This is a genomic window from Microbacterium altimontanum, assembly GCF_058349865.2.
This window is the reverse complement of the sequence record NZ_JBYRJB020000002.1, coordinates 171,760-227,460: the sequence shown is the minus strand read 5'-3', so window position 1 is coordinate 227,460 and position 55,701 is coordinate 171,760. Positions and strand designations below refer to the sequence as shown.

Genomic DNA, 55,701 nt, shown 5'->3' with positions numbered 1-55,701 from the left:
GGCGACTACCACGACCGCATCCGCGCCGCAGCCGCGGCGGGCTTCACCGCCGTGGAGATGTGGGGGCCCACCGGGGTCGACGCGCCGGCGAAGCCGAAGGACATCCCGGCGTTGAAGGCCGCACTCGAGGAGACCGGCACGCAGCTCACCGCGCAACTGAGCGAGCCGCGCACGCAGTTCATGATCCCGCCGTGGGACCATTCCGAGTTCTTCCGCAAGCTCGACGAAGGCGTCGCGATCGCTCGCGAGCTCGACTGCCCGCGCATCGTCGTCGGCAGCGGCACCGGGTTCGGAGGCTGGAAGCGCCAGGTGCAGCTCGACAAGCTCATCGAGATCTACCGGACGGCGATTGCCCAGATCGACGGATCGGGCATCACCCTCGCGCTCGAGCCCGTCAACGTGCGCGTCGACCACCCGGGCTCGCTCCTCGACCGCACCGCCGAGGCCGTTTACGTCGCCCGCGGGGTCGACTCGCCGTTCTTCGGCATCCTCTACGACATCTACCACTCGGCGGTCGAGGGAGAGGACATGGAGCGCGAGCTGACGAACGCGGCCGACGTGCTCGCCTACGTCCAGCTCGCCGACGCCCCGGGGCGGGGCGAACCGGGCTCGGGCGACCTCGACTGGCCGCAGCGGCTCGGGATCCTGCGCGCCGCGGGGTACGACGGGCCCATCGGGCTCGAGTACTACCCGACCCAGGAGTCGGCGGCGTCGACCGCCCTCATCCGCGAACTGGCGGCACAGGCATGAGCGACGACGAGCGCAGCGACGAGAGCCGGTATCCCGCCGAGGTGGACGTCGCGATCGTCGGCAGCGGGCCGACGGGCGCCGCGTACGCGCGCATCCTCACCGAGCGCGCGCCCGACGCCACGATCGCGATGTTCGAGGTCGGTCCCACCGTCTCCGACCCGCCCGGCGCGCACGTGAAGAACATCGTGGACGCGGCGGCCCGTGCCCGCGCACAGGAGCGGTCGGAGGGTCCGGGAGCCGGCGCTGCCACCGTGAACTCGCCCGGCGCCGTGAAATCCGGCGACCGGATGGCCCGTCCCGGCACCTACCTCCTGCCCGACGGCTATGCCTCCGCCGACGAAGACGGCCTCCCGGTCGCCGCGTTCTCCAGCAACGTCGGCGGCATGGGAGCGCACTGGACCGGGGCCTGCCCGCGGCCGGGCGACAGCGAGCGCATCGACTTCCTCGACGATCTCGACGAGCTGCTCGACGAGGGCGACCGCCTGCTCGGGGTGACCACCGACGCGTTCGACGGTGCACCGTACACGGAACTCGTCCGCGAGCGCCTCGCCGCGGCGGTCGACGATTCACGCGCCCCCGACCGGCGCGTGCAGCGGATGCCGCTCGCCGTGCACCGTCGCGCCGACGGCGGCCTCGTCTGGTCGGGCTCGGATGTCGTGCTCGGCGACGCCACCCGCGCCAATCCCCGCTTCTCGCTGCACGACGAGTCGCTCGTCAGCCGCGTGCTCCTGCGCGACGGGCGGGCCGTGGGCGTCGAGGTGCGCGACCTGCGCACCGGCACCGTCCACGAGGTCCGCGCACGGTTCGTCGTCGTGGCCGCCGACGCCCTGCGCACGCCGCAGGTGCTCTGGGCATCCGGCATCCGTCCCGCAGCGCTCGGACGCATGCTCAACGACCAGTCGCAGATCGTGTTCGCGGCGCGCATCCGCGATGCCGAAACGGACACGCGCAGCACTCCCGCCGGACAGTCCGACGAGCACGACGTCATCAGCGGCTCGCTGAGCGAGCAGAGCGGCGTCAGCTGGGTGCCGTTCACCGACGCCGAGCCCTTCCACGGCCAGATCATGCAGCTGGATGCCTCGCCTGTGCCCCTCGCCGAGGACGACCCCGCGGCGCCCGGCACCATCGTCGGCCTGGGATTGTTCACCGCCAAGGACCTCCAGTGGGACGACCGCGTCGAGTTCTCGGACGAGAAGACCGATGCGTACGGCATGCCCGCGATGAGTATCCGCTACCGGCTCACTCCGCGCGACCACGAGGTGCTCGAGCGGGCGCGTGCCCAGATCGTGCGCCTGGGGAAGGCGGTGGGCGAGCCTCTCGACGAGCGCCCGTTCACGATGCCGTTCGGTGCCTCCCTGCACTATCAGGGCACAGTGCGGATGGGCGCGACCGACGACGGGCGCAGCGTCTGCGGGCCCGACAGCGAGCTCTGGCAGGCGCCGGGCGTGTTCGTCGCGGGCAACGGCGTGATCCCCACCGCCACCGCCTGCAACCCGACGCTCACCTCCGTCGCGCTCGCCGTGCGCGGCGCGCGCCGCATCGCGAGCGAGCTGACGATTCCGCGCTGACGCTTGCTTATGTCGAAAAGAGACATTAATGTGTAGGAACAACGAGAAAGTAGGGAGGTGGATGCCGTGATCCCCGATCGGCTCATCGAGCAGGGCACCCTCACCAGCGACGGCACCCGCGCGTCGGTCGAAGTGCGCATCCCGTGGTACCGGGCACTGCCGGCATCGTGCATCGCCGGCGCCAGACTGACGGTCGACGGCGTCGGCGCGCCGGCGGAGACGCTGCGCTGGGAGATGAACGGCAGGACGTTCACCTTCGCCGAGATGGTCGACGACACGGAGCAGTGGTGGTTTCCGCTCGACTCCGCCGTCCTCTCGGGCGAGGTCCCGGTCTCGTTGGGTCCCGAGCACGAGGTGACCGTCGAGCTCACCCTCTACATCCCGTACATCGTGATCGGCGACCAGGAGGTGCTCCACATCGAGGAGCGCGACACCAAGACGATGACGGCGGTGGCAGCATGACCGGCCTCGGCACGCCCATCCAGGGAGTCACCCTCTACAGCTTCACCCGCGCGTTCCACGGTCGCCAGTACGACCTCGAGGGGCTGATCCGCAAGGTCGCCGCCGACGGAAACGGCCCGGGGCTCGAGATCATCGGGTTCTCCAGCTTCCGCGGATTCCCGGCGATCGACGACGCGTTCGCGGGGCGCTTCCGCGATCTCGTCGACGAGGTCGGTCTGGTGCAGACCTCGCTCGCGATCAACGCCGACATCGGCATCCATCGCGATCGGCTGCTGAACCAGGACGAGCTCATCGAGTACATGCGCCGGCAGATCGAAGCGGCGGCGAAGCTCGGGTTCCCGATCGCACGTGTGCAGATCTCGATCGAGCCCGACTCGATGGAGCGCCTCGCCCCGGTCGCCGAGCGCTACGGCGTCACGCTGGCCCTCGAGGTCCACGCCGACCAGTACGCATCCCACCCGCGCATCCTCGCGCTGCGCGACCGCTACGAGAAGGTCGGATCGCCCTTCCTCGGCTTCACCGCCGACTGGGGTGCGACCACGTCGGGCTTCGCCCCGTCTCTGGTCGAGGCGTATCGCCGCCGCGGAGCATCCGACGAGCTGCTCGAGAAGGTCGTCGCGCTGTGGGACGAGTTCTATGAGGCAGGGCCGCCCGCCGACCAGGCCGAGCACGCTGAGCGTTTCGGCCGGTTCATCGCCCTGGGCGCCGAGAACGGCCGGCCCGATCTCGGCATCGACTTCGGGATCAACGGCACGGGACTGTTCGGTCCTGCTCGCGTCGACGACTGGCTCGAGATCATGCAGTGGATCCGGCACGTGCACGGCAAGTTCTTCGGCATCGACGAGAACGGCGAGGAGCCGTCGGTCCCGGTGCGCGACCTCATCCGCCTGCTCGTCGAGAACGGCTACAACGGTGCCGTCTCGAGCGAGTACGAGGGGTGGCACTGGAACCACTGGCAGAGCCCGTTCGACATCATCGCCGCCGAGCAGGCGGTGCAGCGGTCCGCAGCGGAAGACGCCGGAAGCCGGATGGAGACGGATGCCGCAGCCGCCCGCACGCAGCTGTCGCAGTGGCTGAGCCGCGGCCGCGCCGATGGGCGGACAGCGGCGGCCCGCACGGAAGGAGCACGCGCATGAGCGAGTCGATCGCGGGAACAGGGATCAAGCTCGGCACGACGCTTTACTCCATGACGAGCGAGTTCGCCGCGGGTCTCTACACACCGGAGACGCTCATCGCCGCCGTCGCCGAGAACGGCATCGGCCCCGGTGTCGAGTTCAACATCGCGCAGCTGCTGCGCACCTATCCCGACGTCGACCGGGCGTTCGTGAAGCTCTGGTTCAGCACCCTGGAGAAGTACGGGCTCGAGCCCAGCGCCGTCGGCACGAACCTCGACATGGGACGCCGCAAGGAGCGCGACATGACGCCCGACGAGGAGCACGACTTCCTCGCCCGGCAGCTGAAGACCGCGCACACGCTCGGGTTCACACGCGTCGTCATCCGCTCGGCCGGAAAGGAGCTGCTGCGCCGCCTGCTGCCCCTCGCCGAGGAGTACGACCAGAAGCTCGGCTACGAGATCCACGCGCCGCAGGGGCCGAACGACCCCGTGGTGCTCGGCATCCGTGAGATGTACGACGAGCTCGGCAGCGACCGGCTCGGCTTCACCGCCGACTTCTCCTCGACGATGCACAGCCTGTCGCCGACGCTGCTCACGCAGCTGGCGAAGATGGGCCTCGACGAGCGCCACTTCCCCGTGATGGACGAGATCTGGCACCGTTCGGAGCCGATGCACGTGCGCAATCAGGCCTTCGAGGACTACCTGCGCGGCGAGGGCGTCGACCCGGTGCGATTCGGTCCGTTCACCCGCCTCGCGTTCAACATGCACGGCCTCGTGCCGCCGGAGGAGTGGCTCGACATCATGCCGCAGATCTTCCACGTGCACGCGAAGTTCTACGACATCGACGCGAACGGCGACGAGCCGGCGATGGACATCCCGCGCATCGTGCGGCAGTTTGTGAAGGGCGGCTACCAGGGGTACCTGTCCAGCGAATGGGAGGGGCACGCGTTCAGCGACCTCGGCGAGGCAGACCCCATCGCGCTCGTGAAGAAGCAGCACGCCCTCATGCGGCGTGCGATCGAAGACGCCGTCGTCCCGGCCTGACAGCGAGGAAAACATGGCCACGCACAACTCCCTGTTCTCCGAGAACGACGTCCGGCGCACCGACGACGGCATCGCCGTCTCGGTGCAGATCCCCTGGTACCGCAGCCTCTGGCTCTCGGCCGTCGACGATGTCGAGGCATCCGTCGACGGCGTGCCGGTCCCTCGCGAGGCGCTGCGCTTCGCGCTGAACGGACGCACCTACCGCGTCGAGGAGCTTCCCGAGCAGTGGGAGACGCTCTGGTTCGTCGCCGACCGGCCCGACGTGCTCATCCCGCTCGACCACGTTCCCGAGCCCGGCGCCGCGCTCACCGTCGAGGTGGTCCTCACGATGCGGCTGCTCTACATGCAGATCATGCCCGGCGTCGACGGCGGGCCCGGCCGCTACGTCACGAACCGCGTGCCGGTCGAGCGAGAGGTGGTGCTCGCATGACCGAACCCCGGTCGTTGAGCGAGCGAAGCGCCTCCCGGTCGTTGAGCGAGCGAAGCGCCTCCCGGTCGTTGAGCGAGCGAAGCGAGTCGAAACGCCCCCTGCGGGTGGCCATGATCGGATACGGCTTCATGGGCGCCGCGCACTCGGTCGGGTGGCGGCAGGCTCCGGCGGTGTTCGATCTCGCCGAAGACGTCGAGATGAGCGTACTGGTGGGCAGGAACGCCGACGCCGTCGCCCAGGCCGCCGCGCACTGGGGGTGGGCCGAGTCGGCCACAGACTGGCGCGAGGTCATCGCTCGCGACGACATCGACATCGTCGACATCGTCACACCCGGCGATTCGCACGCCGAGATCGCCATCGCCGCGCTCGACGCCGGAAAGCATGTCCTCTGCGAGAAGCCGCTCGCGAACTCGGTGGAGGAGGCCGAGGCGATGCTCGCCGCCGCCGAGCGCGCCGCAGACCGTGGTGCGAAGGCGATGGTGGGCTTCACGTACCGCCGCGTCCCGGCCGTCACGTTCCTGCGCGACCTCATCGCCCAGGGCACCATCGGAACCGTGCAGCAGGTGCGCGCCGCCTATCGCCAGGACTGGCTCGTCGATCCCGAGGCGCCGCTGGCGTGGCGGCTGCAGAAGGAGCGCGCCGGCTCGGGAGCGCTGGGCGACATCGGCGCCCACATCATCGATATGACCCAGTTCGTCACCGGGCAGACCGTCGAGGCGGTGTCGGGCACCGTCGAGACGATCGTGAAGCAGCGACCCCTGCTCGGCTCCGGCGCGGGACTGACGGGTGTGGCGGCCGACGGGTACGGCGAGGTCACAGTCGACGATGCGGCGATCTTCGCCGGCCGCCTTTCCGGCGGCGCGCTGGTCTCGTTCGAGGCGACGCGGTTCGCGACGGGCCGCAAGAACGCGCTGACGATCGAGGTCTCCGGCGACAAGGGCGCGCTTGCCTTCGACCTCGAGGACCTCAACAGCCTGCAGTTCTACGACCGCACGGCCCCCGACGATCGGCAGGGCTTCACGAAGATCCTGGTCACCGAGGCGCAGCACCCGTACGTCGGCGCCTGGTGGCCCGCGGGCCATATGCTCGGCTACGAGCACGGGTTCGTGCATCAGGTCGTCGACCTCGTGGCGGCGATCCACGGCGACGTCGACCCGCATCCCACGTTCGCCGAGGGGCTCGGCGTGCAGCGGGTACTCGCCGCCGTCGAGCGCAGTGCCGCGAACGACTCCGCGTGGGAACGCACCGGCGTTCCCGTCCGCGTCTGATTTCGAAGGAGAGAGCGACATGACCCGTCCCATCACCCTGTTCACCGGCCAGTGGGCCGACCTGCCGTTCGAAGAGGTGTGCCGGCTCGCCGGGGAGTGGGGGTACGACGGTCTCGAGATCGCCTGCTGGGGCGATCACCTCGACCCCAGCCGCTGGGATGACGACGCCTACATCCGGGACCGGCTCGACATCCTCGAGCGCAACGGCCTGACGGTGTGGACGATCTCGAACCACCTGAAGGGCCAGGCGGTCTGCGACGACCCGATCGATCAGCGGCACCGCGACATCCTCCCCGACAGCGTCTGGGGCGACGGCGACCCGGAGGGCGTCCGCCGCCGCGCCGCCGAGGAGCTGAAGAACACGGCCCGCCTGGCTGCGCGCCTCGGCGTGAAGACCGTCACGGGGTTCACCGGGTCGTCGATCTGGAAGTACGTCGCGATGTTCCCGCCGGCGTCCGACGAGATGATCGCCGCGGGCTACCAGGACTTCGCCGACCGCTGGAATCCCATCCTGGACGTCTTCGAGGAGGAAGGGGTGCGCTTCGCGCTCGAGCCGCACCCGTCCGAGATCGCCTACGACTACTGGACGGCGAAGGCGACGCTCGACGCGATCGGGCACCGGAAGAGCTTCGGGTTCAACTTCGACCCCTCGCACTTCATGTGGCAGCAGCTCGACCCGGTGGCGTTCATCCTCGACTTCGCCGACGACATCTTCCACGTGCACGTCAAGGAGTCGGTGACCAACCTCGACGGCCGCAACGGCGTGCTCGGCTCGCACCTGCCGTGGGCGAACCCGCGACGGGGATGGACCTTCGTCTCGACAGGTCACGGCGAGGTGCCGTGGGAGCCGATCTTCCGCGCGCTCAACGCCATCCAGTACGACGGGCCGACGAGCGTCGAGTGGGAGGACGCGGGGATGGACCGCCTGCAGGGTGCGCCCGAGGCGCTCGCCTTCGTCCGTGAGCTGAACGCCATCACTCCGCCGGCCGCCGCCTTCGACGCCGCGTTCTCCACGAAGGGCTGACCCCCGGTTCGTTGCGCGAGCGCAGCGCGCGAAACGACCTGCTTCTGCCACGAGCGCCGGGATCCGCACCACTGGTCGTTGAGCGAGCGCAGCGAGCCGAAACGTCGAGCGGCGGCGAGAGTCGCTGTGGATCGTCCCTCAACATCGGGACGCCTGCGTCCCACCCTCGGCCAGCGCCGACGACGCCAGCGCGAGGTGCGCCCGCGTGGCGGCGGCCGGGTCGGCGTCGAGCCACTCGTGCCCGCCCCACTCGCTGCACAGCGTGCCGGTGAAGCCCACGGCGGCCAGCTCGGTGGCGAGTTCGCGGATGGGCGTCGTGATCCGTCCGTCGGTGTCGTCGAGGTCCCAGAACTTCAAGTGGACGCCGCCGACGAGCGGCAGCACCTCGCGCAGGTCGGCCGCCCGAGACCGGCCGAAGCGCACGAGCAGGTTCATGTATGCCGTGTGCACGGCGCCGGGCACCCCGCCGCTGCGCAGGAGTGCGACGACCGCCTCATGCGTCGCGGGGTCGCGCCATCCGTCGGTCAGCGCGTCGATGAGGATGCCCGGCACTCCGCCCTCCCGCAGCACCGCGAGGTACGACGGCGGCAGGGCGGGCATCAGCATGCTGATGTCCACGAGGAGCCGCACACGGGGGTCGTCGAGGTCGGCGATCGCTGCGTAGCTGTCGGCGAGGCCGGCACTGCCGGGCGTCTGCTGCCCCTGCACCTCTTCGTAGAGCACCAGATCGAGCTCGTGCAGCAGCGGCAGGATGCGGGCCGTCAGCGCCGGACCCGCCTGCCCGATCGGAAGCCGCACGCCGATGGCGCCCAGGCGATGCGCGACGTGCAGCTGCGGAAGCAGGAACGCGAGGCGCTGAGCCTCGCTGCGCCGCGAGCCCGAGGGCGCCCAGTCGTCGATCGACGCGCCCACGATGCCGATGCGGCCGCCCGCCTGCTCCACGGCGTCGCGCAGCCGCTCGGGCTCGTCCCCGTCAGGCTCCGGAAAGCCGCGCAGCGTCTGACCTGCTTCGATCTCGATCACGTCTGCGACGCCGTCCGCCACGATGTCGGCCGCGACGCGATGAGTGGTGCGGCGTGCGCGCAGCACCTCGCGCGTCCAGTTGAAGGCCGACGCGGCGAGCGTCCATCCGGCGGGAAGCGCGGCGCTCACGCGACGTCCTCCGAGACTCCGGTGAGCTCGTCGGCCGGCACGAGCATGCGCTCGACCCGGAACGGCAGTCGCAACGGGTCGTCGGGCCCGGCCGCGAGGTACGGGATCGTCAGCGTGAAGCTCACGACGACGTGATGCGGTCCGGCGCCCACGGGCTGTCCGCTCCGGAGCACGACGCGGTCCTGCACGAACCACCAGCGATCGCCGGCGTGAGGCAGCCGGAGGTCGTCGACGGATGCGCCGTCGATCGTTACAGCGACGTCGGTGAGGCTCGCAAGCGGAAGCGAACGGATCCACGGCAGCCCGAGCCGCAGGTCGAACCCACCGGGCGTGGCGGTCAGCGCATCATCGCGCAGTGCGGTGAGCATGGCGCTCCCTCCCAGTTTTGATACCAATGTACAGACTTTGGTAGAAAACGGGAAGAAGGGTCAGGATGCGGCGCGCACGCCCTCGATCGTCGGGCGGCCGTCGGCGAACCACCGCGGGAACGTCGTGTCGAAGAGCTGCTCGATCGCGAGCTCTGCTCCACCGCGCAGCGGCTCCTGCTCGTCGCCGAACGACCGCACGATGCTGAGGTCGCGGGTGGCCAGCGGCAGTGACAGCTCGTAGACGCGCTGACGGATCTCGGCGAGGAAGATCTCGCCCGCCGAGGAGATGGAGCCTCCCACCACGATCACCCCCGGGTTGAACATGTTGACGAGCGCTGCGATCGCCTCGCCCACCAGTCGGGCCGAGCGCTGCACGAGTGCGATCGCCAGGGCGTCGCCGTCCATGGCCGCGACGGCGATCGCCTCGGGGGTGATCGCCTCGCCGCGCCCATGCGCCGCAGCGAGCACTCCGCCGCGCCCCTCTTCCACGGCGCGCTCCGCCTCGCGCACGATCGCCCAGCCGCCCGCTTCCGCTTCGAGGCACCCGACCTTGCCGCACCGACACACGACGTCGGAATCGCGCACTCGCACGTGCCCGATGTCGCCGGCGGCGCCGTTCGCCCCGCGGTGGATGCGCCCGCGGGAGAGCAGGCCGGCCCCGATGCCACTGCCCACCTTGCAGTAGATGAGATCGACCGGCTCGTCGCGACGCCGGGCGCGCTCGGCGAGGGCGAGCAGGTTCACGTCGTTGTCGACCCAGACCGGAGCGTCGAAGCGCTGCTCGAACCGCCGCCGGACGTCGAAGCCGTTCCATCCCGGCATGATCGGGGGTGCGACGGGCGAGCCGCTGTCGAAATCGACCGGGCCCGGCACGCCGACGGACACCGCCCACACCTCGGCGGCGCCGTCGCGTGACAGCAGCTCGTCGATCATGCTCATCGCCGCATCGAGCGTCTCCGCGGGGCCGCGGGCGATGTCCCATGGGCGGTGCGTCTGCGCCGTCACCTCGCCGTCGAGCGAGGCGAGGCCGACGCGGATGTGCAGGGCGCCCAGCGCGCAGACCACGATCTGACCGCGATCGGCGCGGAACCGCAGCGTCCGAGGAGCGCGACCGCCCGACGACGGCCCGAACTCCCCGTCCTCGAGGAACCCCATGTCGATGGCTGCCCCGACACGCTGCGTCACGACCCCGCGGCCGAGGCCGGTGAGGCGACCGATCTCGGGCCGCGTCGCAGCCTCGCCCGTGCGTACCATGTTCACGATCCGCAGCAGGCTCGTCACTTCATCCGTCTGCGCTCCGAAGCGCAGTGCCGACTCTCTGGCCACGCTCGATTCTGACACAACTCTGACGCTTTAGTCCGCATTTTCGCGCACACTATGGACGCCAGCGAACCCACTTAGGCATAATCAAGACAAAAGGAGGAGCGACGATGCCGCATTCAGTGGGCCTCATCGGTGCCGGCCCGGGCGTTGCCGCGCTGCACCTGCCGACGCTCGATCTGCTCCCCGAGCGGTTCCGTGTCGCACACGTCGCCGACGGCGGCAGCGGACGGGCGCGAGCGATCGCCGAGCAGCGGGGTGCCCGGTGGTCATCGGGCGTCGACGAGGTGCTCGCCGACCCCGACGTCGACGTCGTGGCGGTCTGCAGTCTTCCCGATCAGCATGCCGCCCACGTGCTCGCGGCGGTGGCGGCGGGCAAGCGGGCGGTGCTCTGCGAGAAGCCGCTGGCGACGAGCATCGCCGACGCCGAGGAGGTTATCGCCGCCTGCCGTGCGGCGGGGACCGTGCTCGTGGTGGGCACGAACCACCTGTTCGACCCGGCGTGGGGTCGCGTCACGCATCACCTCGTCGTCTTGGGCGCCACGGTGCGGACGATCACCGTGACGGTCGCGCTCCCGCCGAACACGCGCTATCACGAGGTCGTCTCCGAGGCGGCGCCGGCTTCAGCGGCGGGGAGGTCCCACGGCGGCGGTCCGGATCTCACGGATCCGGATGTCGCAGCCGCCGTGGTCCGTCAGCTCGTGATGGGTCTCGCCGTGCACGACCTCCCCGCGATTCGTGACCTCGCGCCGCAGCTCGGCGACGTGGTGTTCTCCCGGCCCGTGCCGCCCGTCGGCTACTCGGTGGGCTACCTCGCCGGCGACGTGCAGGTGGTCCTGAATGCGGTGATGCTGCCGGGCGGTCCCGATGCGCTGTGGCGGATGTCGATCGGCACATCGCACGACGTGGTCGACGTCGACTTCCCGCCCTCGTTCGTGCACGCCGGCGCCGCGGCCGTGACGGTGCGATCGCCCGACGGGCGGACCACCCGGTACCCCGTCGTGCCCGAGGACGGATACCTCGCCGAATGGCGAGCCCTGGCTGCTCTGATCGAGGAGGGCGCGCCCGTGGAGTACGACGAACTGCTGGATGACGCCCGGTACACGATGCGGCTCGCCGACGCGGCGGCCGACGCGACGCGCAGCGCCGTGGCGTGCACCGCCGTCGCGGAGAGCGCCCCGTGACCGCCGCAGCGGGAGCTGTCCCCGTGTGGGCGGCGACCTCCACCCATCGCGCGCGGGTGCTGTCGCTGCCGCGGTCAGCGGCGCCGCAGGAGAGCCCCGCCGGGGCGATCGCCGTGATCGGCGGCGACGACCGATGGTGGGATGCTGTCGCCGGCGTGGTCCGCGAGGGCGCGAGGGGGGTCGTCGTGGACGACCCGGTTCCTGCGCCCGCCGCCGCTCTGGCCGGCCTGCGGAACGCCGTCAGCGTCCCGGTGGTCCTGCACCGCCCGCTGCTGCGCACCGACGTCATGGCAGACGCGCGGCTCGATGAGGCGCCGCAGGCGATCTGGATCGACGGCGCCGCACCGCCGCGTCGGCTGGCGGCAGTGCTGCGGGACGCGGTGGGCTGGGTGCGGGAACTCTCCGGCGCGCCGGTGCGGATGGTGGCGGCCGGCGCGGCGACCGGGGTGTTCTGCCTTCTCGCGGCCGGCCACGTCAGCGCGACGATCAACCTCGCGGCCGTTCCCGGCAGCTCCGACCGGCTGCGGGTCGTAGCCGCCGGCGTCTCCCGGCTCGAGGTCTCGCTCGCGGCCGGCGCTCCGGCGCGCCTCGCTTTCGCGTCCGAGGCAGGTGAGCGCATCCCGCCGCAGCGCTTCGAAGACGGTCTCCGCATGGCCGTGCGCAGGGTGCTCGTCGCGTTGCGCGGCGACGGCGACGTCGCCGATCCCGACGACGCGCTGTCCGACGCCGTCGTGGCCGAGGAAGCGCAGCGACGTGCCCACGCGCGTATCAGCGTGGGTGATGGACGGGATAGGCATCCTCATCTTCCTGGATGGTCGCGCACCGCCCAGAGTTGATGTGGGCAGTCCTGTTCGCCCCGTGGAAAGGATCGACGATGATCACGCTTCTCTCGCACCTCTCGTACGTCGCCATCACGTCGCCCGACGTCGAGGAGTCGGTCCGCTTCTACGAGGAGCAGGTGGGTCTGACGGTTGCCGACCGCGTCGACGGTGCCGTCTACCTGCGCTGCTGGGGCGACCACTACGCCTACTCGCTCGTGATCCTTCCCGGTGACGAGCCGTCGCTCGCCACGATGGCCTGGCGCACGTCGAGCGCGGAGGCGCTCGACGAGGCGGTCAGGCGCATTGAGGCGAGCGGGGCCCAGGGGGAGTGGGTCGACGTGCACCGCATCGGCCGCGCCTACCGGTTCACCGGTCCGTGGGGCCACTCGATGACGCTGCACTGGGACGTCACGCGGCACCGGGCTCCCGGCCACGCCGCATCCATCTACCCCGACCGGCCCGCGCGGCGCAGCACCGTCGCCGGCGCTCCGCGCCAGCTCGATCACGTCACGGTCGCCGCGAGCGATGTCGACGCGTTCGCCGACTGGTACAGCGAGGTTCTCGGCTTCCGGATCATGGCCCGCACCCTGCTCGACGAAGCGCCGATCTCGGTCTTCTCGGTGCTCACCACGAACGAGAAGTCGCACGACCTCGGCGTGGTGCTCGACGGCTCCAGCCGCGCCGGGCGCATCAACCACTACGCGTTCTGGGTGGACACCCGCGAGGAGCTGCTCATCGCCGCCGACACGCTGATGGAAAGCGGCGTCCCGATCGAGTACGGGCCCTCGATCCACGGCATCGGCGAGCAGAACTTCCTGTATTACCGCGAGCCGTCGAGTCTGCGGGTCGAACTCAACACCGGCGGGTACCGCAATTACGTGCCCGACTGGGAGCCCAACACGTGGAAGCCCTCGCTCGGCTCGAACAACTTCTACCGCAACGGCGCGATGCCGATGTCGATGACCGAGTCGTTCCCGGCCGCCGACGGTCCCAGCGCGACCGAGGAGGGAGTGCCCGACGAGATTCGCGACGCGCTCCTGAACCCCTACGGAAAGCAGGGGCGGGGCTGATGGCTCCGACCCGGTGACCGAGCCGCCGCCGCACGAACAGAGAGGTTCCGCCATGACCGCCGTATCGAGAGTCGCCGTCGCGGGCGCCGGAATCACCGGACTCGCCGTCGCCATCCGGCTGGCGAAGGCCGGCATCGCCGTCGACGTGTTCGAGGCCAAGCCCGAGCTCAGCGCCCTCGGCTCCGGGATCACGCTGCAGGGGAACGCGCTGCGCGTCTTCGATGCCCTCGGCGTCTGGGACGACGTGCGCGCGGCCGGCTACGCGTTCGAAGGGCTCACGCTGCGCGCACCCGGTCCCGGCGCCCCGGTGGTCGCGCAGCTTCCCGACGTCAAGACCGGTGGGCCGGACTATCCGGCCGGCATGGGCATGTACCGGCCCGACCTCGCCGCGATCATGCTCGCCCACGCCCGGGCCGCCGGAGCGCAGGTCCGGTTCGGCGCGACGGTGACCGGGCTGGAGCAGCGTGAGCAGGGCGTCGAGGTGTTCGTGGCGGATGCGTCGGCCGGCGCCTACGACCTGCTCGTGGGCGCCGACGGCCTGCACTCCGCCGTCCGCAGCCTGATCGGCATCGACGCCGTCCCTCAGCCGACGGGCATGGGGATCTGGCGCTCGTTCGTCTCGCGGCCCGCAGAGGTGGAGCGCAGCGAGCTGTACTACGGGGGTCCCGTGTACATCGCCGGGTACACCCCCACCGGCGACGACACGATGTATGCGTTCCTCGTCGAGAAGGCGCAGGACCGATTCGGGGTGAGCGACGACGAAGCCGTGCGGATCATGCTCGAGGAGTCGCAGGCGTACCACGGTCCCTGGGAGTCGATCCGCGCCGACCTCGCCGCCGGCGCGCGGGTGAATTACACCTGGTTCACGCAGCACCTGGTGGATGCCCCGTGGAACCGCGATCGCACCGTCGTCATCGGCGACGCCGCCCACTCATGCCCGCCGACGATCGCACAGGGCGCGGCGCAGGGGCTCGAGGATGCCTGGGTGCTGACCGAGCTCCTCATCGACCGGGATGCCGTCGATGAGGCGCTGTGGAACGACTTCCACTCTCGTCGTCTGCCCCGGGCGCGCGCCGTCGTCGAGGCATCGGTGCAGCTGGGGCAGTGGCAGATCGACGGCGATCGTGACGCCGACGCCGGCGGGCTGATCTTCGGCATCGCACACCAGATGGCGCAGCCCGCGTGACCGCTCCCGTGACCGACGTGCACGCGCACGTCCTGCTGCCCGAGCTGCAGGCCGAGGTCCGCCGTCGCGAACCGGAGGGATTCGCGACGGCCGAGGCACTCGAGCTGCGGCGCAACGGCGCGGCGAGCCTCGCCGTCTCGGGACCCATGGTCGGCGCACGCATCCCGAAGCTCACGGAAGTGGCGGAGCGGCTTGCGGCGATGGATGCGCAGGGCGTCGACGGGCAGTGGGTGAGCGCGTCGCCGAGCCACTTCTATCCCTGGGCGGGGGAGGGACTCTCGGTGTGGGTCGCGTGCGAGGCGAACCGCCTGGTGGCCGAGCACGTCGCGCATGCCCCGGAGCGGCTGGCGGGACTGGGCCTCGTCCCGCTGCAGCATCCGTCCCGCATCGTGGAGTGCCTCGACGACGCCGTCCTCGGGCGAGGCCTCGCCGGAGTGGAGATCTCGTCGTCCGCGGGATCGGTGGAGCTGTCCGACGAGCGGCTCGAGCCGTTCTGGGATCGCGCCGTCGAGCTCGGCGCGATCGTGTTCCTCCATCCGTTCGGCTGCAGCCTCGACGAGCGGCTCGATCGCTACTACCTCGCGAACACCGTCGGCCAGCCGGTGGAGAACGCCGTCGCGCTGTCGCACCTGATCTTCTCGGGTGTCCTCGATCGCCATCCCGACCTGAAGATCGTCGCGGCGCACGGCGGCGGCTACCTTCCCACCGCCATCGGCCGCAGCGATCACGCCTGGCGCGTCCGTCTGGATGCCCGCGTCTGCCGCCACGAACCCTCGTCGTATCTGAGGCGCATCTTCTTCGACACCGTCGTGCACGATCACGCGGCGCTGCGGCATCTCGTCGAGGTCGCCGGTGCCTCCCAGGTCGTGCTGGGCAGCGACTTCCCCTTCGACATGGGCTCGGAGGATCCGGTCGGCTTCGTCCGCGTGGCGGGTCTGCCGGATGAGGTGACCCAGCTCATCCTCGGTCGCAACGCCGACGAGCTGCTGCGCGCGACCGCCCATCCGTGACGATCTGCTCTCTCCCGCGCCAAAGCCCACTTTTGTTGCTTTCCGACATTGGGAAGCATATAATCGACATGACGTTGGGACCCCTGGGGTTCGATCTCGGACGCGACGGCGCTCCGGGGCACACCGTGTCGCGTCGACGGCCCGATCGTTCGGGTGACTTCGTATGCCGCTCTCGCCACTGCGTTTCCGCCTCCTTGTCGTCTCACTGCTGACAGTCTCGTTCCTCGGCGCCCTCGACAACACGGTGGTCACGACCGCGCTGGCCACCGTCGCGGGCGAGCTCGGCGCCCTCGAGCACATGAGCTGGATCGTCGTCGGCTACACGCTCGCGAGCACGGTGCTGCTGCCGGTGCTCGGCAAGCTCGGCGACATGGTGGGGCCGCGTGGCGTCTTCCTCTCCTCCGTCGTCGTGTTCATCGTCTCGTCGGTCGCGTGCGGCTTCGCGTCGAGCATGCTGTGGCTCATCGTCGCGCGGGTGGTGCAGGGGATGAGCTCGGCGGGTCTGCAGCTCATGTCGCAGACGATCATCGCCGCCACCACCACCCCGCGCCAGCGGCCCAAGTACATGGCGATCATCGGGGCGGCGTTCCCGGTCGCGATCCTCGTGGGCCCGGTCATCGGTGGGCTCATCACCGACTACTGGAGCTGGCCCTGGGTCTTCTGGGTGAACGCGCCCGTCGGCATCGTCGCGTTCGTCCTCGCGGTCGTCGCCGTGCCGCATCTCGCCGGGGGTGGTCGGGCGCGGTTCGACGTCGCGGGCGCGGCCACCCTCACCGCCGGTCTCGTGTCGCTCGTTCTCGCCGTGACGTGGATCGTCGACCCGCAGCAGCTGGCCGCCGCGCTCGTCGCCGTCGGCGCGGCGGCGGTCTGCCTCGTCGCGTTCGTCGTCATCGAGCTGCGCGCGAAGAACCCGATCGTCCCTTTGCATCACCTCGCGAATCGCACGATCGCCACGGGGATCGTCATCTCGGCGATCATCGGCGTCGGCCTGTTCTCCATCACGGCCTACCTCCCGACCTACTTCCAGATGGCGTACCGCACCAGCGCCACCGTGTCGGGGTTCGTGCCGATCGCGACGGTGTTCGGCATGCTCGTGAGCAACCTCGCATCCGGATGGCTCGCGAGCCGCACCGGCCACTATCGACTGTTCCCGATCGCCGGCACGATCCTCGGAGCCGCAGGCCTCGCCGTGATGGCGGTGCTCCCGGTGGGACTCCCACTGTGGGTGCCGATGCTCGTCATGGCGCTCGTCGGCCTCGGCACCGGCGCCTTCATGAGCCTCATCGTCGCCGTCGTGCAGAGCGCCGCTCCGCGCAGCGAGACCGGGGCCGTCACCGCGACGGTGAACCTCGTCCGCCAGGTCGGGGCGACCGTCGCCACCGCGCTGATCGGCGGAGTGATCGGGTTCGCCGTCGCGGCCGGACTTCCGGCGGGAACGGATGCGGCGACCCTGACGCCCACCGACGTGCACGCCGCCTCTCAGGCGGTGCAGGGGCAGATCGCCCAGCTGTACCGCGACGTGTTCGCCCCGATCTTCCTCGCGCTCGCGGCGACATACGCGGTCGGAGTCATCGCGTCGCTGCTGCTTCCGGGCGGCAGGCTGCCCGACGAACTCGACGACGTCCCCGCGACCGCCGCGCCGCGGCATCCCGTTAGGAGCATTTCATGACCAGCGCCCCCACCATCGCCGTCGTCGGCAGCGGACCGATCGGCTCGGCCTACGCCCGCGTGCTGCTCGAGCGGCTGCCCGACGCCCGGGTCGTCATGTTCGAGGCGGGTCCGCAGTTGAGCGAGACACCGGGGGAGAGCGTCCGCAACATCTCCGACCCGGTCGCGAAGGAGACGGCGCGCGAGCGGTCGCAGGGTCCGCAGGCGGGCGAGCACCGCGCTTCACTCGGCATTCCCGAGGGCGTCGTCGTGGAGGGGATGTTCACCGCCCGCGGCGGCACGCATCTCCTCGACTTCGGCGCGGCCGGCGCGGCACACGCCCCGCAGTTCCCGGCGGCGGCCGCATCGACCAACGTGGGGGGCATGGGCGCGCACTGGACGTGCGCCACACCGGCGCCGTCGTTCAGCGAACGCATCCCGTTCATCGCCGATGCGGAATGGGACGACCTCATCGCCGACGCGGAGCGGCTGCTGCACGTGCAGCACTCCGCATTCGCTGACTCGCCCATCTCGTCGGCCATCAGTGCGCTGCTGGCTGACGAGTTCGCCGGCGAGCTGCCCGAGGGCTACGGGCCGAGCACGCTTCCGGTCGCCGGCGACCCGCAGCCGGACGGGTCCATGAGGTGGGCAGGGGCCGACGTCGTCCTCGGCCCGCTCATCGAATCCGGCACGCCCGAGGCTGCACGATTCACCCTGCGCGACCTCACACTGGTGCGTCGCATCGAGCACGACGACACGAGGGTGACGGGAGTCACGGTCGAGGACCTGCGCACGCACGAGCAGGAGTTCGTGCCCGCCGACCTCGTCGTGGTCGCGGCGGACGCGTTCCGGTCGCCGCAGCTGCTGTGGGCGTCCGACATCCGACCCGCGGCGCTCGGCCGCTACCTCACCGAGCACCACGTCGTGATCAGCACCGTGGCGCTGGACGGCGAGCGGATGTCGCGCCTGGTCACCGACGAAGAGTTGGGGCGCGAACTGGAGCGCCGCGCGCAGAACCCCGTAGACCCGGTGGCGGCCGTCAACCGCATCCCCTTCTCCGAACCCGACCACCCGTTCTCTCTGCAGGTCATGTACGCCGAGAACCCACCCTTCCCGCTCGACCCCGCGCACCCCGCGTCGGGCAACCGCTGGGGCTACGTGAACATGGGCTATGGCGTGCGGAAACGCCCTCGGGTGCAGGACGGCGTGCGCTTCGACGACGACGAGCTCGACTACCGCGCCCTGCCCAACATGACGATCGAGTACGAGCTCACCGACGCCGAGCAGGCCGAGATCGAGAAGGCCACGGCGCTGCTGCGTCGGGCGGGCGAGGCACTGGGGACGTTCGTGGCAGAGCCGCGTCTCCTTCCCAACGGGTCGAGCCTCCACTACATGGGGACGATGCGGATGGGCGAGACCGACGACGGCAGCTCGGTCGCCGATCCGTACTCGCGGGTCTGGGGCTACGAGAACCTCGTGGTCGGCGGCAACGCGTTGATCCCCACCGCGAACACGATGAATCCCACGCTGATGAGCGTCGCCCTGGCGGTGCGGGGCGCACGCCGGGCGGCAGACGACCTCGAGCAGCAGTCATGACCGACCGTGACGAGCTGCGGGCCCGCAATCGCGCGGTGGTCGAGGCGTTCTTCGCCTCGAACCTCGACAACCCCGAGGAGCGCATCGCGCTCTGGCACCCCGACGGGGTCAAGGAGCTGCCGTTCGCGCCCCAGGGCCTGCCGAAGACGCGGTGGGAAGGGCGCGACGAGATCGTGGCGAACACCAGGAACAACAACGGGATGTTCGCGAACTGCGTGCACCGCGACCTCGTCATCCATCCCTGCGAGGACCCGAGCCTGTTCTTCGTGACGAGCCGCATGGTGCCCGAGGCCACGTTCCTCGGGGAGCCGTATCCGCAGTCGTTCGTGCATCTGCTGCGCGTGCAGGATGGCGCCGTCATCCTGCAGCAGGAGTACTTCAACTCCGAGGTCCTCGCGAACGCGGAGCGGTCCGCGCGCGCAAAGGGGCGCACGCCGCTCACCTGAGACAGAACCGCATCGAAGCGAAAGGAAGACAATGCTCGAAGAACCGCTGATCCAGGCGGCCGGGTTCCGCAACGTCGGACCCGAGGACGCCGCCACGGGCTTCCAGCTGCGCGTGCGCAGCCCGTACTACCGCGGGATGTGGGGCAATCTACTCGACAAGCCCACGGTCATCGTCGACGACGAGGAGTTCGACGGAGACGACATCCGCTGGACGCTGCCCACGGGCGAGTACTCGTTCGCCGAACTGCAGTCGTCGACCGAGGCGCGGTGGCCGATGGACAAGGCCGCCGTGCTCACCGTCCCCAGAGCGGGCGGGCTCGCCCGCGGCATCCACGACGTGACATTCGTGCTGCGGGTGCGGATGTCGTACATCCCCGAGGAGCTGCAGCCCTCGATCTGGACCGCGACACGGAAGGCGGTGATCGTCCGATGAGCACCGGCAGCCTGCCCTTCGGGCTCGGAGTGTCCCTGTACAGCTACACGGAGGACCTCGGCGTCACGATGACGGTCGAGGACTGCATCGAGGACGTCGCAGACCTCGGCGCGACGGGGCTGGAGATCCTCGGCGAAGGCCACATCGAGGACTACCCGAACCCGTCCACCGCGTGGATCGACGCCTGGTACGCACGCAACGAGCGACTCGGGCTGACCCCCACGCTGTACGGCTCGTGGCTCGACACGCGGCGGTTCCCCGGCCGTTCGATGACGGTGGCCGAGGGCGCCGACCAGCTCGAGCTCGACCTGCGACTGGCCTCCCGGCTCGGCTTCTCGTTCCTGCGGCCGAAGATCGGCGTGATCAGCGAGGACCTGCGCGTCGACCCGATCTGGGCCGACGCGGTCGAGCGCAACCTCGACCTGGCGGCCGAACTCGGCATCGTCATCTGCCCCGAGATCCACTGGCCGACGGTCATCAAGTCGCCGGTCGTCGAGGAGTACCTCGAGTTCAAGGAGCGCACGGGCACGGAGCAGTTCGGTCTGCTCATCGACACCGGCGTGTTCGATGTGCAGCGGTATGCGCGCCGCGGCGGCAGCGCCGCGTTCCAGATGGGCACCGGCGGCGCCCGGCCACCGGAGGTGCCGTTCGTGCCGGTCTCCGACCTCGCCGACGTGATGGAGCACGTCGTCTACTTCCAGGCCAAGTTCTACGAGGTCGACGACGAACTCGTCGACCACTACATCCCGTGGCGCGAGATCCTCGACGTGGCGCTCGGCGCCGGGTACACGGGATGGTTCTCCAGCGAGTACGAGGGACACCGCGAGCTCTACCGCGCGTCCGACCAGCTGCGGCGCCAGCACGCGCTGATCCGCTCCCTCGCCGCCGGCCGCGGCTGACGCATCCGGCCCTCTCGCAGCCTCTTCACCTGGCTCGATTGCACACGGATCACCGCTGCGGTGTGCAACCGGGCCAGGTGAATCGCGGTCGGGCGGCTACTCCTCCTCGTCGTCGTAGTAGTCGTCCTCATCGTCGTCGTCCGTCTCGCCGTCCTCGGCCGCGATGCGGTCGGCGTCGGCGCTCGAGATGAGGTCGTCGTCGGCGTCGTCATCGAGCACCTCCTCGCCGTCCTCGTCGACGAACGGCTCATCGAGGTCGTCGTCGGGGTCGTCGCCCGCGCCGAAGGGCAGTGGGGGTGGGAATGCGCCTGTGGACATGAGGGTCTCCTTCCGATGCGGCGACGTTAACCGTCGGGAACAGGGTCGCGGAAGGCCTTGACAGCGACCGGTTCGCGGTCACGGCCGTCGGCTCATCGCACACCCTTCATGAGGGCGAGCACCGGCTTCACCGCGATGGCGAGGCAGATGCCGACGACGATCGCGAGCCCGCCCAGGATCGAGAAGTACGGCACCTCGTTCTGCGGGTCGTAGAACTTGGCCAGCCAGCCCGAGATCGCTGTGCCGAGGGCGACCGAGAGGAAGAACAGCGCGACCATCTGCGTGGTGAACAGCGACGGCGCGAGTTTCGTCGCCACCGACAGGCCGACCGGTGACAGCAGCAGCTCCGCCACGGTGAACACGAACAGGATGCCGACGATGGCCAGCAACGGCGTCGAGTTCGGACCTCCGCCGGCGAACGGCAGGAACAGCAGGAACGCGACGCCCATGATCACCGCAGCGAGCGCGAACTTCACGGGGGTCGACGGCTGCCGCCGGCCGAGCTTGGTCCAGACCGTGGCGAACACGCCCGACAGGACGATGATGAACACCGGGTTGATGGACTGGACCCACGACACCGGCATCTCCCACCCGAACAGGTCGCGGTCGAGACGCTTGTCGGAGTAGACGGTGAGCACGGTGAACTGCTGCTGGTACAGCGACCAGAACGCGACGCTCGTGATGAACAGCGGCAGAAAGCCCCACACGCGCGACCGCTCGGTCGCGTCGATGCGCCGACTCGACAGGATCACCGCGAAGTACGCGATGGCTGCGGCGACCGTGGCGAGGATGACGATGCCCGCGAGGTTGTCGGCGCGGATGACGCCGACCAGCACGAGCACGACGATGACGACCACTGCCGCCGCGCCGATGCCGATTATCAGGGGGTAGCGGTTTCGCGGCAGCGGGTTGGGGACGTGGTGCGCTTCAGCCGGCAGCTGCTTGCGGCCGAACGAGTACTGGATCAGTCCCAGCGCCATCCCGACCGCGGCGAGGCCGAACCCGTAGTGGAAGCCGATCGTCGATTGCAGCAACCCAGTGAGGATGGGGCCGAAGAAGGCGCCCAGGTTGATTCCGAGGTAGAAGAGCGAGAAGCCGCCGTCGCGGCGCGGGTCGTCGGGCTCGTACAGCGTGCCGACCACCGACGTCGCGTTCGCCTTCAGTCCGCCCGACCCGACGGCGACGAGGATCAGGCCGACGCCCACCCCGACGAAGCCCGGCAGCAGCGCGAGCGCGATGTGCCCGCACATGATCACGATGGCGCTGTAGAACAGCACCCGCTCCGACCCGATCAGGCGGTCGGCGATCCAGGCGCCGAGGACCGTGGAGAGGTAGACGGCGCCGCCGTACGCGCCGACGATGCCGCTGGCGGTGGCCTCCGGCATCCCGAGTCCGCCGCGCGTGACGGAGTAGTACAGGTAGATGAGCAGGATGCCCTGCATGCCGTAGAAGCTGAAGCGCTCCCACATCTCGACGCCGAACAGGTGCGCCAGCGCCCACGGCTGCCCGAAGAAACGGGTGTCGCCGCGTCCGTGCCTGGTGGTGGCGGGGGAGTCCTCTGCGGTACTCATCTGTCCACGGTAACGGGCGCGGCCGCCGCACGGGAGGACACTTGACTCATGGCCGACCTCTCCGCATACCTGCCGACCGGCATCAGCATCCGTCCTCTCGAGTCGGTCGAGGACGTGTTCGCCGCCTCGGCCGTGCTCGCCGAGGTGTGGGGCGGCGATCGCGCGGGAATGCCGCCGAACCTCCTGCGTGCGCTGGCACATGCGGGGAACTACACCGTCGGCCTGTACGACGGCGAGCGGATGATCGGGGCCTCCGTCGCGTTCTTCGCCATGCCCGCGGCCCGGTCGATGCATTCGCACATCACCGGCATCCTGCCTCCGTATCGAGGGCGGGAGCTCGGGCGTGCGCTCAAGCAGCATCAGCGCGAATGGGCGTTCGCGCGCGAGGTGGGGCAGATCACCTGGACGTTCGACCCACTCGTCGCACGCAACGCCCACTTCAATCTGCGCGTGCTCGGCACCCGCGTCGACGAGTATCTCGTGAACCACTACGGGCGGATGGACGACGGGGTCAACCGCGACGACGAGACCGACCGGCTCCTGGTGACGTGGGTGCTCGCCGCGCCGCCGGTTCCCACGCCCGACCCGGAGCAGGTCGTCGCGACGGTCGCGGTACCGGAGGACATCGAGGCGCTGCGCGTGTCAGAACCGGCCGAGGCGCGGTCCTGGCGCATGCGGGTGCGCGATCAGATCCTCGCTCACCTCGACGCGGGCCTTGCCATCCGCGGCTTCGATGACGAGCGGGGCTACCTGCTCACGCATCCGTGACCGCGAGATCGCGTCAGCGCTTCTCGCAGGCGACGCCGTCCTTGTCGCGGTCGAGCCGCTTGTTCGCCTTGTAGACGGCGTCGTTGCGGGTGAAGTTCTTCACCGGCTTGGCCTTGCCCTTGACGCGGTCGCGGCCGGTCTTCGATGCCACGCCATGCCGGTAGACCTTGTTCAGCGCCGTGCAGTTCTTGAACACCCGTGGCTTCGCCTTCGCCACCTGGATCGTCGTCGCCTGTGCGACGTCGACTCCCGGCGCGTGAGCGGTCGGCAGCACTGCCGGCCCGGCGATGAGTGCGCCCGCCAGTGCGGCAGCCGCGATGATGCGTCGAATCCCCATGTTCTCCCCCACCGATGTCATCGGTCGCCTGAGTATAGCGGTGGGGGCAGCGCGCGCCGCGCACGGGCCCGGTAGGGTGAGCGGATGCTCCCCGCCGACTGGACCCCGCACCGTCGCGACGACGGCGAGCTCGTCGGCTGGATCCGGCCCGGCGATGCGATGGCGCAGACGTGGGTGCCCGTCGATCTGCTCGGGCGCGAGGTCTCGGCGCCGGTCGACTGGCTCGTCGCCGAGGCGGCGCTGGAGGAGCACGGAATCGCCTGGCTCGCCGACATCTGGATGCTCGAGCGGGAGGACGGGATGCCGCTGCGCGTGCGGATGGTCGAGGTCACGCCGGATCACGTCGTGGTGCAGACCGACGACTTCGGCGCGATCGACATGCCGGTGACCCGCTTCGAGCTGGAGTGGCCGGCTCCCGCCGTGCTTCGGCCGCCGCGCGCGGGCGACCCCGACGGTCGCGAATTCCCCGCGACTCTCCGTCGCGAGCAGCACTGAACGCACGTACCCTGAGGCCATGCCCATCGCCCGGCCCGCCGCGCCCGTCGCGCTCGACGGCTTCGAGCTGCGCGTGCTGCACATTCCGCTGGTGGCGCCGTTCACGACCTCCTTCGGCACGGAGAGGGTGCGCGAGGTCATCGTCGTCCGCGCGCTGACCCCCGACGGCGGCGGATGGGGAGAGATCGTCACGCAGGCGGCGCCGCTCTACTCCAGCGAGTACACCCGCGGCGCGTGGGACGTCGCGCAGCGCTGGCTCATCCCGGCGCTCCTCGACGCGCGCACGCTCCCGCCCGAGCAGGTGAGCGAGGTGCTCGCGCCGTTCGTCGGGCACCGCATGGCGAAGGCGGGGCTGGAGCTGGCGGTGCTGGATGCGGCGCTGCGCGCCGAGGGCCGGCCGCTGGGGGAGTATCTCGGTGCCGTGCATGAGCGCGTCCCGTCGGGTGTCTCGGTGGGCATCCAGCGCGATGCGGCCGCCCTGGTCGACGCCGTCGGCGGGTACCTCGACGAGGGGTACGTGCGGATCAAGATCAAGATCAAGCCGGGGCGCGACATCGCCGAGACGGCCGCGGTGCGCGACGCGTTCGGCACGATCCCGCTGCAGGTCGACGCCAACTCGGCCTATACGCTCGCCGACATCGACGCGCTCGCCGAGCTCGACAGGTTCGACCTGCTGCTCATCGAGCAGCCGCTGGCCGAGGACGACATCGTCGACCACGCGGCGCTCGCACAGCGGCTGCGCACCCCGATCTGCCTCGACGAGTCGATCACCTCGGCCAAGGCCTGCACCGACGCCCTCGCGCTGGCGGCGACATCCGTCGTCAACATCAAGGCCGGCCGGGTCGGCGGATACCTCGAGGCGGCGCGCATCCACGACCTGTGCCGGGATGCCGGCGTGCCGGTGTGGTGCGGCGGGATGCTCGAGACCGGCATCGGCCGCGCCGCGAACGCGGCGCTCGCGGCCCTCCCCGGCTTCACCCTCCCCGGTGACGTGTCGGCCTCGAGCCGCTTCTATGCGCGCGACATCGTGACCGAGCCGGCGCAGCTCGAGGACGGCCACATTGCCGTGCCCACCGGGCCGGGCCTGGGCATCACGATCGACCCGGTCGCGCTCGACGACTTCACGGTCGACCGCGCCACCGTGCGCCGCTGACCGACGCGCGTCGGGTCCCTGCGAGAGCGGCGGCTGTGTCCGATGTGTCAGGTCCCTGAGCGAGGGGCGGTTGTGTCCGATGCGTCAGGTCCCTGAGCGAGGGGCGGAGCCCCGAGTCGAAGGGCCGATGCGCTCGAGACCCGACGCGCCCTTCGACTCCCCTGCGCTGCGCGCGGGCTCGCTCAGGGACCTGTCGGCTCGCGCTGCGCGCGGGCTCGCTGAGGGACATGTCACGCGTGGCCGGGACCGTAGGCTGTCGGGCATGAGCAGCGTCGCTCCCCACGATCCCGCCGCTGGCCGCGGCATCGCGCGCCAGGTGCAGTCCGACATCTTCCGCGCCGGAATCAGCGGCGCCCGACCGGCCGTGCCGACCACTCCCGCGGCGCTCGAGCAGGCTGCCCGCAAGGCGCTGAGCCCCGAGGCGTTCGCCTACATCGCCGGGGGAGCGGGAGCCGAGCACACCGTTGCCGCCAACCGCGCCGCGTTCGAGAAGTGGCAGATCTGGCCGCGACCGCTGCGCGACGTCGCGGCCCGGGATCTGTCGACCACGTTCCTCGGCGCACGGCGGGCCACGCCCCTGATCCTCGCCCCGCTCGGCGTCATGGAGCTCGTGCACCGCGACGCCGACCTCGCCGTCGCGCGCGCGGCGGCATCGCTCGGCATCCCGTACACGATCAGCAACCAGGCCTCGACGACCATGGAGCAGGTGGCGGATGCCGCGCCCGGCGCGCCGCGATTGTTCCAGCTGTACTGGTCGGGATCCGACGAACTGAACGCGTCGCTGGTGCGCCGGGCGGAGGCATCCGGCTGCGAGGCGATCGTCGTGACGGTCGACACGCATCTGCTCGGGTGGCGCACGCGCGACCTCGATCTCGGCTATCTGCCGTTCACGCGCGGGCTCGGCATCGCCCAGTACACGAGCGACCCGGTGTTCCAGCAGCTGGTGCGCGAGCGTGCGCACGGCGCCGCTCCGGGCGCCGTGCGGCTCACGCCGAAGGCCGTCGCGGCGGGCATCTCGATCGCGCGCAAGGGCGCGGTGCTCACCGGCGCGGGATTGCGCGACAACCTGCGCTCGCCGCTGCCGCGTGCCGCCGTGGAGACGTTCCTCGACGTCTTCTCCACGCCCGCGCTCACGTGGGACGACCTCGCGCGGGCCCGCGAGTGGACGCGTCTGCCGCTCATCGTGAAGGGGATCGTGCATCCCGACGACGCGATCCGCGCCCTCGACGCCGGAGCCGACGGCGTCTGGATCTCGAACCACGGCGGGCGCCAGATCGACGGATCGGTGCCGACGCTCGTGACCGTGCCGCTGATCGCCGACCGGATCGCGGAGCGGGTGCCGATCGTCTTCGACTCCGGCGTGCGGTCGGGCGCCGACGCGTTCGTCGCGCTCGCTCTCGGTGCGACGGTCGTCGCGCTCGGCCGGCCATACGCGTACGGCCTCGCGATCGCCGGCGAGGACGGCGTCGCGGCCGTCATCCGGCACATGCTCGCCGAACTCGACATCACGCTCGGCCTCAGCGGCCACACGGCGATCGCCGACGTCGACCGCGACGCGCTGCGCGAGGCCTGACGGCGGCCGGCGGGCGCAGCGGCGCCCGGTCTCGACGCGAATCGTCGGTCTCGACGGGACCCCGCGGCATCACGCCGGCGCGATGCCCTCGTAGAGGAGGATCGACTCGGGCGGCAGCGGGCGATCGTGCACACGCCGATGCCGCACGTCGACGTCGGCGAACCCCGCAGCGCGCAGCGCGGGCAGCGGGTCACGGTCCTGATGGCATCCGCTGCACCAGCGCACGGTGAACGGCGTCGCGATCCGCTGCAGACCGCGCATCGTCGCACTGTGCGGCGCGAGGACGTGCTCGACCAGGAGCACACGCCCACCGGGCACGAGCACGCGCCGTGCCTCACGGAGCGTGGCCCCGATGTCGCCGACGGTGCACAGCACGTAGGTCGCGACGACGGCGTCGACGGATGCCGCGGGCAGCGGCACGCGCTCGGCCACCGCATCCATCGGCGCGGCGGAATGTCCCCATTCCCGCGCCCGCCGGCGGAGTTCTTCCCGCCTCTGTGCATCGGGCTCCAACCCGTGCCAGGTGACGTCGGGGTCGAACGCCCCGAAGTTCTCGCCGCGCCCGGCCCCGATCTCGAGCACCCGACCGCGTGCGCGGCCCAGGAGCTCGCGCTCGAGGTCGTCGAGGGCGTCGTCGTCGATCATCGGAGGCTTCGGCATCCCCTTAGTCTGCTTCGCGCACCCCGCCGCTGGCCACGACATCTGTCACGAAGGGAGTGGATGTGGCGGCCGACCCCGCGGACCCCCTAGGCTCATGCCCGTGAGCACCATTCCTCCGCAGCAGCCTCCGGTCCCTCCGCAGCAGCCGCCGGTTCCCCCGCAGGGCGGCTACGGGCAGGCGCAGCCCATGAACCCGTCCGATGAGAAGCTCTGGGCGACGCTCATCCACATCGGCGGGATCTTCTTCGAGTTCCTCCCGGCGCTGATCGGCTACCTCGTCCTGAAGGATCGCGGCCCGTTCATCAACGCCCACACGAAGACGGCGCTGAACTTCCAGCTCACGCTGATCATCGCGTGGATCGTCGGGTGGATCACCGCCTTCATCCTCATCGGCTTCCTGATCATCTTCGCCGTCGCGATCGTGAACATCGTGTTCTCGATCATCGCCGCGGTGAAGGCCAACAAGGGCGAGTTCTACACGTATCCGATGACGATCCCCTTCATCAAGTGACGGCCCGGGGCCACGTGCCCCCGCCGATAGAATCGAGGATGCCGCGACTCGCGGCATCCTCCTTTCTTTCTCTCCGTGCGACCATTGGAGCCACCGTGGCCGAGCAGTCCCGTCTCGACAAAGTCATCGCCCTCGCCCGTCACCGCGGTTTCGTGTTCCAGGCCGGTGAGATCTACGGCGGGTCGCGGTCGGCGTGGGACTACGGCCCCCTCGGCACGGAGCTGAAGGAGAACATCCGCCGCCAGTGGTGGCAGACGTTCGTGCGCGGCCGCGGCGACATGGTCGGCCTCGACTCCTCCGTCGTGCTGCCCAAGCGCGTATGGGAGGCATCCGGTCACGTCGCCACCTTCAGCGACCCTCTCGTCGAGTGCCTCCAGTGCCACAAGCGGTTCCGCGCGGACACCCTCATCGAGGACTTCGAGGCGCGCAAGGGCCGCCGGGCCGAGAACGGCCTCGCCGACGTGCCCTGCCCGAACTGCGGCACGAAAGGGCAGTACACCGAGCCGAAGGCGTTCTCGGGCCTGATGAAGACGTACCTCGGCGTCGTCGACGACGAGGCGGGCGTGCACTACCTCCGCCCGGAGACCGCGCAGGGGATCTTCGTGAACTTCGCGAACGTCGTGCAGGCCTCGCGCAAGAAGCCGCCGTTCGGCGTCGGCCAGGTCGGCAAGGCGTTCCGCAACGAGATCACGCCGGGCAACTTCATCTTCCGCACACGCGAGTTCGAGCAGATGGAGATCGAGTACTTCGTGCCGCCCGCGGACGCCGGCGAGTGGTTCGAGCACTGGGTCGAGGAGTGCTGGAACTGGTTCGTCGACCTCGGCATCGACCCCGCGAACATGCGCCGGTTCGACGTGCCCGAGGAGGATCGCGCGCACTACTCCGACGGCACGATCGACCTCGAGTACCGGTTCGGGTTCGTCGGCAAGGAGTGGGGCGAGCTCATGGGCATCGCGAACCGCACCGATTTCGATCTCACGAACCACGCGGATGCGTCGGGCCAGTCGCTGTCGTACTTCGATCAGGCGTCCGGCCAGAAGTACGTGCCCTATGTGATCGAGCCGTCGTTCGGTCTGACCCGCGCCATGATGGCGTTCCTCGTCGACGCGTACCACGAGGAGGAGGCGCCGAACGCCAAGGGCGGCACCGACACCCGCACGGTGCTCAAGCTCGACCCGCGCCTGGCGCCCGTCAAGGTGGCCGTGCTGCCGCTCTCGCGCAACGAGAAGCTCTCGCCGCTGGCCCGCGGCCTGGCCGACACGCTCCGGGGCCACGGCTGGAACACCGACTTCGACGACGCCGGGGCGATCGGTCGCCGCTACCGTCGGCAGGACGAGATCGGCACGCCGCTGTGCGTCACGGTCGACTTCGATTCGCTCGAGGACGACGCCGTCACGGTCCGCGACCGCGACACGATGGCGCAGGAGCGGGTGCCGCTCGCCGACGTCGAGCAGTACCTCGCGGAGCGGCTCAAGGGCGCGTAATCGCGGCGCGCGACAGCCGGTCGAGGCGGTCGTCGCGCCGGGCTAGGCTCTGGTCATGGACCCCCGCGCCGACACCGTTGACGGCGTGCTGCGACGCAGCGCCGCCCGCACCCCCGACCGCATCGCGCTCACGTTCGAGGAGCGCACATGGACGTACCGCGAACTCGACGACGCCGTGACGCGCGCGGCCGCCTGGCTGCGCGGACGGGCACCCGGAGCCGGCGATCGCGTCGCCGCCGTCGGCACGAACTCCGACGCGTACCTCATCGCGTTCCTCGCGTGCGCACGGGCAGGTCTCGTGCACGTCCCGATCAACTACGCGCTGCGCGGCGGTGAGCTGCGGTACCTCCTGGAGAAGTCGGGCGCGCGCGTCGTGCTCGTCGACCCGGCGCTCGAGGAGACCGCGGCGCCGGTGTGCGCGGAGCTCGACATCACCGATGTCGCGCCCCTGCGCGACGCCGGCGGTTCGCTGCTCGGTGCCGCGTCGCGCGGGTCGCTCCCCGACATGGACGCCCTCGTCGACGGCGCCGACACCGTCCAGCTGCTGTTCACCTCGGGAACGACATCCAAGCCGAAGGCCGCACGGATGAGCCACCGTGCGCTCGTGAGCGAGTACGTCTCCTGCGTCATCGCGCTGGACTTCACGCCCGACGACAAGCCTCTCGTGTGCATGCCGCTGTACCACTCGGCCGCGATGCACGTGTTCCTGCTGCCGTACCTGTCGATCGGTGCGTCGATCGTCCTGCTGCCAGCGCCCGACCCGGCCGAGATCCTGCGTCGCGTCGAAGCCGACCGCATCGGCTCGCTGTTCCTCGCCCCGACAGTGTGGGTGCCGTTGTCGAACCACCCCGATCTCGACCGGCGCGACCTCTCGTCGCTCACGAAGGCGCAGTACGGCGCCTCGATCATGCCCGTCACGGTGCTGAACCGGCTGCGCGAGCGGTACCCCGACCTGGGGTTCTACAACTGCTTCGGGCAGTCGGAGGTGGCGCCGCTCGCATGCGTTCTCCGCCCTGAGGAGCACGAGCGCCGCGCGGCATCCTGCGGCCGTCCGGTGTTCTACGTCGAGGCGCGCGTCGTCGACGCCGAGGGGAACGATGTGCCCGACGGGGAGCCCGGCGAGATCCTCTACCGCTCCCCGCAGCTGTGCGACGGGTACTGGGAGGACGAGGCCGCGACGGCCGAGGCGTTCCGCGGCGGGTGGTTCCACTCGGGCGACCTCGTCACCCGCGACAGCGAGGGGTTCATCACCGTCGTCGACCGCATCAAAGACGTCATCAACACCGGCGGGGTGCTCGTCGCCTCGCGCGAGGTCGAGGACGCGCTCTACACGCATCCCGCCGTCGCGGAGGTCGCCGTGATCGGCACGCCCGACGACCGCTGGATCGAGGCGGTGACGGCCTTCGTCGTGCTGCGCGACGGGCAGGATGCGTCGGCCGACGAGCTCGTCGAGCACGTCAGGGGCCTGCTCGCGCCGTTCAAGGTCCCCAAGCGCGTCGAGTTCATCGCCGAGCTGCCGCGCAACCAGAGCGGCAAGCTGCTCAAGCGCGAGCTGCGCACCCGCGTCTAGCTACGCCCCTCCCCGCTGGCCCTATGGCCCCACCATCGCCGAGTTGCCCCTCGGTTCGCCGAGTTGTCCCTCGGTTGGCCGAGTTGCCCCTCGGTTCGCCGAGTCGTCCCTCGGTTGGCCGGGTTGCCCCTCGGTTCGCCTAGTTGTCCCTCGGTTCGCCGAGTTGTCCCTCGGTTGGCCGAGTTGTCCCTCGGTTCGCCGAGTTGTCCCTCGGTACGGTGCGGATCAGCGCACGATGACGGTGACGGTCGCCAGGCGGGCGAGGACTTCGTGGCTGATCGAACCGAGCAGCAGCCGCGCGAGTGCGCCGCGCCCGTGGCTGCCCACGACGGCGAGCCGGGCCGAGCCCGCCAACTCGGTGATGATCGTCGAGGGATAGCCGCACTCGACGCGCTCGGTGATCTCGAGGTCCGGATGCGCGGCGCGCACCTCGGCGAGGGCGCACTGGAGGATCTCGGCGGTGACATCCTGCATACCGTCGAGATACGGCTCCGGATATCCGCTCACCGCCCCGGGGATCGGCATGGGCGTCCAGACGCTCACAGCCGTGAGCGGCTCGCCGAGGCGCGCTGCTTCCTCGGCCGCGAAGGTCACCGCACCTGCCGAGACGTCCGATCCGTCGGTTCCGACGACGACACCGGTGCGCCCGCTGACATCGAAGTCGGGGACGACGGCGACGGGGCTGTGCGCCGCGGCGCTGATCCGGATGCCGTGCGCTCCGCGCACCGACCCCGACTCGGGCCCTTGATAGTCGCTGCCGATCACGAGCAGCGCCGCGTCGTCAGAGGCGTCGATCAGCACGGCGACCGGATTGCCGTGCTCCACGCGCGCCGTGACCGGCACTCGGGCCGCGTTCGCGAGGGCGGCGTAGGTGTCCAGCATCCGCGCGGCCGCCTCTTCCGCGCTCTGCACGATGCTGTCCTCGCCGACGGTGCCGACCGCTCCGCCGACGACGGTGATGAGTTCGAGCCCGAGTCCGAGTGCCGCCGCGCGGTCGACCGCCCACTGCACGGCCCGCTCCGCAACGGGGGCCGCCGAGACCCCGACCAAGATGTTCCCGCTCATTGTGACCTCCCCGTGGGTGCCTGTGGCTCCCAGGCTAGGGCACGGCCGGCGTTCGGCCGGAAAACGGCAGGGATCGGCCGAGATCGGCGAGACCGCCCGATGAGGCTAGGCGGTCTTGGCCACCTTGGCCGATTTCGCGGCGGCCTTCATCTCGCGCTTGAACTCGCGGACCTTGGCGAGGGTCTCGGGGCTCGTGATGTCGGCGACGCTGCGCAGCGAGCCCTCGTCGCCGTACGGGGCGGAGGCTTCCCGCCAGCCCTCGCCTGTGAACCCGTACTGCTTGCCGAGCAGCGCGAGGAAGATCTTCGCCTTCTGCTCGCCGAAACCGGGCAGACCTTTCAGGCGCTTGAGCACTTCGGGTCCGGTCGGCCCGCCGCGGGTCCACAGCGCCGCCGCGTCACCGTCCCAGTCCTTTTCGATCGCCTGGCACAGCGACTGCACTCTGGCCGCCATCGAACCCGGATAGCGGTGCACCGCCGGCGTCTGACGGAACGCGTCGACGAGCGCGTCGGGATCGTATCCGGCGATCGTCGACGCATCCACGGCTCCGATGCGCTGCTGCAGCTTGAGCGGCCCACCGAAGGCCGTCTCCATCGCGACCTGCTGATCGAGCAGCATGCCGATGAGCAGGGCGAGCGGGTTCTCGGTGAGCAGTTCGTCGGCCGCCCGGTCGTCGGTGAGGTGGATGGCCATGCCCTCAGTGTAGGCAACGCGACTCTGCCGCACCGCTTCGGATTTCGTATGCGTCCCCGGCCGCCGGTGTGGGCGGAGCGCTCGCAAAGACTACGGCGGTCGGGCCGGTTCCTACGGCCGCTCGGCCGTTTTCCTGCGGCCGCCGAAGGTTAGACTGAAATGATGCTCAGGGGATTCTGGGCTTTCGACGGCCCAGTTCCCTACTGAAGGACTTTCTCGATGAGTTCACTCGTCTCTCGGGCGTGTCTGCCTGCCTCGGCTCGCAGGCTCGTGACCATGCTGGTCACCGCGCTCATCGTCGCCGCCGGCCTCACGGTGGCGGTCGCCGCACCGTCGCACGCCGCCTCGGCGACAGCCACCGTGGACGGCATGACCTTCGAGAGCCTGGACTACTACGAAGGCGAGGCCTGGGTCACCGCCTACGACGCAAGTTCCTCTTCACAGGGCACCGCGGTCACGATCCCCGAAACGGTGACCCTGGATGACGGACGCGAGTACACCGTCACCACCATCGGAGAGGGCGCCTTCACCGACCAGAAGCTCACGTCGGTCACTCTTCCTCACCAGCTGCGCAGAATTGAGAACTGGGCATTCGCCCAGAACAGATTGACATCGATCACCTTCCCGGCGTCGCTCACCTCCGTCGGAGTGTATGCGTTCTTCGACAACCAACTGGGGGCGGTGACCTTTCCGGTTCCCGACACCTACCTCGAATTGCAGCAGTGGGCCTTCATCTCCGCCGGCGTCACCTCGGTCACCTTTGAAGGGCCCGTCGACCTCTACGCATCCGTATTCCAGGACAACCCGCTGACGGACGTCTACTTCAGCGATCGCGCGCCGGCGAGGTTCTGCGGAGCCGGCGAGGATCAGCTTTGCCTCGGCTCTTTGGGGGACGGCGGGCCCACCGGCCCGACCGTGCATTTCTTGAATCAGTACTACACGCTGCCCGGCTATGGCGGCTTCAACTTCCCGACCTGGCGGGGCTACACCACGATGACCGAAGACACCGTGACCTTCGATCACAACGACGGCACGGCCGGCGACGAGGTCCAGGTGGATCGTGACACGAAGGTCGCGAAGCCGGCCACGGATCCGGGCCGCACCGGCTACACCTTCACGGGCTGGTACAGCGATAAGGCTGCAAGCACCCCGTACGATTTCGATGCGAAAATCAACGGCAACACCACCCTCTATGCCAGGTGGACGATCAACAGTTACACGGTCACCTTCGACAGCAACGGTGGTACGGCTGTCGCTTCGAAGGCAGCCGACTACGACACCAAGATCACCGCGCCGCCCGCGCCGAACCGGGATCATCACACCTTCGCCGGTTGGTACACCGACACGGGCGCGACTCATCTCTTCGACTTCTCCGCGACCCCGATCACCGGTGACATGACGCTGTACGCAGGCTGGTCGATCGAAACGCACACCATCACCTTCGACGGCAATGGCGGCAGCACGATCAGCCCGGCAGTGGTCGACCACGGCACGAAGGGTTCAGCACCGAGCACCGACCCGAGCCGCGCGGGCTATGCCTTCACCGGTTGGTACCTCGATCCCGATGCCACGACGCCGTTCAATTTCGGATCGACGAACGTCATCGACGACCTCACCCTGTACGCGGGGTGGGGGATCAACACCTACACGGTGACCTTCGACAAGAACGGCGGGGATACGACCACACCCGCGCAGACGGTCAATTACAAAGACTACGCAGCGGCGCCGGCGGCAAGCCCCAGCCGCACCGGACACACCTTCACCGGCTGGTACACCGACAAAGCCGCGACGGACCCCTTCGCGTTCAACTCGTCACGGGTTCTCGGCAATCTCACCCTCTACGCGGGGTGGAGGATCAACAGCTACACGGTCACCTTCGACTCGAACGGTGGCGGCGCGGCTCCGGCCCCGCAGTCAGTGGAGTTCGGCGACACCGCGACCATGCCGCCCGGGTCCCCGCACCGCACCGGATACACGTTCGTGGGCTGGTTCACCGACACCAACGCGATCCACGACTTCGATTTCGACACGACCCCGATCACCGGCGGCATCACCGTCTACGCCGGGTGGAGCATCGACCAGTATCGGGTCATCTTCGACAGCGATCACGGCACGGCGGTGAGCCCGCAGACTGCGTACTACCGCGACACGGTGACGGCACCCGCGGATCCGACCCGTGCGCACTACCGCTTCGACGGCTGGTTCGCCCCCGGTGCGACGACCGCGTTCGACTTCGCGGCGCCGATCACGGACAACATCACGTTGACCGCGCAGTGGGTGCCGACTATCACCCTCATGTTCGACAACGCGGGTGGCAGGGGCAACGGCACGGTGACGATCGACGCAGGATCCCCGCTGCCCGTACCGCCGACTCCGACCCGCGCCGGGTTCACCTTCGCCGGATGGTACACCGATCCCGGGCTGACCACCCCGTTCGATCCCACCGCTCCGATCACGACCAACCTGACGCTCTACGCGAAGTGGGCGGCCGTGCCGGTGAACCCGACCCCGCCGCCGTACAAGCCGGTCGACAAGCCTGGTCATACGGACACGAAGCACGGCAGCACCCACAAGGACGGCTTGCTCGGCGAGACCGGCGCCACCACCGACCCGGCGCTCCCGATCACTGGAGCGCTCCTGCTTCTGGGCGGCGCGAGCCTGCTGATCGCCCGCCGCCGACACGCGAAGTAGTCGAACGTGCGCGGCCGACGGGGGTTACCGTCCGCCGGACGTGTGTACTCGGTGCCCAACGGGCGAGTCACCAGGTTCGTCGCCCGCGAGGCGAGTCACCCAAATGTTGACGCGCTCCGTCGGGTCGAGCCAGAGGCCGTCGCCCACCGGCGGCTTGTCGCGCGCTCCCTTCAAATCTGGCGCGATAGCGGGGACCGGGGGAGGCTCCGCCTCACGGTGTGGACGCTATGCCGACGGCGAACACCGCCGAGAAGCATCCCCTCGCTGGTTACGCTCGATACAAGCGCCAGACGTGGGCGCCCGGAGGAGTCAGCATGTTCGAGAGATTCACCGACCGAGCTCGCCGCGTGGTCGTCCTCGCCCAGGAAGAGGCGAAGATGCTCAACCACAACTACATCGGCACGGAGCACATCCTGCTCGGCCTCATCCACGAGGGCGAGGGAGTGGCTGCCAAGGCGCTCGAGTCGCTCGGCATCTCTCTCGATGCCGTGCGCGAGCAGGTGCAGGACATCATCGGCCAGGGTCAGCAGCAGCCGACCGGCCACATCCCCTTCACTCCGCGTGCCAAGAAGGTGCTCGAGCTGAGCCTGCGCGAAGCCCTGCAGCTCGGCCACAACTACATCGGCACGGAGCACATCCTGCTCGGCCTCATCCGCGAGGGCGAGGGCGTCGCAGCCCAGGTGCTCGTCAAGCTCGGCGCCGATCTCAACAAGGTGCGCCAACAGGTCATCCAGCTGCTCTCCGGCTACCAGGGCAAGGAGCCGGCCGCCGTCTCCGGCGCCGCGCACGAGAGCCCGGCCGGTGCGCAGGGCGGCTCGCAGGTGCTCGACCAGTTCGGCCGCAACCTCACGCAGGCGGCGCGCGACAACAAGCTCGACCCGGTCATCGGCCGCGAGAAGGAGGCGGAGCGGGTCATGCAGATCCTCTCCCGCCGCTCCAAGAACAACCCGGTCCTCATCGGCGAGCCCGGCGTCGGCAAGACCGCCGTCGTCGAGGGACTCGCGCAGGCGATCGTGAAGGGCGATGTGCCCGAGACGCTGAAGGACAAGCAGCTCTACTCGCTCGACCTCGGCTCGCTCATCGCCGGATCCCGCTACCGCGGCGACTTCGAAGAGCGTCTCAAGAAGGTCACCAAGGAGATCCGCACCCGCGGCGACATCATCGTCTTCATCGACGAGATCCACACTCTCGTGGGCGCCGGCGCCGCGGAGGGCGCGATCGACGCCGCTTCGATCCTCAAGCCCCTGCTCGCCCGCGGTGAGCTGCAGACGATCGGCGCCACCACGCTCGACGAGTACCGCAAGCACTTCGAGAAGGATGCTGCGCTGGAGCGCCGCTTCCAGCCGGTACAGGTGCAGGAGCCCACGCTGCCGCACGCGATCAACATCCTGAAGGGCCTGCGCGACCGGTACGAGGCGCACCACAAGGTGCAGATCACCGACGGCGCGATCGTCGCCGCGGCGAACCTCTCCGACCGGTACGTCTCCGACCGGTTCCTTCCCGACAAGGCGATCGACCTGATCGACGAGGCCGGCGCGCGCCTGCGCCTGTCGATCCTCTCCAGCCCGCCCGAGCTGCGCGAGCTCGACGACAAGATCGCCGACGTGCGCACGCACAAGGAGCAGGCCAGCGAGGAGCAGGACTTCGAGAAGGCCGCGTCGCTGCGCGATGAGGAGAAGTCGCTGCTCGCGGAGCGGCTGCGCCTCGAGAAGCAGTGGCGGAGCGGGGATGTCGCGACCCCCGCCGTGGTCGACGAGGGCCTGATCGCCGAGGTGCTCGCGCAGGCCACCGGCATCCCGGTGTTCAAGCTCACCGAGGAGGAGTCGAGCCGTCTCGTCTTCATGGAGAAGGCGCTGCACCAGCGCGTCATCGGCCAGGAGGAGGCGATCGCGGCGCTCGCGCGCACGATCCGCCGCCAGCGCGCGGGCCTCAAGGACCCTAAGCGCCCCTCGGGCTCGTTCATCTTCGCCGGCCCCACCGGCGTCGGAAAGACCGAGATGGCGAAGGCACTCGCCGAGTTCCTGTTCGACGACGAGGGCGCGCTGATCTCGCTCGACATGAGCGAGTTCGGTGAGAAGCACACGGTCTCACGGCTGTTCGGCGCCCCTCCCGGATTCGTCGGCTTCGAAGAGGGCGGGCAGCTCACCGAGAAGGTGCGCCGTAAGCCGTTCTCGGTCGTGCTCTTCGACGAGATCGAGAAGGCCCACCCCGACATCTTCAACTCGCTGCTGCAGATCCTCGAGGAGGGTCGCCTCACCGACGGCCAGGGCCGTGTGGTCGATTTCAAGAACACCGTGATCATCATGACGACGAACCTCGGCTCGTCGGCGATCGCCGGTGGCCCGGTCGGCTTCCAGGTCGAGGGCGACACGACCACGTCGTACGAGCGGATGAAGGGCAAGGTCGACGAAGAGCTCAAGCGCCACTTCAAGCCCGAGTTCCTCAACCGTGTCGACGACATCATCGTGTTCCCGCAGCTGAACAAGGACGAACTGCGTCAGATCGTCGGCCTGTTCACGAAGCGCCTCGGCGAGCGGCTGCTCGACCGCGACATGACGATCGAGCTGAGCGACGCCGCGAAGGACAAGCTCATCGAGATCGGCTTCGACCCCACGCTCGGCGCGCGGCCGCTGCGCCGCGCCATGCAGCGCGAGATCGAGGACCAGCTCTCGGAGCGCATCCTGCACGGCGAGCTGAACGCCGGCGACCATGTGAAGGTCGACGCGCAGGACGGCAAGTTCGTGTTCGAGCACGCGCCTCGCGGCGAGAAGATCGCCGTCGGCGTGGGTGCCCCCGAGCAGATCTCGGCGACGCCGGACATCATCGCCGGCACCTGACCGCCGGTCGCACACGCGGAGGGTTCCACCAGGAGGTGGGACCCTCTGCGTCGTATCGTGGACGGGTGACCGAGATCGTCGTCCGTCCCGCCCGCACCGCCGACGTGCCCGCCATCCACAGGCTTCTCGAGCCGCTGGTCGAGCGACGCATCCTGCTCGGCAAGGAGATGGTCTCCCTCTTCGAAGCGGTGCAGGAGTTCGTCGTCGCAGAGGCCGACGGGGAGGTGCTGGGATGCGGCGCACTCCACGTGATGTGGCACGACATCGGTGAGGTGCGCACGCTGCTCGTCCGTGAGGACCGCCTGCACGAGGGGATCGGCGGACGCATCGTCGAGGTGCTCGAGAAGCGTGCCGTGGAGCTGGGCCTCAGCCGCCTGTTCTGCCTCACGTTCGAGGTGTCGTTCTTCACCCGGCACGGATTCGCGCCGATCGGCGAGCATGTGGTCGCCCCCGATGTGTACGCCCAGCTGCTGCGCAGCCCCGACGCCGGTGTGGCGGAGTTCCTCGACCTCGCGCACGTGAAGCCGAACACGCTCGGCAATACGCGCATGATCAAGCACCTGTGAGCGCACCGGGAGCAGGCGTGCCGTACCGCGGCATCGCCGAGCGGCGACGTAGCCTCGTGTCGTGAGCACTCCCCGCCGCCGACACTCGCCCGCCGTCTACCGGCGTCGCCGACTCACGCTGCTGCTCGTGCTGGTCGTCATCGTCACCGTCGTCTGGCTGCTCATCGCACGCCCCTGGGAGAGCCGCGCCGAGCCGTCCGCGGGAGCGGTGACGCAGAGCGCCGACCCGCTGCTCCCGGCGGTTTCGAGTGAGGGCACACCGGGCGCGACGACGAGCCCGACGCCGGGCGCGACGTCGAGCGCCGCGCCGTCGAAGAGCACACCGAGTCCGGGCGCATCCGCGAAGCCGTGCGCCTCCGCCGATCTCGTCGTCAAGGCGGTGACCGACAAGACCAGCTACGCCTCGGGCCAGCTGCCGAAGATGTCGATTGAACTGACCAATACCGGGTCGGCGGCCTGCACCCTCAACGTCGGCTCGAGCGAGCAGGTGTTCACCGTCACCAGCGGCAGCGACACCTGGTGGCGCTCGACGGACTGCCAGAAGGAGCCGAGCGACATGGTCGTCCTGCTGAATGCGGGGCAGAAGGTGTCGAGCGCGCAGCCCATCGCCTGGGACCGCACCCGGTCGACCGTGGCGACCTGTGACGCGAAAAACCGGCCCAAGGCGCCGGGCAACGGCGCGACGTATCATTTGACCGTGTCGATCGGCGGCGTCGCCTCCGTCGACGATGCGCTGTTCCAGCTGTACTGAGGTCCGATCAAGGGCTGGGTCCCGACGGTTTTCCGACGGGGTACCCCCGCTTCACCCCAGAAGAGGTCAGATGTCCCCCAAAAGGGGGACAGATAGCAGTGCTCGGAAGCGCGTACACTTAAGGCATACGCTGTGCATCAGCGCGACGGAACCGTCCCCAGCGGTGAAGCGCCCGTCCCCAGCGGGCCCCGATCGCGGCACAGCGTCTCGGGCCCTCTCGAGTCGTCCAGTCCCCAATGAGCGATTCGAGGGGGCCCCATTCTGTCCTCCGGCTACTCTTGAGCCGTGGCATCCGGCAAGAAGCGCTCGTCGAAGCAGGTCGACTTCCGCAATACGCAGCTCGGCGACGCGCTGCAGACGCAGGACATGGCCGCCGTCGCGTTCGCGCTCCGGCACGGGCCGACCGTCGTCCCCTTGATGCGACCCGGCGCACGCGACGATCCCCGCGACTCGGGCGAGGTGTGGACCTTCCGCGACCCCAACACGGGCGACGTCGCGCTGCTGCTGTTCAGCGATGCGCTGCACAAGCCGGCGACCCTGCCGCCGGCCGTCGGCCTGCACTCGCCGGCCTGGCTGCGCGCCTTCCTCGAGGCGCACCGGGACGAGATCACGACGGTGTTCTTCGACATCGCCGGCCCCCATCCCATGCAGGCGACGCCCGCCGATGTGATCGCGGCGCTCGACGCCTGAGCGGCGCCGACAGTGCGCGATTCGCTGCGCCGTGCCACCCGGCTCAGAAACCGGGGACGCCGTCCTCCGGTCCGGCCGCCATCGCCGTCGCCCTGACGCGGTTGAGAGCCTGGCCGATCGACTCGGCGCGCTCGTCGATCACGGTGCGGTAGCCGAGCCGGGCCGCTTCCTGCCGCCGCTGGGCGGCCTGCGTGACGGGACGGATCTCACCCGACAGGCTCAGCTCGCCGATCGCCGCGACATCGTGCCGCACCGCCTTCTCGCTCTGGGCCGTGGCCACCGCGATCGCGATCGCGAGGTCGGCCGCCGGCTCCACGAGCCGGACGCCGCCCACCGTGGAGACGTAGACGTCGTGCTTCGACAGATCGACTCCGGCGCGCTTCTCGATGAGCGCGAGGATCATGGCGACCCGGGACGAGTCGACGCCGCTCACCACGCGCCGCGGATTGGGGCCGGATGCCGGGACCGTGAGCGCCTGCACTTCGACCGGGAGTGCGCGCCGTCCCTCGAGTGCGACGGTGATGCAGGTGCCGGCGACGGGCTTCCCACTGCCGAGGAACAGGCGGCTGGGGTCGGGCACCTCTTCGATGCCGGCGCCGGTCATGTCGAAGCATCCCACCTCGTCCGTGGGGCCGAACCTGTTCTTCAGGGTGCGGAGGAACCGCAGGGCGGTCTGCCGGTCGCCCTCGAAGTGGCACACGACGTCGACGAGGTGCTCGAGGATGCGCGGGCCGGCGATCGAGCCGTCCTTCGTCACGTGGCCGACGATCACGACGGGCAGGGCCCGCTCCTTCGCGACGCGGATGAGGGTCGCCGCGACCTCGCGGACCTGGCCGGGGTGCCCGGCGAGGCCGTCGGAGAGGCTCGAGGACACCGTCTGCACGGAGTCGACGATGAGCAGGTCTGGTTCGACCTCGTCGACGTGCCCGAGGATCGTGGCGAGGTCGGTCTCGGCGGCGAGGTACAGCTCGTCGTGCAGCGCACCGGTGCGCTCGGCGCGCAGCCGTACCTGCGCGGTGGATTCCTCGCCGCTCGCGTAGAGCACGCGGCGGCCCGACCGCGCCGACTGCGCTGCGACCTCCAGCAGCAGGGTCGACTTGCCGACGCCGGGTTCGCCGGAGAGCAGGATGGCGGCGCCGGGGACGATCCCGCCGCCGAGGACGCGGTCGAACTCCGCGATGCCGCTCGAGCGTCGGGGCGTCGTGGAGGTGTCGATCATGGTGATCGGGCGCGCGGCGCGCCCCGCTCCCGGGGCCGTGGCGGTCACGCGGCGGGTCGCGATGCCGGTCGACTCGGCGGCCTGCACGACAGTGCCCCACTGCTGGCATTCGCCGCACCGGCCCACCCACTTGAGCGTCGTCCACCCGCACTCCGTGCACCGGTAGGGGGACGCCGTGGGTCGCTTCGTGGCCATGCCTTAAGGCTATGCGCGCCCTGCGACATCCCATCCCATGGCGCGAGTTGCCCCGCGGTTGGCCGAGTTGCCCCTCGGTTGGCCGAGTTGTCCCTCGGTTCGCCGAGTTGTCCCTCCGTCAGCAGGCTCCGCGCTCCGCACCTGCGCCGCCGCTTGCCCGGGCTGCGCGTCAGCGCAGCGTGTCCGCGACGGCGCGCAGTGCCTCTGCGGAATGGTGGAACAGCGCGAGCTCGTGCTCCGAGAACGTCGTCTCGGCAATCGGCGTCGCTCCGGTCGCGTTGACGATCGACGGCACGGAGAGGGCGACGCCGCTGACACCGTGGAAGTCGTGCAGCACCGTCGAGACGGGCATCACGGCGTGCTCGTCGCCGAGGACGGCCTCCACGATCCGTGCGCTCGACAGGCCGATGGCATAGTTCGTCGCACCCTTTCCGCGGATGACCTTGTACGCGGCATCCCGCACGTCGATCGCGATCGTGTCGAGCTCGTCGGGAGTGAACGGATCGCTGTCGGTCGGCCGCCAGTCGAGGATCGGCACCGTGCCGATCGTGGCCCGCGACCAGAGGGGGAACTCGGTGTCGCCGTGCTCGCCCACGATGTACGCGTGCACGCTCGACGTCGAGACGCCGGCGCGCTGTGCGAGCAGCCAGCGCAGGCGCGACGTGTCGAGCACCGTCCCGGATGCGAAGAGGCGTTGCGGTGGCAGGCCGGTGGCCTCCTGCGCGAGGACCGTGAGCACGTCGCACGGGTTGGTCACGATGACGTAGATGGCGTCGGGAGCCGCTTTCAGCAGCTGCGGCATCATCGTCTTGATGATGCGGGCGTTGACGCCGGCGAGGTCCATGCGCGTCTGGCCCGGGTCCTGCTTGGCGCCGGCGGTGATCACGACGACGTGCGATCCCTCGACGACGGAGAGGTCGCTGCCGCCGACGATGTCGCTCGCGCCGGTGAACTGCGTGCCGTGGGCGAGGTCGAGCACTTCGGCCTCGGCCTTGTCTGTGGCGATGTCGTAGAGGGCCACGTGGCGCGCCGAGCCGCGGATGAGGGCGGCGTAGGCGGTGCTCGAGCCGACGCTGCCGGCGCCCACGACGGTGAGTTTCGAGTTCTCGATGACGCTCATGCGCTCAGTCTCGCAGGGACGGATGCGGTCAGCCAGGGCGGAGCGAGCTCGCGTCCGCGGGTAGCGTGGGAGGCGACATCCGTCTCTTGCAGACCCGCAGAAAAGGCACCATCATGACCCAGCCTCAGGGCGCCCATCTCGTCGGCAGCGTCAACTACGACGACGCCGAGACCACCATGCGACGCGCCGCCGAGATCCTCGGTGACCGCCTCAAGCGCATTCCCGACGGCGAATGCGGGCCGCGGTTCCACTGGATCATGTTCCAGCCCGACGTGCTGGGGCAGGCGGAGGGAATCGAGCGGGTGGGCGACGAGTCGCGGATGCTGCGCATGCTGGATGCCCGGCCGCTGCGTGTCGCCGACGGCGTGGACCCGGCATCCGTCGTCTTCCCGCCCCTCGGATACGCGAGCGCGGCGATCGATTCGTACGCGGTGTTCACGCGGCTGCGCGACGAGGGCGTGATCCCGGCGGGAACCCGGTTCCAGGTGTCGCTGCCGACGCCGCTGGCGGTGGTCGGCGCGTTCTTCCCAGCCGAGCAGCGCGCGGCGATCGAGCCGGTGTATCGGGCCGCGATGTATCGGGAGCTCGACGAGATCCTCGCCGCGATTCCGCACGAGGATCTGGCGATCCAGTGGGACAACGCCGTGGAGTTCGGCATGATCGAGGGCGTCAGCGCTGAGCCGTGGTGGGACGGCGACGTCTGGGAGGGGCTGACGTCGCGCTCGGCCGAGCAGGCCGACCGGGTGCCGGGGGATGTCGAGGTCGGATTCCACCTCTGTTATGGCGACGTCGCCGAGAAGCACTTCGTCGAGCCGACGGACGCCGGCAACCTCGTGCGGTTCGCGAACATGCTGGTGGCCGCGGCGGACCGGCGCATCGACTGGATCCACCTTCCGGTGCCGATCGAGCGCGACGACGACGCGTACTACGCTCCGCTCGACGGGCTCGAGATCGGCGACGCGGAGCTGTATCTCGGACTGGTGCATCGAGAGGATGGCGCGGCCGGGGCCGCGCGCCGCATCGCGGTGGCGCAGCGGCACGTGCCGGAGTTCGGCGTGGCGACCGAGTGCGGTATCGGGCGGGCCCCCGAGGGCACGACGGAGGGCATCCTCCGCACGCACGCCGAGGTCGCCTCCGCCTGGTGACCCGGCCCAGGCCCCTGGGCGAGCGCAAGGGTGACCGCGAGTCAGGTCCCTGAGCGAGCGCAGCGAGTCGAAGGGCCGGTCGTCGGGCAGAGCGTGCGCCCGATTGGCGGGGCATCCCATCGTCACGTACACTTGTCCGCGGTGACGTGTCCGAGCGGCCGAAGGTGCAACTCTCGAAAAGTTGTGTAGGGTAACCCCCTACCGTGGGTTCAAATCCCACCGTCACCGCCAGCGTCGAAGGCCCCGAGATCCTTGAGAAATCAAGGGTTCCGGGGCCTTTGTCATGTCCGGGGGCGGGCGTGCGGTAACGCAGCGGTAACAGAATTTCTGGGCCGCCTGGCCGTCTACGCCTCTTCGGCTTCGTCGGGTGGGCTCGCTGCTCGTCGTAGAGCGTCAATCGCGTCGCTGGTCACCCGGTTGAGGGTCCGAGCGAAATGCGACATAGTCACGTGCAGGAGCGGTGTCGTCGTGCCAGGGACTCGGGGTCTGCCCCGTCTTGTTGCGGTAGCTCATGGTTCCCCAGTCAACGTCGGTGTTGGTGCTTCATTCATACCCTGTGCTGTCGACACCGTCCAACGTGGTTGAGGACACGTGCATGTCGGCACGCCAAAGACGCATGAGCGGCGCGCGGTGGTCCACCCCACGTCCTTGGGCAAGTTCGTGCGCGATGCGACGAAGGCGAAGGCGCCTGAGGATCTGCTCTGGTCAGTGGAATTCGGGGGATACCTCCGGCCGGGGAACGCTGTCTCGGGGTGGTTCGCGGGCGCCGCTAAGAGGATCCGGGCCGAGGATGCCGAGGCGGCCACGGAGGCGAAGTATCCGGGAGAGGAAGCGCCACCGATCATGCCGTGGGTCAGCCCATGACCTGCATCACGCCGCCGCGTCGTTTGTGATCATCGCCGGAGCCAGCGTCAAGGCTGTTCATTGCATGCTTGGGCACGCGAGTGCGGCCATGACACTTGACGTATGCGGAGTTCTTCGAGGATGATATCGCCCCGTCGCCGTGGCGCTGGATAGCCAGTGGTCGGCGTCACTCGCGTCGCAGTCAGGAGGCGGCAGGACCGCGGGCGCGTCGCGCATGCCTACACAGAGCGAGTTTTGCGATAGTTTTGCGCAACCCTTCACTGTGTAGGGTTCTGCAAAACTTCGGGTAAACTCGAGTACGAACTCAAGGACGGAGGTCGAGACGCGTGGACGCATTGGATCGCGTGCTCGCCAAGATCGCGGACGGACTTGATTCGGCGACCGCCAGCGAGTCGATCGAACTCGAGTTCAAGACCGATGGGCGGTCGGTGAAGGACGACCTCGCCAACATCGCCGACGCGGCCGCTTGTCTAGCGAACGCTGCAGGGGGAACCCTTGTCGTCGGTGTCGACGACAAAATCGCCGGCTCCGATGCGTTCGTCGGCACCAAGCTGGATCCGGACAAGACGCGTCTTCGGATCTACGAGATCACGCAGCCCCCGCTTCTGGTGGAGTCCGAGCGACGAATCACGGCACACGGCGATGTTCTGGTGCTCACAGTCGCGAGCAGTACCCAGGTGCACAGTGCGAACGGCAAGATCCCCACCGAGCGGGTTGCGGACCGTTGTCTACCGATGACAACCGAGCGGATTGCTGCGGTCACGGCGCAGAAGACAGGGCGGGACTGGAGTGTTCATCCCGCAGGGGTGTCGGCGTCGGACGTCGACCCGGTGGCGATGCAAGTCGCTCGTGAAATGCTCGCCCGTTCGAATGACCTCGGGAAGCGGCGTCTCGCCGAAGCCAGCGACATCGACCTGCTTCGCGCATTGGGAGTAGTCCTCGAGGACCAAACTCTGACAAACTCAGGGGCGCTGCTATTCACCCGGGCTTACGAACAGACCGTCCTGATTTCCTACACGTATCGACGGACTCCTGCCGGTCAGCTGACGGCAAATGAGCAGCTCGCCGGGCCGCTGGTGATTGCATTGCAGCGGGTGTTCGACCTGATTGAGGCGCGGCTTGAGACCACGCCCGTGTCCATCGGCAAAGGTCAACAACTCCACATCGCCGACTTGCCAGAGGCAGCCGTCCGCGAGGCAGTGGTCAACGGACTTATGCACCGCGAGTACTTCAGTACGGAACGCACCGCGGTCGAGCACACCGTCACGCAACTACGAGTGTCCTCGCCGGGTGGGTTCGTGCCGGGCGTCAGCGTCGACAACGTCCTGACGACGTCGTCGCGAACCCGCAACACGAACCTCGCGGGGGCCATGCGCATGCTGGGTCTCGCTGAAACGGCCGGATCCGGTGTCGACCGGATGTACGCGGAGATGGCCCGCATCGGGCATGAACCTCCGAGGTACACCGCTGCCCCGACTTGGGTGGAGGTGACTCTTCTAGGTGGAGCGCCGAACACTGCGCTGGCGAGATACGTTGCTACGCTGCCGCCTGAAGAAGCCGCTGACGCCGACACCATGGTGATACTCCTCACTCTCCTCACCAAGAAGACCGTGGGAGCTGAGGAACTGATGCCGCTCCTCCAGAAACCTGTGATCGAAGAGGCGCAATCCGTCCTCGCGCGACTGAGTGGCGACGAGATTCGCCTCCTCGAACCAACGCGCGAGACGGCGCGCCGGGCATTTCCGAAGTATCGGCTCCGCGAAGATGCGCTCACGGCGCTTGGGTCCGCGGTCACCTATCGTCGTAGGACGACTGACCAGCTCGATCGCAAGATCATCGAGCTCGTCAACGAAACCGGAACGATCAACGCCAGGATGGTGCGCATCCTCCTCGACCTCGACACTGTTGGCGCATCTCGCGTACTCGCCGACCTCGTTGAGCGGGAGATCCTTGTCAAGACCTCTGAGGCAACACGTGGCCCGAGCGTCACCTACGGACGTGGTGCAGCTTTTCCAACCAAGGCCGGCGGTCGCGGCAACACACGTGATGGCCGTGGTTCCCGAGCGTCGCGAGGGCCGGACCAGCTCACCCTCGAAGGGCTGGAGGACCAGTGACCAGGTCAGCATCAGCGGTAACGCGGCGGTAACGGAATAGCTGCGGAACGGTGTTTTCGGGCGTGCGCACATGTGAGCAACCTCCGCGGAATCACGCGGATCTTGCCGATTGAGCCGGCATCCGCTGACGGGCGATAAGAGTTCAAATCCCACCGTCACCGCCATTGGTCCTGAGTCGCGACATCGTCTACGAACGAGTCGTGGCTCAGGACCTTTTCGTGGTCGGCTTCCTCGCCGCCAGCCAGATCTAATCGACGCCCGCGCCCAAGCCCATAGCCCTGCGCGAGACTGTAACCATGGACATCACAGGCTTGGGCTGGGTCGGCACACGCACCGAGCATGGTCATGAGCTGGCCGCCTTCTACGAGAAGGTACTCGGTCTGACTCTCACCCACAGCGAGCCCGACTTCTGGGTCTTCACGCTTCCCGACGGTCGTAACGTCGAGGTATTCGGTCCCGACTACCTCGGTAAAGAGCACTTCACGACCGGGCCGGTCGGCGGCTTCGCCGTGCGCGACCTGCCGGCCGCGGTTGAAGAGCTGCGCGCTGTAGGAGTTGAGCTGCTCGGCGAGGCGGGACCCACATGGCAGCACTTCCGGGCGCCCGACGGCAACGTTTACGAACTCGTTGCGCACTGACGCGCATTCACGCGGGTTCGACCCATCCGATATCCCACAGAACCCATGGAAACACTGGATCGCGGGGGTCCTTAAACTGCCCCCACGAACCACCGAGATGGCCCCGCGAACCCTCTTCGCTGTACTTCCCGTCACTGACATCGCACGGCCTCCGGCCGACTTGGGCTCGGCAGCGACAGCGGCGGCAGCGGCGGCGGTCTTCGCGGCGGCGACGGTCTCGACGTCGGTCTCGGCGTCGGGCTCGTCGGCGCCGTTGTCGGCCGTGTTGTTGTCGGTCTCGATGACGACGGCGTCGTGGGCGGCCTTGGTGGCGGTCACGGCTTCAGCGCCATCAATGCCGGCGACCGCGCCAGCCGCTGTGATGGCGCTCTTGGCCAACGACTCTGCTGCGGTGTCGGACTCCTGCACATGTCAGCAGAACCATATCCGGCCGACACCGAGCGCGTGGTGCGCTGGTGAGCTCCGACCGCCCTCAATGATCGGGTTCGGCGCGTTGTGATGACACGCGGCATGTCAGGGCTCGACGCGTGCGAGCGTCATCAGGCGTTTCCCGCGAGACGCGGTCCCGGATCCTTGAGGCGAGCAAGCACGGGAAGAATACTTCCCATCTGGCTGTATGTGAAGTATTTTTCCCATAGAAGACACTGAGAAGTATCCTGCACATGGGAGGTCAGATCATGCAGATGCCATCGAGCGCTGGCTTCGCAGCCTTCGTGCGAAGCCAGCGCCTGCAATCGAACATCACCCAGGACGACCTCGCACAGGCTGTGCGCAAGAGCAGGCGCTGGGTGCACGACCTCGAGATGGGCAAGGTGGATCCCTCGCTCAGCGCGGCGATAGACGTGGCCGCAGCTCTTGGGTTCACCGTGTCGCTGGAGCGGAGCAAGCGCTCTGATGTCCTCGACGAGCTGTTCGAGGATCTGTGATGGCTGACGTCCTCGATGTCTGGCTGGATGGACGCTTCGCGGGACAGCTCCTGCGTGGCGAGCAGGACCAGGTGGAGTTCATCTACAACGCGGGGTACGTCTCCGACCGAGACTCGACGCCACTGTCGTTGAGCATGCCGAAGTCGGCCGTCGGGCACGGACCGGACGTCGTGATGCCATGGCTGTCCAACCTCCTCCCGGACGCGGAAGAGGTGCGCAGCCGATGGGCAGCGAAGTTCGGTGAGCGGCGTATCGATCCATTCAGCCTGCTCGCGCACATGGGAGAGGACGCGCCCGGCTCTGTCCAGGTCGTCCCCGAGAACGTGGTTCCTTCGGATGCCGGCGAACTGTCCCCGCTCACGGAGCGCGACATCGCGCGACGCGTGCGCGCCATCCTGGAGGATCCGGAGCACTGGGTCGATGACACCGACGATGACGGGAGTCGGTTCTCGCTCGGCGGCAATCAGGGCAAGTTTGCCCTCGCCCGGATCGACGGAGGATGGTTCGAGCCGAACGGACGTGCGGCCAGCACGCACATAGTGAAGCCCGGCATGGTGCTCGCGTCCGGCCAGACGGATGAGCACGTCCAGGCCGTGGAGTTCGTGACGATGCGCACTGCGCGCTCTCTCGGCATCCGTGCAGCGAAGGTCGAGATCCTCGACTTCGACGGGGTGCCTGCGTTCGTCACGACACGGTTCGACCGCAGGCTGGCTGTAGATGGCACGGTCGTCCGCGTGCACCAAGAGGACTTTTGCCAAGTGCTGAGTGTCTATCCGTCACGCAAGTACGAGGAGGACGGCGGCCCGACCATGGCTGACATGGTGGAGCTTGTCGACACCGCCTCATCGCCGGCGTATCGCGTCGAAGACAAGCTCGAGTTCGCTCAGCTGTTCGCCTTCAACCTGCTGGTCGCCGGCGTCGACGCGCATGCGAAGAACCACAGTCTGTTACATGCCGGCAACACCAGCAGACTCGCGCCCGCGTACGACCTCATCTCGGCTCACGGCATCTGGCCGGAAGATCGAGTCAAGTACCGGTCCAGTGCGGCTGTGAAGTACGGCAAAGAGCGCGCGTACCGCAAGATCACCAGCCGCAATCTGATGCGAACAGCTGATGTGCTCGGCATCCCCCGCGGAGTCTTCGCAACGAACCTCAGCACGATGTCGCGGATGCTCCCCGAAGCGGTTCAGGGTGCCATTGATGAAGTCCCCACAGCGATGGTGACACCGCAGCTTCGTGCCATGCCGACACGGATCGGGTCCTTCGCCGAAGGGTTCGTTGAGCAGATTCAGCGGGACGACCTGAGCTATCGGAACCTGCCTCGCTTCGAAGGCGGCCACGCGATCGGCCGGCTGGCCGCGAACCGCGTCTGGGAGCCGGGGGAGTGGCGTGTTCGCCGCTGGGTCACGGGGCACTACCGGGGCCGGTCCGGCAGGTAGACGATGATCCTGGGCGCAGCGTCTGGCGAAAGCCGGAGTCTAACGCGGTGTGCATCGGCGGGCGCTGTGGCCGCGTGCATCAGTCAGGCGATGGTTGCGGCATCCTCGGTGAGCCCGGACGAGCGGCTCCCGTGGCGCGCGATCGGCGTACCATTCTTCCTTTGCCGAGGCAAGCGCGATGTATGCCCCCCGACCCTGAACTGCCGTGGCCGCACATCACGTCACGGGCCAGGAGGAATCTTGAGCGACACGCGGGACGACCGCCCGAGGCAGGACGACGAGGGTGAGGAGAAGAGCGGTGGCCTGGGGCGGGATGGCACGATTCCGCCCAGCCCCGATGGTGTCGCCGCCGGGCACACCGGCGAGCCGTCGACCTTCGAACCGGAAGAGGACGAGCAGGCTCCGGGCAAGTGAGAGCGACGCCGGGCTGGCGATTCGGCCGCTTCGGTCGGGACTGGTCCGTCGACTGAGAAGAGGTTGGTGGTGATGCTTCGAGTCGACCGGGTTCGCACTGCTTGCGGACAACCGGCCGATGCACCACGCTCGACCACATGACCGGAAATGACCTCGCCGCGCAAGCGCCACCCGTGCGACGGATGGAACGACCGTTGGCGGGCCGTTGGGCCGCCGGGGTGTGCGCTGCATTCGCGGCTCGGCTCGGCATCGACGTGATGGCGGTCCGGCTGTGTGCGGTGCTCGCCGCGGTCTTCGGCCCAGGTGTGCTCATCTACCTCGTGCTCTGGTGGGCGATCCCGAACGAATCGAGTTGAGCCTGGCGGCGGTCGTGGCAGCCGTGACGATCGACCGAGCATCCATCCGTCGAACCGTCGAGCGGGATCGTGAGCCGATCCTGCCGCACGCGGCGCGTCGCCCCGCCGCCGGGAGACCCACTCCGCTGAGGACCGCCTGCCTGGTGGCACGCCCCAGTACTTGCCGCCAGGCAGGCGCTTTCCCCTGCGCCATTCAAGCAACCGCATCGGACACTTCGGGTTCGAGAACGCCCGATCCGAACTATCCGGAACTTTCGGCGATCAGGTGCACAGCGGCTCACCGAGGTCGATGCTCTTCCCCTGCAGAGTGATGACGCCGACCGCGCACAGCCGGGTCTGCGGCGTTGGACGCACTACCAGCGTCGTGTACGCGCTCTGCACGTTCGGCTCTGTGGCCGACTGACGATCGGGACCCTGAGCCGCGGTCTCGGGATAGATGGCGACGGTCATGGAGTTGCCCGAGAACTTCTCGTCGTACCGGGTGATCCTCGCCCAGCCGGCGTAGCACTTGTTCGACCAGATGATCTCGAGGAGCGTGTCGTTCGTGCGCGGCGACGAGGTGGCGACCTCGGCGTCGTTCACACACTCGGTCAAGGCCGGATCCACCCCGTTGTGGACGTTGATCTGCGCCCGCGGGTTCACCGAGGCGTTGGCGAGCTCATCCCGCACGGTTTGAGCAGCGCTCGTCTTCGCCTGCTCCACGACGGTGCTCGCCACCGCCCAGCTCACGCCACCCGCCAGCAGGATCCCCACCCCGAACGCGCCGGCTGCCCCGAGCAGAGCGGTCCGGCGCGGCCACGCGCTCGGCGCAGTCCTCGCTGGCGCGCTGTCGTTCACGGTGCTCTCCGGCTCGGTGAGCGTCGCCGCCAGTCCATCCCGCCGCCGCACCCACCCCGCGCTGTCCCCATCGAGCGCGCGAACGATACGGTCGACCGTGCGCGCGGACGGCAGCCGCTTGCCGGCGAACGCCTCGGAGAGCACGCTGCGCGAAATACCGGTGTCATGCTGCAGCTTGGTCAACGTCGGGCTCTCCGCGTCGAGACGCAGCGCCCGCAACGCGGCGGCGAACTCCGCGATCGAGTCCGTGCTGGATGCTGAGGTCATCGGGTCCCCGTTCCCGTGAGATCGGCTCGTACCTTCTCTGCTTACCACGACGACGATGGCCGACCGCGCTTCTCTTACCCCAGCGTGCCGCGATCCGGCGAGATCACCGAGAGCGAGAGCGAGAGCGTCACCGGAGCCCCCGGGCCTCAACCTTCGCGAAAGCTCATGCCTCGACGGCGAAGCTCTTCCTCGAGGATGCGGATCGCCTTCGGGCCGACGCCATGGATGGTCAGGATCTCGCGCTCCGTGCGCTCGGCGAGCTGTTCGTAACGGGTGATGCCGGCGGCGGCCAGCGAACGGGGAGCCACCCTCCCCGTGGAGGCCGGGAACTCCGTGGCCCTGTCCATCTGCATTCCCTCCTCGGCACTCTCGGGCGGTTCGTGCCTCACCCTAATCGGCCGGCCGGGCGGATTGTTGCTGGCGCCTCCGGAGTCCGCACGCGGCGAGGACTCCACCGGTCGCATGGCGGGCGGCGGGGTCGGGTGGCGCCCTGCCCGCGTGGCGGTGTGGAGCACGACGAGGTTCTGGGTGAGGAGAGCCACCCCGAGGGCGAGCATCACGTTGCCTTCGGTGACGGCCGGTGACGCGCCCAGGCCGGCTCCGGCGTTCGCGAGCGCGAAGCGCAGCACCACCGAGACTGCCCAGAGCGCGACGGTGAGCCAGGTGTACCGGTACCGCACCGTTCCCGTCGCATCGGCGCCGACTTCCACCGTGGCCCCGCGCGCGGCACCGAGGCCGACGGTGAGCACGAGGTCGGCGACCGCAACCCCGATCGTGGCGCCCGCGTCTCCCCGCGCCGCAACCCCGAGCCACGGCACGAGAAGGAACGCACCGACCAGCGTGACGATGACCGGCGCCGTCAGCAGTCGTCCGACCCCCGCGGCACGCGGTCGCAACCGGGTGAGGACGACCACCGTGAGGGTGACCAGGCCGACGAGAACCTGCGGCGGGACGGAGTTCAGGATCGTCGTGCTCATCAGGCGGCATCCTGTCCCATGAGGTACGCCGCCACGACGGATGAGAGCACGGCCCGGAACCTCGTGGTGCGCTCGGGATCGTCGGGGTCGTGGCCGAGCGCGCGTTGCCATGACGTGCCGCCGAGCGCGTAGCCATAGGCACCGGAGAGACCGAGGAGCAGGACCGCCTCGACTCGGTCGCGCGACGGTACCCGCTCGGCCGGAAGCGCCGCACGCAGACCCGCCTCCATCATGTCCGCGATTCCGGCGAGCCCGTCGGTGGCGAGCGTGCCATGCTCCGGATGCAAGGCAGACCATGCCCACAGCCGCACGTAACGCTCGTCGGCGAGCGCGGCGAACACGACATCCAGCATGCGAGCGGCGTAAGGGACCCCGGAGTCGTCCGAGACACGGGAGCTCACCCGCTCACGGTGGCGAGCGTCCTCTTGCCGCAGCACCTCGTGCATCAATGCACGATGCGTGCCGAAGTAGTGGCTCACGAGGCCCCGGGTCACTCCCGCTTCCGCCGCCACCCCGGCGAGCGTGACGGTATCGGGCCCATGTTCCGCGACCAGCGCGGTGGCGGCATCCAGGATCTCCCGGCGCGAGCGTTCAGGAGTGAGCCGGCGGCGTACGCGGCGACCGGCAGCGTCGCGGCCTTCGGAGTTATTGGCGCCCACGCCAATAAGTTACAGCAACCAAGCCGACGCGCTCGTTTCAGGTGTCGTCCTCGCGAAGCGTGCTCGCCCGGCGTGATGTGCTGCGCTCGCGCGATGCCGTCACTCGCGGGACGCCGATACCCGCGGTCCAGCGGCACCCGCGCGAGGCCGGTGAACGCAGGAGGTCGGCGCGAGTCACTAGAGTGTCTCGTCCAGCAGTTGCGATCCCGCTCCCGTGGTCGGCTGCTCCGTCAACGAGGAGTTTGTCATGGCGGTCCTGCAGGACGTTCTCGCGCTCGGAGCCGAGCTGGAGCGCTCGTATCAGGTGTACGTGCATGGGAGGCTCAAGTTCCGTGTCGGACAACTGGTCTATGTGGCGTTCTCGCTTGACGAGAGCATCATGGGATTCGCCTTCCCGAAGGAGGAGCGGTCGGCCCTGGTCGGAGGCGACCCTCGCACGTTCCAGATGCCATCTCCATCCGACCTGCGCTTCAACTGGGTGCAGGCGGACATGGCCTCGCTGGAGCCTTCTCAAGCCCGCGAGCTGGTCGTCGACGCCTGGCGCATGGTGGTGCCGGCCAAAGTCTGGCGCGCGTACGACCTTGCACACCCGAACGGCCCGGGTGACAAACCAAATGGCATTGGGTGAGAGTGTCCGATCCGCGGCGTCCTGTTCGTAGCGATAGTGAGGCCGCTGATGAGCTGCGGCACGGAGGCAAGGGAAGGACGGATATGAAGCTGACGACCATGACGCAGGTGACGGTGGACGGCGTGATGCAGGGAAACGGCTCTGCATCGGATGACCGGAGTAACGGGTTCGACCGCGGCGGATGGGCGCTCGGAAAGGGCGACGACGACACGCGGGCCCTGATCACCCACACTTTCCAACAGGCCGACGCGTTCCTGTTCGGCCGGCGGACGTATGAGCTGTTCGCCGGAAGCTGGGGCGCCGTCGACCAGATGCGTGCTCATCCCATCGGTATCGCCCTGAACAATGCCCCGAAGTACGTTGCGTCAACGACGCTCACCGCCCCGCGCTGGAACGGCACATCGGTGCTTCGGGATGATCTCGCATCGGCCATCCGGGATCTGAAGGCCATGCCGGGCGGCGAGGTGCAGGTGCATGGCAGCGGTGCACTGATCCGCTGGCTGCTGGAGAACGATCTCATCGACGAGATGACGTTGATCGTGATCCCGGTCATCGTCGGCCAGGGTGCCAGACTGTTCCCGCAGACGGGTCGCGACCTGGCGCTCGACCTCGTCGAATCGCGCGTCGACTCGAAGGGCGTCACGATCCAGTCATTCCGACCCGCTGGACGCCCGCAGTACGCGGCCTAAGACCCGCTCCACCGCACCACGAGAGGGGTGTCACATGCAGTACCTGGTTTCCGTGATCGATGACAAGGCCAACCCGGGCAGCACCGACCGAAGGCCGGCCATCAGCGCATTCAACGAACGACTGATCGCCGACGGGTATTGGGTGTTCGCCGGCGGGCTCGCCGACACCGACGCAGCCACCGTCGTCGACAACCGCGGCGACGGGGTGGTGTTCAGCGACGGGCCCTTTGTGGAATCGAAGGAGTACCTCGCAGGCGTCTGGGTGTGGGAGGCAGCCGACCTGGACGTGGCACTCAGGCTCGCGGCGGAGGCCTCGAAGATCTGCGACCGCAAGGTCGAGGTACGGCCGTTCCTGTGAGCGTCGTCGGCGAGGTGATCACCCGAACCCACCGTGAGGAGTGGGCGCGGATGGTCGCCTCCCTCACGAAGCGATTCGGCGACCTTGACATCGCCGAAGACGCCGTGGCCGAGGCGTTCGCGACCGCCGTCGAGCGATGGCCTGCTGACGGCACGCCGCCCAACCCCGGTGGATGGCTCACCACGACCGCGAACCGCACCGCCATCGACCGCATCCGTCGTGAACGCAAGCGCGACGGCAAGCACCTCGACGCCTTCCTTCTGCAGGCCGACGAACCAGCGGAGCCGGTCGGCGCCGTCGACGACGACCGGCTCCGATTGATCTTCACCTG

At 69.1% G+C, this 55,701-nt stretch carries 55 protein-coding genes and 1 tRNA gene (2 of these 56 cut by a window edge); 41 read left to right on the top strand and 15 right to left on the bottom strand.

All coding sequences use genetic code 11. The annotated features are described in order from the left end of the window. The 8 genes from AC3RX1_RS03310 to AC3RX1_RS03275 form a co-directional block, all read left to right on the top strand. Positions 1-750: the 3' portion of a TIM barrel protein gene (locus tag AC3RX1_RS03310; protein WP_491499817.1), read on the top strand. Its footprint begins 45 nt before the window's first position; the window shows 750 of its 795 coding nt (coding positions 46-795); the start codon falls outside the window, past its left edge; the stop codon is at positions 748-750. Beyond that, positions 747-2,318, top strand: a complete 1,572-nt coding sequence (gene carA / locus AC3RX1_RS03305; RefSeq protein ID WP_491499816.1) for a c-glycoside 3-oxidase CarA — start codon at positions 747-749, stop codon at positions 2,316-2,318. The genes AC3RX1_RS03310 and carA overlap by 4 nt, the downstream gene beginning before the upstream one ends. Before the next feature lie 57 nt (positions 2,319-2,375). Continuing rightward, positions 2,376-2,780: a C-glycoside deglycosidase beta subunit domain-containing protein gene (locus AC3RX1_RS03300; RefSeq protein WP_491499815.1), complete on the top strand. Its 405-nt coding sequence runs from the start codon at positions 2,376-2,378 to the stop codon at positions 2,778-2,780. Further along, positions 2,777-3,916: a sugar phosphate isomerase/epimerase family protein gene (locus AC3RX1_RS03295; protein WP_491499814.1), complete on the top strand. Its 1,140-nt coding sequence runs from the start codon at positions 2,777-2,779 to the stop codon at positions 3,914-3,916. The genes AC3RX1_RS03300 and AC3RX1_RS03295 overlap by 4 nt, the downstream gene beginning before the upstream one ends. Further along, positions 3,913-4,938, top strand: coding sequence for a sugar phosphate isomerase/epimerase family protein (locus AC3RX1_RS03290; RefSeq protein WP_491499813.1), 1,026 nt, complete (start codon positions 3,913-3,915; stop codon positions 4,936-4,938). Before AC3RX1_RS03295 ends, AC3RX1_RS03290 begins: the two co-directional genes overlap by 4 nt. Positions 4,939-4,951: 13 nt before the next feature. Beyond that, positions 4,952-5,368 (top strand): C-glycoside deglycosidase beta subunit domain-containing protein, encoded by a 417-nt coding sequence (locus AC3RX1_RS03285; RefSeq protein WP_491499812.1) that lies wholly within the window; start codon positions 4,952-4,954, stop codon positions 5,366-5,368. 110 nt (positions 5,369-5,478) lie between these two features. Next, complete coding sequence (locus tag AC3RX1_RS03280) at positions 5,479-6,636, top strand: Gfo/Idh/MocA family protein (RefSeq protein WP_491500087.1); 1,158 nt, start codon at positions 5,479-5,481, stop codon at positions 6,634-6,636. A 19-nt stretch (positions 6,637-6,655) separates the two neighbouring features. Continuing rightward, positions 6,656-7,660: a sugar phosphate isomerase/epimerase family protein gene (locus AC3RX1_RS03275; RefSeq protein WP_491499811.1), complete on the top strand. Its 1,005-nt coding sequence runs from the start codon at positions 6,656-6,658 to the stop codon at positions 7,658-7,660. 138 nt (positions 7,661-7,798) lie between these two features. On the opposite strand, the gene AC3RX1_RS03270 is transcribed toward AC3RX1_RS03275, so the two are convergent. From AC3RX1_RS03270 to AC3RX1_RS03260, 3 genes are read right to left on the bottom strand one after another with little or no spacing between them, the layout of a single operon-like run. After that, on the bottom strand, positions 7,799-8,812 hold the full coding sequence (locus AC3RX1_RS03270) for a restriction endonuclease subunit R (protein ID WP_491499810.1): 1,014 nt from the start codon (positions 8,810-8,812) through the stop codon (positions 7,799-7,801). Further along, on the bottom strand, positions 8,809-9,180 hold the full coding sequence (locus tag AC3RX1_RS03265) for a hypothetical protein (protein WP_491499809.1): 372 nt from the start codon (positions 9,178-9,180) through the stop codon (positions 8,809-8,811). The genes AC3RX1_RS03270 and AC3RX1_RS03265 overlap by 4 nt, the downstream gene beginning before the upstream one ends. Before the next feature lie 60 nt (positions 9,181-9,240). Next, a complete protein-coding gene (locus AC3RX1_RS03260; protein WP_491499808.1) occupies positions 9,241-10,506 on the bottom strand; it encodes an ROK family protein in 1,266 nt (421 codons plus the stop codon). A gap of 104 nt (positions 10,507-10,610) precedes the next feature. Between AC3RX1_RS03260 and AC3RX1_RS03255 the strand changes: the two genes are divergently transcribed. The 10 genes from AC3RX1_RS03255 (at position 10,611) to AC3RX1_RS03210 (ending at position 20,792) form a co-directional block, all read left to right on the top strand. After that, a complete protein-coding gene (locus tag AC3RX1_RS03255) occupies positions 10,611-11,684 on the top strand; it encodes a Gfo/Idh/MocA family oxidoreductase (RefSeq protein WP_491499807.1) in 1,074 nt (357 codons plus the stop codon). Then, a complete protein-coding gene (locus tag AC3RX1_RS03250; RefSeq protein ID WP_491499806.1) occupies positions 11,681-12,520 on the top strand; it encodes a hypothetical protein in 840 nt (279 codons plus the stop codon). The genes AC3RX1_RS03255 and AC3RX1_RS03250 overlap by 4 nt, the downstream gene beginning before the upstream one ends. A 38-nt stretch (positions 12,521-12,558) precedes the next feature. After that, entirely contained in the window at positions 12,559-13,575 is a 1,017-nt protein-coding gene (locus AC3RX1_RS03245; RefSeq protein WP_491499805.1) for a VOC family protein, read from the top strand. Positions 13,576-13,627: 52 nt separating this feature from the next. Further along, positions 13,628-14,761, top strand: coding sequence for an FAD-dependent monooxygenase (locus tag AC3RX1_RS03240; RefSeq protein ID WP_491499804.1), 1,134 nt, complete (start codon positions 13,628-13,630; stop codon positions 14,759-14,761). Next, a complete protein-coding gene (locus AC3RX1_RS03235; protein ID WP_491499803.1) occupies positions 14,758-15,771 on the top strand; it encodes an amidohydrolase family protein in 1,014 nt (337 codons plus the stop codon). Before AC3RX1_RS03240 ends, AC3RX1_RS03235 begins: the two co-directional genes overlap by 4 nt. A gap of 163 nt (positions 15,772-15,934) precedes the next feature. Beyond that, positions 15,935-17,440: an MFS transporter gene (locus AC3RX1_RS03230; protein ID WP_491499802.1), complete on the top strand. Its 1,506-nt coding sequence runs from the start codon at positions 15,935-15,937 to the stop codon at positions 17,438-17,440. Further along, positions 17,437-19,014, top strand: coding sequence for a GMC oxidoreductase (locus AC3RX1_RS03225; RefSeq protein ID WP_491499801.1), 1,578 nt, complete (start codon positions 17,437-17,439; stop codon positions 19,012-19,014). Before AC3RX1_RS03230 ends, AC3RX1_RS03225 begins: the two co-directional genes overlap by 4 nt. After that, positions 19,011-19,460 (top strand): nuclear transport factor 2 family protein, encoded by a 450-nt coding sequence (locus AC3RX1_RS03220; protein ID WP_491499800.1) that lies wholly within the window; start codon positions 19,011-19,013, stop codon positions 19,458-19,460. Before AC3RX1_RS03225 ends, AC3RX1_RS03220 begins: the two co-directional genes overlap by 4 nt. 31 nt (positions 19,461-19,491) lie before the next feature. After that, positions 19,492-19,893, top strand: a complete 402-nt coding sequence (locus AC3RX1_RS03215) for a C-glycoside deglycosidase beta subunit domain-containing protein (RefSeq protein ID WP_491499799.1) — start codon at positions 19,492-19,494, stop codon at positions 19,891-19,893. Next, complete coding sequence (locus AC3RX1_RS03210; RefSeq protein WP_491499798.1) at positions 19,890-20,792, top strand: sugar phosphate isomerase/epimerase family protein; 903 nt, start codon at positions 19,890-19,892, stop codon at positions 20,790-20,792. Before AC3RX1_RS03215 ends, AC3RX1_RS03210 begins: the two co-directional genes overlap by 4 nt. A 96-nt stretch (positions 20,793-20,888) precedes the next feature. Here AC3RX1_RS03210 and AC3RX1_RS03205 read toward each other — a convergent pair whose 3' ends face one another. Both AC3RX1_RS03205 and AC3RX1_RS03200 read right to left on the bottom strand, forming a co-directional pair. After that, complete coding sequence (locus AC3RX1_RS03205; RefSeq protein WP_491499797.1) at positions 20,889-21,110, bottom strand: hypothetical protein; 222 nt, start codon at positions 21,108-21,110, stop codon at positions 20,889-20,891. A 92-nt stretch (positions 21,111-21,202) separates the two neighbouring features. Then, the gene (locus tag AC3RX1_RS03200) at positions 21,203-22,681 is read right to left on the bottom strand and encodes a peptide MFS transporter (protein ID WP_491499796.1); all 1,479 of its coding nucleotides are present in this window, start codon (positions 22,679-22,681) and stop codon (positions 21,203-21,205) included. A 48-nt stretch (positions 22,682-22,729) separates the two neighbouring features. On the opposite strand from AC3RX1_RS03200, the gene AC3RX1_RS03195 reads away from it, so the two are divergent. Further along, entirely contained in the window at positions 22,730-23,449 is a 720-nt protein-coding gene (locus AC3RX1_RS03195) for a GNAT family N-acetyltransferase (protein WP_491499795.1), read from the top strand. A 13-nt stretch (positions 23,450-23,462) separates the two neighbouring features. Here AC3RX1_RS03195 and AC3RX1_RS03190 read toward each other — a convergent pair whose 3' ends face one another. Next, a complete protein-coding gene (locus AC3RX1_RS03190) occupies positions 23,463-23,807 on the bottom strand; it encodes an excalibur calcium-binding domain-containing protein (protein ID WP_491499794.1) in 345 nt (114 codons plus the stop codon). 63 nt (positions 23,808-23,870) lie between these two features. Here AC3RX1_RS03190 and AC3RX1_RS03185 point away from each other — a divergent pair, with 63 nt between their 5' ends. From AC3RX1_RS03185 to AC3RX1_RS03175, 3 genes are all read left to right on the top strand, one after another. Continuing rightward, complete coding sequence (locus AC3RX1_RS03185) at positions 23,871-24,281, top strand: hypothetical protein (RefSeq protein ID WP_491499793.1); 411 nt, start codon at positions 23,871-23,873, stop codon at positions 24,279-24,281. Positions 24,282-24,300: 19 nt separating this feature from the next. Then, a complete protein-coding gene (menC, locus tag AC3RX1_RS03180; protein WP_491499792.1) occupies positions 24,301-25,434 on the top strand; it encodes an o-succinylbenzoate synthase in 1,134 nt (377 codons plus the stop codon). A gap of 262 nt (positions 25,435-25,696) precedes the next feature. Continuing rightward, positions 25,697-27,007: an alpha-hydroxy-acid oxidizing protein gene (locus tag AC3RX1_RS03175; RefSeq protein WP_491499791.1), complete on the top strand. Its 1,311-nt coding sequence runs from the start codon at positions 25,697-25,699 to the stop codon at positions 27,005-27,007. A gap of 69 nt (positions 27,008-27,076) precedes the next feature. Here AC3RX1_RS03175 and AC3RX1_RS03170 read toward each other — a convergent pair whose 3' ends face one another. After that, the gene (locus tag AC3RX1_RS03170) at positions 27,077-27,667 is read right to left on the bottom strand and encodes a class I SAM-dependent methyltransferase (RefSeq protein ID WP_491499790.1); all 591 of its coding nucleotides are present in this window, start codon (positions 27,665-27,667) and stop codon (positions 27,077-27,079) included. Between the two features lie 100 nt (positions 27,668-27,767). On the opposite strand from AC3RX1_RS03170, the gene AC3RX1_RS03165 reads away from it, so the two are divergent. The 3 genes from AC3RX1_RS03165 (at position 27,768) to AC3RX1_RS03155 (ending at position 31,232) form a co-directional block, all read left to right on the top strand. Further along, positions 27,768-28,178 carry a DUF4870 domain-containing protein gene (locus AC3RX1_RS03165; protein ID WP_491499789.1) on the top strand — a complete coding sequence of 137 codons (411 nt, stop codon included), beginning with the start codon at positions 27,768-27,770 and terminating at the stop codon, positions 28,176-28,178. A 95-nt stretch (positions 28,179-28,273) separates the two neighbouring features. Continuing rightward, on the top strand, positions 28,274-29,662 hold the full coding sequence (locus AC3RX1_RS03160) for a glycine--tRNA ligase (protein WP_491499788.1): 1,389 nt from the start codon (positions 28,274-28,276) through the stop codon (positions 29,660-29,662). Between the two features lie 55 nt (positions 29,663-29,717). Beyond that, positions 29,718-31,232: a fatty acyl-CoA synthetase gene (locus AC3RX1_RS03155; RefSeq protein WP_491499787.1), complete on the top strand. Its 1,515-nt coding sequence runs from the start codon at positions 29,718-29,720 to the stop codon at positions 31,230-31,232. A 225-nt stretch (positions 31,233-31,457) separates the two neighbouring features. Here AC3RX1_RS03155 and AC3RX1_RS03150 read toward each other — a convergent pair whose 3' ends face one another. Together AC3RX1_RS03150 and AC3RX1_RS03145 are read right to left on the bottom strand one after the other, a co-directional pair. After that, on the bottom strand, positions 31,458-32,297 hold the full coding sequence (locus AC3RX1_RS03150; protein WP_491499786.1) for a universal stress protein: 840 nt from the start codon (positions 32,295-32,297) through the stop codon (positions 31,458-31,460). Positions 32,298-32,402: 105 nt separating this feature from the next. Then, positions 32,403-32,990: an HhH-GPD-type base excision DNA repair protein gene (locus AC3RX1_RS03145; RefSeq protein WP_491499785.1), complete on the bottom strand. Its 588-nt coding sequence runs from the start codon at positions 32,988-32,990 to the stop codon at positions 32,403-32,405. A 369-nt stretch (positions 32,991-33,359) separates the two neighbouring features. On the opposite strand from AC3RX1_RS03145, the gene AC3RX1_RS03140 reads away from it, so the two are divergent. From AC3RX1_RS03140 to AC3RX1_RS03120, 5 genes are all read left to right on the top strand, one after another. Continuing rightward, positions 33,360-35,681: an InlB B-repeat-containing protein gene (locus tag AC3RX1_RS03140; RefSeq protein WP_491500086.1), complete on the top strand. Its 2,322-nt coding sequence runs from the start codon at positions 33,360-33,362 to the stop codon at positions 35,679-35,681. A 314-nt stretch (positions 35,682-35,995) separates the two neighbouring features. Continuing rightward, positions 35,996-38,518 (top strand): ATP-dependent Clp protease ATP-binding subunit, encoded by a 2,523-nt coding sequence (locus AC3RX1_RS03135; RefSeq protein ID WP_491499784.1) that lies wholly within the window; start codon positions 35,996-35,998, stop codon positions 38,516-38,518. A gap of 65 nt (positions 38,519-38,583) precedes the next feature. Continuing rightward, entirely contained in the window at positions 38,584-39,084 is a 501-nt protein-coding gene (locus AC3RX1_RS03130) for an amino-acid N-acetyltransferase (protein WP_491499783.1), read from the top strand. 61 nt (positions 39,085-39,145) lie between these two features. After that, positions 39,146-39,835: a hypothetical protein gene (locus AC3RX1_RS03125; protein WP_491499782.1), complete on the top strand. Its 690-nt coding sequence runs from the start codon at positions 39,146-39,148 to the stop codon at positions 39,833-39,835. A gap of 285 nt (positions 39,836-40,120) precedes the next feature. After that, on the top strand, positions 40,121-40,525 hold the full coding sequence (locus AC3RX1_RS03120; RefSeq protein ID WP_491499781.1) for a dehydrogenase: 405 nt from the start codon (positions 40,121-40,123) through the stop codon (positions 40,523-40,525). A gap of 43 nt (positions 40,526-40,568) precedes the next feature. On the opposite strand, the gene radA is transcribed toward AC3RX1_RS03120, so the two are convergent. Both radA and AC3RX1_RS03110 read right to left on the bottom strand, forming a co-directional pair. Then, positions 40,569-41,939: a DNA repair protein RadA gene (gene radA, locus AC3RX1_RS03115; protein ID WP_491499780.1), complete on the bottom strand. Its 1,371-nt coding sequence runs from the start codon at positions 41,937-41,939 to the stop codon at positions 40,569-40,571. 169 nt (positions 41,940-42,108) lie between these two features. Continuing rightward, entirely contained in the window at positions 42,109-43,059 is a 951-nt protein-coding gene (locus tag AC3RX1_RS03110) for an L-lactate dehydrogenase (protein WP_491499779.1), read from the bottom strand. A 113-nt stretch (positions 43,060-43,172) separates the two neighbouring features. Here AC3RX1_RS03110 and AC3RX1_RS03105 point away from each other — a divergent pair, with 113 nt between their 5' ends. From AC3RX1_RS03105 to AC3RX1_RS03095, 3 genes are all read left to right on the top strand, one after another. Then, positions 43,173-44,204, top strand: coding sequence for a hypothetical protein (locus AC3RX1_RS03105; RefSeq protein ID WP_491499778.1), 1,032 nt, complete (start codon positions 43,173-43,175; stop codon positions 44,202-44,204). Between the two features lie 140 nt (positions 44,205-44,344). After that, positions 44,345-44,435: transfer RNA gene (locus tag AC3RX1_RS03100), tRNA-Ser, on the top strand. Positions 44,436-45,394: 959 nt separating this feature from the next. Beyond that, positions 45,395-47,182: an RNA/DNA-binding domain-containing protein gene (locus tag AC3RX1_RS03095; RefSeq protein ID WP_491499777.1), complete on the top strand. Its 1,788-nt coding sequence runs from the start codon at positions 45,395-45,397 to the stop codon at positions 47,180-47,182. A 155-nt stretch (positions 47,183-47,337) separates the two neighbouring features. Here AC3RX1_RS03095 and AC3RX1_RS03090 read toward each other — a convergent pair whose 3' ends face one another. Next, positions 47,338-48,228: a hypothetical protein gene (locus AC3RX1_RS03090; RefSeq protein ID WP_491499776.1), complete on the bottom strand. Its 891-nt coding sequence runs from the start codon at positions 48,226-48,228 to the stop codon at positions 47,338-47,340. 254 nt (positions 48,229-48,482) lie between these two features. Between AC3RX1_RS03090 and AC3RX1_RS03085 the strand changes: the two genes are divergently transcribed. The 4 genes from AC3RX1_RS03085 (at position 48,483) to AC3RX1_RS03070 (ending at position 50,955) form a co-directional block, all read left to right on the top strand. Next, positions 48,483-48,746 carry a helix-turn-helix transcriptional regulator gene (locus tag AC3RX1_RS03085; protein ID WP_491499775.1) on the top strand — a complete coding sequence of 88 codons (264 nt, stop codon included), beginning with the start codon at positions 48,483-48,485 and terminating at the stop codon, positions 48,744-48,746. Beyond that, positions 48,746-50,185 (top strand): type II toxin-antitoxin system HipA family toxin, encoded by a 1,440-nt coding sequence (locus AC3RX1_RS03080; protein ID WP_491499774.1) that lies wholly within the window; start codon positions 48,746-48,748, stop codon positions 50,183-50,185. The genes AC3RX1_RS03085 and AC3RX1_RS03080 overlap by 1 nt, the downstream gene beginning before the upstream one ends. 240 nt (positions 50,186-50,425) lie before the next feature. Next, positions 50,426-50,599 carry a hypothetical protein gene (locus AC3RX1_RS03075; protein WP_491499773.1) on the top strand — a complete coding sequence of 58 codons (174 nt, stop codon included), beginning with the start codon at positions 50,426-50,428 and terminating at the stop codon, positions 50,597-50,599. Positions 50,600-50,736: 137 nt separating this feature from the next. Beyond that, entirely contained in the window at positions 50,737-50,955 is a 219-nt protein-coding gene (locus tag AC3RX1_RS03070; RefSeq protein WP_491499772.1) for a PspC domain-containing protein, read from the top strand. Between the two features lie 261 nt (positions 50,956-51,216). Here the strand turns inward: AC3RX1_RS03070 and AC3RX1_RS03065 are convergent, their stop codons facing one another. The 3 genes from AC3RX1_RS03065 to AC3RX1_RS03055 form a co-directional block, all read right to left on the bottom strand. Further along, entirely contained in the window at positions 51,217-52,059 is an 843-nt protein-coding gene (locus tag AC3RX1_RS03065) for a DUF2690 domain-containing protein (RefSeq protein WP_491499771.1), read from the bottom strand. 146 nt (positions 52,060-52,205) lie between these two features. Further along, positions 52,206-53,036 (bottom strand): helix-hairpin-helix domain-containing protein, encoded by an 831-nt coding sequence (locus AC3RX1_RS03060; protein ID WP_491499770.1) that lies wholly within the window; start codon positions 53,034-53,036, stop codon positions 52,206-52,208. After that, complete coding sequence (locus AC3RX1_RS03055; protein ID WP_491499769.1) at positions 53,036-53,695, bottom strand: TetR/AcrR family transcriptional regulator; 660 nt, start codon at positions 53,693-53,695, stop codon at positions 53,036-53,038. The genes AC3RX1_RS03060 and AC3RX1_RS03055 overlap by 1 nt, the downstream gene beginning before the upstream one ends. Before the next feature lie 247 nt (positions 53,696-53,942). Here AC3RX1_RS03055 and AC3RX1_RS03050 point away from each other — a divergent pair, with 247 nt between their 5' ends. The 4 genes in view from AC3RX1_RS03050 to AC3RX1_RS03035 are tightly spaced (at most 50 nt apart) and all read left to right on the top strand, a layout consistent with a single transcriptional unit that may run on beyond the window. Continuing rightward, entirely contained in the window at positions 53,943-54,323 is a 381-nt protein-coding gene (locus tag AC3RX1_RS03050) for an MmcQ/YjbR family DNA-binding protein (protein ID WP_491499768.1), read from the top strand. Between the two features lie 2 nt (positions 54,324-54,325). Beyond that, the gene (locus AC3RX1_RS03045; RefSeq protein WP_491499767.1) at positions 54,326-55,012 is read left to right on the top strand and encodes a dihydrofolate reductase family protein; all 687 of its coding nucleotides are present in this window, start codon (positions 54,326-54,328) and stop codon (positions 55,010-55,012) included. A 34-nt stretch (positions 55,013-55,046) separates the two neighbouring features. Further along, positions 55,047-55,370: a YciI family protein gene (locus tag AC3RX1_RS03040; RefSeq protein ID WP_491499766.1), complete on the top strand. Its 324-nt coding sequence runs from the start codon at positions 55,047-55,049 to the stop codon at positions 55,368-55,370. A gap of 50 nt (positions 55,371-55,420) precedes the next feature. Next, positions 55,421-55,701: the start of an RNA polymerase sigma factor gene (locus tag AC3RX1_RS03035; RefSeq protein WP_491500085.1), read on the top strand. 934 nt of this gene lie beyond the right edge of the window; 281 of the gene's 1,215 nt are visible here — the first part of the coding sequence; it begins with the start codon at positions 55,421-55,423; its stop codon lies off the right edge, out of view.

Bases quoted from the DNA above. Each gene is read 5' to 3' on its own strand.
- carA (WP_491499816.1), top strand. From the start codon at position 747: ATGAGCGACGACGAGCGCAGCGACGAGAGCCGGTATCCCGCCGAGGTG.
- AC3RX1_RS03295 (WP_491499814.1), top strand. From the start codon at position 2,777: ATGACCGGCCTCGGCACGCCCATCCAGGGAGTCACCCTCTACAGCTTC.
- AC3RX1_RS03290 (WP_491499813.1), top strand. From the start codon at position 3,913: ATGAGCGAGTCGATCGCGGGAACAGGGATCAAGCTCGGCACGACGCTT.
- AC3RX1_RS03285 (WP_491499812.1), top strand. From the start codon at position 4,952: ATGGCCACGCACAACTCCCTGTTCTCCGAGAACGACGTCCGGCGCACC.
- AC3RX1_RS03280 (WP_491500087.1), top strand. From the start codon at position 5,479: ATGATCGGATACGGCTTCATGGGCGCCGCGCACTCGGTCGGGTGGCGG.
- AC3RX1_RS03275 (WP_491499811.1), top strand. From the start codon at position 6,656: ATGACCCGTCCCATCACCCTGTTCACCGGCCAGTGGGCCGACCTGCCG.
- AC3RX1_RS03265 (WP_491499809.1), bottom strand. From the start codon at position 9,180: ATGCTCACCGCACTGCGCGATGATGCGCTGACCGCCACGCCCGGTGGG.
- AC3RX1_RS03255 (WP_491499807.1), top strand. From the start codon at position 10,611: ATGCCGCATTCAGTGGGCCTCATCGGTGCCGGCCCGGGCGTTGCCGCG.
- AC3RX1_RS03245 (WP_491499805.1), top strand. From the start codon at position 12,559: ATGATCACGCTTCTCTCGCACCTCTCGTACGTCGCCATCACGTCGCCC.
- AC3RX1_RS03240 (WP_491499804.1), top strand. From the start codon at position 13,628: ATGACCGCCGTATCGAGAGTCGCCGTCGCGGGCGCCGGAATCACCGGA.
- AC3RX1_RS03230 (WP_491499802.1), top strand. From the start codon at position 15,935: ATGCCGCTCTCGCCACTGCGTTTCCGCCTCCTTGTCGTCTCACTGCTG.
- AC3RX1_RS03225 (WP_491499801.1), top strand. From the start codon at position 17,437: ATGACCAGCGCCCCCACCATCGCCGTCGTCGGCAGCGGACCGATCGGC.
- AC3RX1_RS03220 (WP_491499800.1), top strand. From the start codon at position 19,011: ATGACCGACCGTGACGAGCTGCGGGCCCGCAATCGCGCGGTGGTCGAG.
- AC3RX1_RS03215 (WP_491499799.1), top strand. From the start codon at position 19,492: ATGCTCGAAGAACCGCTGATCCAGGCGGCCGGGTTCCGCAACGTCGGA.
- AC3RX1_RS03210 (WP_491499798.1), top strand. From the start codon at position 19,890: ATGAGCACCGGCAGCCTGCCCTTCGGGCTCGGAGTGTCCCTGTACAGC.
- AC3RX1_RS03205 (WP_491499797.1), bottom strand. From the start codon at position 21,110: ATGTCCACAGGCGCATTCCCACCCCCACTGCCCTTCGGCGCGGGCGAC.
- AC3RX1_RS03200 (WP_491499796.1), bottom strand. From the start codon at position 22,681: ATGAGTACCGCAGAGGACTCCCCCGCCACCACCAGGCACGGACGCGGC.
- AC3RX1_RS03195 (WP_491499795.1), top strand. From the start codon at position 22,730: ATGGCCGACCTCTCCGCATACCTGCCGACCGGCATCAGCATCCGTCCT.
- AC3RX1_RS03190 (WP_491499794.1), bottom strand. From the start codon at position 23,807: ATGACATCGGTGGGGGAGAACATGGGGATTCGACGCATCATCGCGGCT.
- AC3RX1_RS03185 (WP_491499793.1), top strand. From the start codon at position 23,871: ATGCTCCCCGCCGACTGGACCCCGCACCGTCGCGACGACGGCGAGCTC.
- menC (WP_491499792.1), top strand. From the start codon at position 24,301: ATGCCCATCGCCCGGCCCGCCGCGCCCGTCGCGCTCGACGGCTTCGAG.
- AC3RX1_RS03175 (WP_491499791.1), top strand. From the start codon at position 25,697: ATGAGCAGCGTCGCTCCCCACGATCCCGCCGCTGGCCGCGGCATCGCG.
- AC3RX1_RS03170 (WP_491499790.1), bottom strand. From the start codon at position 27,667: ATGCCGAAGCCTCCGATGATCGACGACGACGCCCTCGACGACCTCGAG.
- AC3RX1_RS03155 (WP_491499787.1), top strand. From the start codon at position 29,718: ATGGACCCCCGCGCCGACACCGTTGACGGCGTGCTGCGACGCAGCGCC.
- AC3RX1_RS03150 (WP_491499786.1), bottom strand. From the start codon at position 32,297: ATGAGCGGGAACATCTTGGTCGGGGTCTCGGCGGCCCCCGTTGCGGAG.
- AC3RX1_RS03145 (WP_491499785.1), bottom strand. From the start codon at position 32,990: ATGGCCATCCACCTCACCGACGACCGGGCGGCCGACGAACTGCTCACC.
- AC3RX1_RS03140 (WP_491500086.1), top strand. From the start codon at position 33,360: ATGACCTTCGAGAGCCTGGACTACTACGAAGGCGAGGCCTGGGTCACC.
- AC3RX1_RS03135 (WP_491499784.1), top strand. From the start codon at position 35,996: ATGTTCGAGAGATTCACCGACCGAGCTCGCCGCGTGGTCGTCCTCGCC.
- radA (WP_491499780.1), bottom strand. From the start codon at position 41,939: ATGGCCACGAAGCGACCCACGGCGTCCCCCTACCGGTGCACGGAGTGC.
- AC3RX1_RS03110 (WP_491499779.1), bottom strand. From the start codon at position 43,059: ATGAGCGTCATCGAGAACTCGAAACTCACCGTCGTGGGCGCCGGCAGC.
- AC3RX1_RS03105 (WP_491499778.1), top strand. From the start codon at position 43,173: ATGACCCAGCCTCAGGGCGCCCATCTCGTCGGCAGCGTCAACTACGAC.
- AC3RX1_RS03085 (WP_491499775.1), top strand. From the start codon at position 48,483: ATGGGAGGTCAGATCATGCAGATGCCATCGAGCGCTGGCTTCGCAGCC.
- AC3RX1_RS03080 (WP_491499774.1), top strand. From the start codon at position 48,746: ATGGCTGACGTCCTCGATGTCTGGCTGGATGGACGCTTCGCGGGACAG.
- AC3RX1_RS03070 (WP_491499772.1), top strand. From the start codon at position 50,737: ATGACCGGAAATGACCTCGCCGCGCAAGCGCCACCCGTGCGACGGATG.
- AC3RX1_RS03065 (WP_491499771.1), bottom strand. From the start codon at position 52,059: ATGACCTCAGCATCCAGCACGGACTCGATCGCGGAGTTCGCCGCCGCG.
- AC3RX1_RS03060 (WP_491499770.1), bottom strand. From the start codon at position 53,036: ATGAGCACGACGATCCTGAACTCCGTCCCGCCGCAGGTTCTCGTCGGC.
- AC3RX1_RS03050 (WP_491499768.1), top strand. From the start codon at position 53,943: ATGGCGGTCCTGCAGGACGTTCTCGCGCTCGGAGCCGAGCTGGAGCGC.
- AC3RX1_RS03040 (WP_491499766.1), top strand. From the start codon at position 55,047: ATGCAGTACCTGGTTTCCGTGATCGATGACAAGGCCAACCCGGGCAGC.